Below are 57,671 nucleotides of genomic sequence, written 5' to 3'. Positions count from 1 at the left end.
GAAGAAAACTTTTAATTTCATAAAATGGTAATTTCTATTAAACAAATGATTATAATAATATATAACTACTTTTAAAAGGAATTTCTAATAACAAATGTATAGTTTTTAATTTTGGCGTTTCATTTTTTAAATTATAAAAATCTTCCTATATCTGTAAAAAAGATAGTTTTAACAGCATTGGCTGTTAGCGTATTTTTTATTTTAAAAGCCTATACAAATCATCTGGTTAATCAATTTAATTATCCATTTAGTTGGCTGCTGATTTCTCTAAAAATAAGTATTGCATATTTACTTTGGGTAGTTTTGACTCCGCTTGTATATTCTATGGTAAATATACTTCAAGATAATAGTATAACTATTTTTTATAAAACTCTAAAAATCATAATTGGCTGTATTGTATTAGCTGTTTTTCATCAAATTTTGAGCTCGCGAATAGACGATTTTATAAATTATCTTAATAACGGTTATATGAAATCTTTTTTAGGGCGTAATAGTGTAACTGTACTTGTTGTGGGAAGTTTTTCCAGTTTTATAGAATTGCTTGTGATTATTGCTTCTTTTTTAGCGTTAGATTATCAAAAAAAATATATACGAAATCAAAAAGAATTAATTGCTGCGCAGTTAAATGCACTACGAATGCAATTGCAACCGCATTTTTTGTTTAACACCTTACATTCTATCGCTGCAATGATAGATATTGATACCAAAAATGCACAGAAAATGCTAAGTAAGCTAGGTGGTTTACTACGTAATGTATTAGAATATGATGCAGAACAGATGGTAATGGTAGCCGATGAATTAAATTTCATTAAAAATTACTTGGATTTAGAACAAGTTCGTTACCAAGACAGAGTAACCATAGATTATGATATTTCTGATGATATTTTGGATGTAAAAATTCCGAATATGATTTTTCAACCTTTAGTAGAAAATGCGGTAAAATATGGGATAATGCCAACAATTGATGATGGAGAAATAGCCATTACAATTAAGCAAGAGCATTGTAAAACCCTACAGGAAAATGCGTTGATTTTACAAATTACAAACACGTATAATTCTAAAAATACCATAGAGAAACCATTAGGTACAGGAGTCGGGTTAGTAAATATTAGAAAAAGATTACAGCAGTTTTATCAAAATCGTTTTGTGTTTACTTCATATTTTCAAACTAAAGAATTATACGTCGCAAGAATCACAATACCAATTAGTACATAGTTATGAGATTACGATACATGATTATAGATGATGAATATTTAGCCAGACAACGTTTATTTAAGTTGTTAGAAAATTTTGAAGATATTACATTGGTAGGAGAGTGTAGAAATGGAAATGAGGCGATAGAAAAGATTACTTTAAAAGAACCTGATTTAATCTTTTTAGATATACAAATGCCAGATATGAATGGGTTCAATGTAATTGCACAACTACAACATAAACCTTATGTGATATTTACTACAGCATATGATACTTATGCATTAAAGGCTTTCGAGATAAATGCTGTCGATTATCTTCTAAAACCTTTTGATGAAGAACGATTGTACATTACTTTGGAACGGGTTTTTGAACTTAAAAAAAGAAAAAAAGCGTCAAACCTAGAAGATAAAATAAAAAAACTGATTAGTAATTATGAATCTAAATCTTCTGATTTCTTGAATGAGATTATAATTCATGAAAAAGGTAGAGATATTGTGATTAGGATAGATGATATCATCTATTTTAAAAGTGATGGTAATTATGTGCAAATTATTACGCAAGACAAAAAATATCTGTACAGAATAACAATGAATGCTTTATTTGATAGCTTAGATACGTTTCAGTTTTTAAGAATTCATCGTTCTCTAATTGTCAATAAAATATATATAAAATCTTGTAAGTATATTAGCAATAACGAGTATCTGTTAAAGCTAAAAAACAACGAAGAACTTATCTCTTCAAGGTCATACAAATCTTCGATTTCTGATTATTTATCTACATTAGAAACATAAATTTTCTTCCTGTTAATAACATTTTTAATAACTCATTTCTATTCATTTAAAAAGAGGAATTTCTATTCTTATTTTTATAAAAGATAAAAAGGTCTTTTAATATTGCAATTATGAATTTTTATGATTTTCATATTGTGCTTCAGGAAGTGCCAGGAGAAATAAGCATATGTTTTAGCATTTCTGGATGCCCACTAAGGTGTGAAGGATGTCATTCACCCTTTTTATGGAAAAAAGGGAGTGGGGAAAAATTGACTAAAAAAAAATATGAAAGTATACTCGATAAGTATTCTGGATTTGCTACCTGTGTTGTTTTCATGGGAGGAGAATGGCATAAAAAGGAATTAATAAGTTACCTGAAATATGCTAAGGTCAAAGGATATGAAACATGCCTTTATACAGGATTAGAAAAAGTAGATGATAAGATCTTAGTTCAATTAACCTGGATTAAAACCGGAAGATGGAACCAATCTTTGGGGGGATTAGATAGTGAAACCACCAATCAAGAATTTATAGAAGTAAAAACCAATAAACGACTTAATTACTTATTTATTAAAAATTAAAAACTCATGATACGACTTTCAGATGATCAAATAGCAAATAAGATCGATTTTATAAACCAGTATTTAGATTCTACAAATGCTGCAGATGGCTCCAAAGTAGATGCTAATGCCAATGTAACTTCAAAAAACATTGCAACCATGGAGGCAGAGTTAAATAAAGATATTAACATACAGGTAAATAGAGCATTGGTAAAACAAAAAATAGCTACTCTGTTTAACAATGATCTGGCCGAAGAATATTCGAGACAGATAGAATCTCACGAAATTTATGTACACGATGAGACTTCATTAAAACCATACTGTGTTTCTATAAGTATGTATCCATTCTTATTAGACGGACTCACAAAATTAGGAGGCGAAAGCAAAGCTCCTAAACACCTGGAGAGTTATTGTGGCGAGTTCGTTAATCTTGTCTTTGCCGTAAGTTCTCAGTTTGCTGGAGCATTGGCTACCGTAGAGTTTTTGATGTATTTTGATCATTTTGCCGTTAAAGATCTTGGAGAAGATTATTTGCAAACCCACGAAAAACGTATTGCAAACCATTTACAACATGTGGTCTATGCAATTAATCAACCCGCCGCTGCAAGAGGGTATCAATCTGTGTTTTGGAATATTTCTCTATATGACGAAGCTTATTTTAATAGCATGTTTGGCGATTTTGTATTTCCTGATATGACCAAACCAAAATGGGAAAGCGTAAAAAAACTGCAAGAATTTTTTATGAAATGGTTTAATAAAGAACGAAAAAGAGCCATACTTACTTTTCCTGTAGTTACTGCTGCAATGCTTGTAAAAAACAATACTCCTGTCGATAGAGAATTTACCGAAATGTGCGCACAGGAATTAAGTGAAGGGAATTCTTTTTTTATTTACCAATCCGAAAATGCAGATAGCTTAGCATCCTGTTGTCGTCTACGAAATGAAATTAGTGACAATACTTTTAGTTATTCTTTAGGTGCTGGTGGAGTAGCAACAGGGTCTATAAATGTAATCACCCTTAATATGAATCGGTTGATTCAAAAAAAGGCAGATATTGTTGAAGAAGTGCAAAAGATTCATAAATATCAGGTTGCCTACAGAAAACTTATAGACGAATATAATGAAGCAGGCTTATTGCCTGTTTATCAAGCAGGCTTTATAGCATTAGACAAACAATTTTTAACAGTAGGGATTAATGGTATGGTAGAAGCTGCAGAGAGTCAGGGAATCGAAGCAAGTAATAACACTACGTATAAGAATTTTGTAAATACATATCTAAAAGCAATTTATCAAGAAAACCGAGCAGCAAAAGAAAAATATGGGTATATGTTTAACACAGAATTTGTTCCCGCCGAAAATCTGGGAATAAAAAATGCAAAATGGGATAAAGAAGATGGATTATTTGTACCCAGAGATTGCTATAATTCATATTTCTATGCAGTAGAAGACAATAAAGTAAATTCTCTCGATAAAATAATGCTACACGGTAAAGAAATTATACAATATTTGGATGGAGGTTCTGCACTTCATCTTAACCTCGAAGAGACTCCTAATAAAGAAGGTTTTATTAAACTAATTCATGCAACAGCGGCTGCTGGATGTAATTATTTCTGTTTTAATATAAGAATTACGATATGTAATGAATGCGCACATATAGACAAGCGCACGTTGCTTATATGCAATGAATGCAATTCTCATAATGTAGATCATGCCACGAGAGTAATAGGATACTTAAAACGAGTGTCAAACTTTAGTTCGGGTAGGCAGAACGAGCATCAATTAAGGCATTATCATACGCAACAGGCAAAACCTGATTTGGTAAATAAAAGAGTTGAAATTTTAACAGAAAACCAACCAGAATATGAAATTGATGGTCGTACTCAAAACTTAGAAATTATTAAAACATGATAATTGTCATATTTAGTTCTGATTCCATTAGTGATTTTTGACAGGTACATATGTATTAGTTTAATACTATTATTGGTAGCATGATGCTATAGTTCCAATACATATGAATTAACTAATACAAAACTTAATTCGTTATAATGAAACTACATTCATTTCACATTCCTGTAATGGGAATAGGCTTTACTATTGATACTCCATTAAAAGTTTCTCATTTGGGAATAGACTCTGTTATTTCATTGGTCGATGATATTCTATTAGAAAAACTAAGAAAGATGTATTGTGATACGTTCGAAATACCATATAACGAAATCACAGAAAGTATAGAAGACTTTAGAGCTAAGAGGATTACTTCTTATCTTAATTTGATGAATGATCTTGCAGAAAAAAAGTTTAATCAACTTAAAAATATTACAACAGAATGTAGTAATGAATTAAGACAGTATTTCAATATTTTACCCGATACTTCTGCACTAAAACAGCGATTTAAAAATCTTTCATTTAATGATTTTAATGGAATCAAAGATTTAATAGAGGCAAATTTGTCAATGGGTAGTATTGATGTAAATATCATGACCAAAGTTGATAAAGAAAATTATCAAAAAAAAGAAAAATTATCCTCTAAGTACAATGATGCTCATGCAGCACTTAGAGGATATGCCAATAGCGATTTATCTTCATCGGTGATACTTTCTGCAGGAATGAACCCCAGATTGTATAGTTATATGGAAGAGTTTGAAGATTTTTATCCAAACGAGAATGGAGAAATAAAAAAGAAAATAGTTCTAAAAGTAAGTGATTACAGATCAGCGCTAATACAAGGAAAATTTTTAGCCAAAAAAGGATTGTGGGTTTCAGAATATAGAATCGAATCCGGGCTTAATTGCGGAGGGCATGCATTTGCAACAGATGGATATCTTTTAGGACCAATATTAGCTCAGTTTAGAGATCAGAAAGAAGAATTAATTTCTGAAATACATAAAATTATAACTGAGGTGTTGTCTCGTAAAAATCGACATGTTCCTCAATCTCCGTTGCCAGTTAAAATCACTGCCCAGGGCGGAGTAGGAACAGCAGAGGAACACCAGTTTTTATTAGAGCATTATAAGGTAGATTCTGTAGGATGGGGGACTCCGTTTCTTTTAGTACCAGAAGCAACAACTGTAGATAATAATACCTTAGATAAATTAGTAAAAGCCAAAGAAGATGATTTGTATTTAAGCGATATCTCTCCTTTAGGAATACCATTTAATAGCCTTAAAGGAAATACAAAAGATCAAGAAAAACTTTCTTTGGTAGAAAAGAACAGGCCCGGGAGTTCTTGTCCAAAAAAATATGTGGCACTAAACAAAGAATTTACAGAAAAAGGGATATGTACGGCATCAAGACAATATCAACATATAAAAATTAAGGAACTGGATAAAAAGGAACTTTCTCCAGAAGATTATCAAAAAGAGTTTGATCAAATTATACAAAAATCATGTACCTGTGTTGGTTTAGGAACTTCTGCATTACTGAAATATAATTTGGATACTAAAGTTGAAGGAGAAGGAGTTTCGATATGCCCTGGACCCAATATGGCCTATTTCTCTAAAATTATGAGCCTAAAAGAAATAACAAGTCATATTTACGGAGAATCAGATGAGGTTGCACGAGCAGATCGACCAAACATGTTTATAAAAGAACTTAACATTTATATTGACTATTTAAAAGATAAGCTTGAAGAAACAAAAAATTCTATAAATAATAAGCAGAAAAAATACTTGTCTGTATTTGTCAAAAACCTAAAGGAAGGAGTTTCTTATTATGAAAACATTTTTGGTAGTATAAAAATAGCATTTGAAAGCTCTAAATCTCAAATTTTAAGTGACTTGAATAATAGCAAAACGACTTTAAATCAAATAAACTCAGAAATTGATGATTTGTAAATAAAATTCAGATAGGGCCGTTATTTCAGATCAAATCCTTTTAAAGAAATTACGGTTCCTTCTACTTCAATTTCTTCAACAAGTTTAGAAATCGTTTTATCTCTAAACTCATTCAATATTTTTTTCTTAAATGGCGATACTGTAGAATGTACAGGGCAAGGGTTTTTATCACTACATTTTGATAATCCCAGAAAACACTTATCAAATTTATGAGTACCATCAATGCAACAAATAACATCCCAAATCGATTTCTCTTTATTGTTTTTATCCAGAAAAAAACCACCTCCAGGACCTTTGGTGGAAGAAACCAGCTTATTAGAAGTTAATTGCCTTAATAATTTAGCCAAAAAAGGTTGAGGAGTTTCTAGTTCTTCAGCAATTTTTTTTACTCCTATTTTGGTAGTTTCATCAGAATGTATGGCTAGATAAAGTATTGCTCTTATAGCATATTTACAAGCATTAGATAGCATAATAGCTCTTTTTTTAGATCAAATATAATAAAAAAGATCGTTTTGTCTTTTTTGTGACTTTTGTCATATTTTTCTAGCTATAATAAAGGCTATATTTGCCGTATGAAAAGTACGGTAATCTTATTCGTTGCTCTCCTTATGCTCGTTAAGCCCCTTTGGCCGATAGGAGAGTATATCATGAATTATGACTATATCGTAAAAAACCTCTGTATAAATAAAGAGAGACCTCGATTAAAATGTAACGGAAAATGTTATTTGGTAAAACAACTCGCCAAAGAATCAGAAGAAACAAATAATAATCCGTTTAAACGAGAACACTCCAAAAATAAGACTCAAGAGATAGTTTTTTTTCAGATGTTATTTCGGTTCGATTTTAAAAATGAAGCTGAAAATACAGTTAAGAACAATTATAAAACTACACAAGAAGTAAGATCTAAATTACTTATTACAGATATCTCCCCACCTCCTAAGTTTGGGTAATTCAATATGAACTCATTCGAACTTTTTGTTTTCAAGCAAAAATTTAAGATTTTTTACATAATGCAGCTTTTTTGAGAAACATAGCTACCACGGCTAGGTTATGAAAAAAAGTCAAAATTAGGGTGAATAAGAAAACTTTACTACCGAGAGCAAAAGCTTAAATGAGTTCTATAAGTGTATTGGCTATAAAGGGATGTTATCCCTCTATTTAGCGTACACAAACTTATTTATATGTTGAATTATTTCTAAAATATATTCTAATGAAACCGACGCGATTTAAAAAAAATCTTTAAAGACAGAAGTTAATGATTTTTTAATCGTCAAAGGTTCCATCTGACTACTAAAACAATAAAAATAAACAGATGAAAACCAATATTGGTGTGACCTCTTTGTTTAGGATTTTGAGGGCACCGTTTAAAAGGGTAAATATGCTATGGTATATCCTGCTTTTTCAAATTACCCCCTGTTGGATTAATGCCCAGGAAGAAATCCTAAACAAAGAGTCAGATACCATTATGCCCATCGATTTGGAAGAAGTAATTTTGATATCTGCCAGAAAAGAACTGGATTATCAAAAACAACCTAAACCATTATCATCTTTAGATGAATATTTAGAGCTTTCACAAAAGGTTGGTATGATAAAAAGAGGAGCCTATGCCTGGGAACCTGCACTAAATAATATGACATCAGAAAGGCTTTCTGTTACTATAGATGGGATGCGAATTTTTGGTGCATGTACAGATAAAATGGATCCTATTACCTCTTATGTAGATGTGTCTAATCTTGCTAAAGCTCATGTTGCTTCGGGACAACAGGGATCAGAATACGGAACCTGTATTGGTGGTGCAATAGATTTAGAATTGGATAAAAGTAATTTTAGAGAAACAGGATTTAAAGCAAGTCTAGAAGACGCTTTTGAAACTAATAATCAATTAGTGGTTTTAGGGGCAGAAGCTAATTATTCAAATTCCGATTTTTATGTAGACGGAGATATCATTTATCGCAAAGCAGAGAACTATACTGCGGGAAATGGAGAAGAAATCGATTTTTCTCAATATACAAAGTATAATATTTCTGTTAATGCAGGATATAAGATTGATGAAAATAAAGCGATTACGGCAACTACAATTTATGATGAAGCACGAGATGTAGGTTATCCCGCATTACCTATGGATGTTTCTTTGGCACGTGCACTGATTGCATCGGTTGGTTTTGAGCAAAATACTATTGGAGTATTTAGTGATTGGAAATCTAAAGTGTATTTTAATAAAGTTACTCATGTGATGGATGATTCTCAAAGGCCAGATGTGCCTATTCGAATGGATATGCCAGGATGGAGTGACACATATGGATTTTTCTCTGAAATTAACTTAAAAATCAAAAAACAGGACTTTTTGATAAAATGGGATGGATTTTATAATAAATCTCTTGCAGAGATGACAATGTACCCCAATAATCCCAATGAAAATCCCATGTTTATGCTTACCTGGCCTGATGTACGAACCTGGAACACGGGATTATACGCTGAAGATAAAATTAGTTTTAAAAAAAGTTCTTTGAAACTATCTACAAGATTAGCCGTACAAAACAATAATGTGGCTGATGATTTTGGACTTAATAGCCTTAGAATTTTTTATCCAAATATGGAAGAATCTAAAACAAGAGTTCTTAAAAGTGTTTCTGTTCAGTACCATAAACATTTAGATCCTATTCATATCAATGCAGGAGTATCTTATGGAGAACGAGCTCCATCAGTATCCGAGGGATATGGATTTTATCTTTTTAATAGTTTCGATAATCATGATTATATAGGAGATCCTAACTTAAAAAATGAACAAGCTATTGAAGCTAATGCCAAAATCTCTCTAGAGAAAGCCAAATTAAACATAGCCCTGGAAGGAAATATTTTTCGAATGCCCAATTACATTATTGGCGAGGTAAATACATCGCTAAGCACTATGACTATTGGTGCAGATGGAGTGAAAATATATGAAAATCTAGAGTATGCCGATTTGATTAATGTGTCTGTAAACACTGAGTATAAAGTCCTACCAGAACTTACCTGGTCGGGTTCTATATCTTACCATCAGGGAAAAGATGATACCGATCGCAATTTACCTTTTATAAGCCCAGTATCTTACCAATCAGGAATTCAGTATAATAAGAATAGTTTTTCTGGGGCTATTACAATGAAAGGAGCAGGAAAACAAGTGAATTTTTCCCCAGAATTTGGTGAAGATAAAACATCAGACTATATCGTTTTTTCTCTAACCCTTGGTAAAACCTTTTATCTGGCCAACGATTTGGTATATGCCAAAGCTGGAGTAGAAAATGTTTTTGATAAATACTATTCAACGTATACAGATTGGAAAAATGTTCCCCGAATGGGACGTAATTTCTTTATCACATTTTCATATAAAATCAATTAAAAAAACATACCGTTAAAAATAAACAAATGAAAACCATAAAATTAATTTTTACAGCAATTATACTTTCAACCATTTTTGTCTCATGTAGCTCTGATGATGATGAAATTATAGCAAACCCCATGGAGGGATTTAATCTGGTAACTTCTTTTGATGCTAATAATCATTCTATAGAACTGTATTCTAAGAAGAACGATTTTAATATTGGTTATAACGAAGTGTACATACGTATTAAAGATATAGGATCAAAAAGCTATGTCTCTCAATCCGAAATTTCCTGGATGCCCATGATGCATATGACGCAAATGGAACATTCTTGCCCAAAGTCTACTTTGACTATAACCGAAGATAAGACGGTTTCTAAAGGATTCATGGTTTTTCAAATGCCCGGAAACGCAGATGAATATTGGGATATTACCATTACCTATACAATTAATGGAGAAGAATTTACAGCCAAAAAAACTATAGATGTAATATCTCCGGCAGATGGTAAACAAAAAATAAGCACATTTATGGGAAGTGATGGTACTCGTTATGTTTTGACTATGACTGCACCAACAGAGCCAAAGGTGGCAATAAACGATTTTACCGCTATGCTCTTTAAAATGGAAAATATGATGACTTTTCCTGTGGTAGAAGACTATAAAATTACGATAGATCCTCGTATGCCAAGTATGGGAAATCATAGCTCACCAAACAATGAGGATTTGAGTTATGATGCCGCATCAAAAATGTATAAAGGAAAATTATCCTTAACTATGACTGGGTATTGGAAAATTAACTTAAAACTATTAAATGAATCTCAAGAAGTGCTGAAAGGAGAGGATGTAACTGTAGATAACCTCGAAAGCAGCTTGTTTTTTGAAATTGAATTCTAACTTTTTTTCTTTTATGAAATGAGCCATAACAATAGAATGGATACCAGCCGGGATGTTCAATGATGAATTCCATATGACAATTAAAAAACAATAAAAAAGAACAGATGACAGGCCACTCGAAAGAGTGGCTTTTTTTATGTTATCAGATAAATACTAAGCGCTTAGTGTACTACATTTTATAAAAAAGACTTTTTTATCTTTATTTATGATTTTTATCATAGTATTCAGATATAAAGACCTCTATTTTTCGCATTGTAATGAATACTATAGTAAAAGTGGAGTTAAAAGAAAAAATAAGTAAAATAAAGAAAGAGAAAAATGCTGTAATTCTTGCGCATTATTATCAACGGCCAGAAATACAGGAAGTAGCAGATTATGTTGGGGATAGTTTGGGATTATCTCAAAAAGCAGCAGAAATTGATGCCGATATTATTGTTTTTGCAGGTGTACACTTTATGGCAGAAACTGCAAAAATTCTTAACCCAACAAAAAAAGTAGTTTTACCAGATTTAACAGCCGGATGTTCTTTGGCTGATTCGTGTCCCCCAGATGCATTTGGTTCTTTTGTAGCATCACATCCTGATCATGTTGTGATTACCTATATCAATTGTTCGGCAGAAATTAAAGCAATGAGCAACTTGGTTTGCACCTCTTCTAATGCGCTTAAAATTGTAGAATCGATACCAAAGGATGTCCCTATTATTTTTGCTCCGGATAAGAACCTGGGTAAATACATCATACAACAAACCGGCAGAGATATGTTGCTTTGGGATGGTAGTTGTATAGTACACGAAGCATTCTGTATTGATAAACTATTGGATTTATATCAAGACCATCCAGGGTCGGTAATTATAGCACATCCAGAATCTGAAGAGCATATTTTGAAAACCGCAAAGTATATAGGTTCTACTGCAGGAATGATAAACTATGTAAAAGAACATCCAAAAGAGAAATTTATAGTAGCTACAGAAGCAGGTATTTTACATGAAATGAAAAAAGAAGTACCCAATACAATCTTGATTCCGGCTCCTGCCGAAGAAGATAATACTTGTGCTTGTAGTGAGTGTAGTTATATGAAGGTAAATACACTTCAGAAATTGTATGATTGCCTGCTTAATGAAACTCCCGAAATAAATGTAGCAGAAGATATAAGAAAAAAAGCATTAACTCCAATTGTTCGAATGTTAGAACTATCTAAATAACAGGATAATGATATCAGCAGACTATTTAGTAATTGGTTCGGGTGCAGCTGGGTTAACTTTTGCTGTTAAAATAGCAGAAAAATTTAGAGATAAAAAAGTTTGTATAGTTACAAAGGCAGATGATGACGAATCTAATACAAAATATGCCCAGGGAGGTGTAGCTGTTGTATTAGATACAGAAGAAGACTCTTTTCAAAAACATATACAAGATACTTTGATTGCCGGTGATGGTTTATGCGATCGAGAAGTTGTTAAAATGGTCGTTAAAGAAGGCCCCAAAAGACTTAATGATTTAATACAGTGGGGAGCAAATTTTGATTTAGATTATAACGGGAAATTGGATCTTGGTAAAGAAGGAGGGCATTCAGAATATCGTATAGTTCATCATAAAGATATTACAGGCCGTGAAATAGAAACTGCATTACTAACTCGTATTCATCAATTGCCAAACGTTAACATATTGAGCCATCATTTTGCAATTGATCTGATCACAGAACATCAATTGCAGATACAAAATCATGAAAATATTTCTTGCTATGGTGCCTATGTTCTGAATCAAAAAACAGGAGAAATAAAAACGATAAAAGCTACAGTAACATTATTAGCAACAGGAGGGATTGGCAAAATATATGGTCATACTACTAATCCGGTTATAGCAACAGGTGATGGTATTGCAATGGCATATAGAGCAAAGGCAAGAATTAAAGATATGGAGTTTGTTCAATTTCATCCAACAGCATTATACGAAGAAAAAGATGGCCAATCTTTTCTAATTTCTGAAGCAGTAAGAGGTTTTGGGGCATACCTGAGAAATAGGAACGGGCATAGATTTATGGTAGATTACGACGAAAGGGGAGAACTTGCTTCTAGAGATATTGTTTCAAAAAGTATTGATAATGAACTTAAAAAATCCGGTGATTCCTGTGTGTATTTAGACTGCACTCATCTTAAAGTAGATGATTTTAAAAAACATTTCCCTACGATTTATAAAAAATGCATAGCCAATCATATTAACATAGAAAAAGATTGGATTCCGGTGGTTCCGGCTTCACATTATTTATGTGGTGGTATTGAAGTTGATAAAAATGGTATGACCTCTATTCAAAATTTATTTGCCTGCGGAGAATGTTCGAGAACAGGCTTGCATGGAGCCAATAGATTAGCTTCAAACTCTTTGCTAGAAGCCTTAGTATATGCGCATAACAGCTATCAATACCTTTGTTCTAATCCTATGCAATCTGATTCATTAGCTATTCCTGATTGGAATGATCAGGGAACCCATGTTAATAAAGAACATATTATTATAAAACATAATACCAGGCAACTACAAGCTTTAATGAGAGATTATGTAGGTATTGTGCGAAGTAATCACCGTTTGATAAAAGCTAAAGAACATTTGGATTTGATGTATAGAGAAGTAGAAGAACTATATAAGGATTCGAAGATAAATACAGCATTATGCGAATTACGAAACATGATTAATATTGCGCACTTAATTATTGGACAATCTTTAGAAAGAAAAGAAAATAAAGGAGGGTATTTTAATATAGATAATAGTGCTTTTCCAGAAATACAGAACCCCCTAATATAGTATGATATGATAAATGAAATAATTAAAGAAAGTGTAGCCAAAGGGATTTCCTATACAGCATATGTTGAATTGGTAAATTGTCTTGTTGCAGAAGAAGCTACAACGGGAACAGAACAAACTCAACAGCGCATAGACTTTACCAAATTAAATACAAGTAGAATGCGAAGACTTGATAAGACTCTTGTAATACTAGAGCAATCCAAACAAGTTTTTCGAGATATGAAAGAAAAACAAACCTGGCTTGTTCTTATAGAAAGTTGGTGTGCCGATGGGGCACAAACCATTCCTGTATTAAACAAAATAGCAGAAGTTTCACCTGCAATAGATTTGAAAATTTTATTACGAGATAATAATCCTGAGTTTATGGATCTTTTTTTAACAAACGGAACACGCTCTATACCTAAACTAGTGATAGTAGATAATAGCGGTAATGTTTTAAATACATGGGGCCCAAGATCACAAGTAGCTACTAATATGGTTATGGCTTACAAAAAGGAAAACGGAAAAATAGATGACGCTTTTAAAAAATCTCTACAAGTTTGGTATAATAAAAATAAAGGAGAAGCTATTATTGATGATCTTGTGAATATAGTTGAAGATTCACTCACGTTAGAAAAAGATTTAGATTAATACCCTTGTTGATATGTAAAAAACTTCCGAAAAAGATTTTTCGGAAGTTTTTATGAATGAAATTAATCCTTAACAAGGAGAGGGCTTTGACCCTTCTATCATCTTCTTTTCCATTTCTATTGCTTTTGGAAACAAAATATTATTTTCCAGGTGGATATGTAAATGCAAATCCTTTTCAAATTCTTCTAACATTGAAAAAGTTGCATTATACGTATTGCAAGCGTCTTTGGGTGGGGTATAATGATTTGATAACCTCGAAATTTTTCGAAACCGTACTCCTTCGTTATCATGTTCCTGCATCATCATCGAGATAGGATTCTCTACAGTTCCAAAATGTGGATGTTTCACACTATGTTCTTGTTCTTGATGTTTCACCATTTTTCTAACAAAAGGAAACAGTATAATTTCTTCTTTTTTCATATGTTGTGCAAGTTCACCAGAAGCCTCACTAAATAGCGTATGAATCTCTAGTAGCTCTGGATGGCGCCCTCCGTGTACTTTGCAGAGTTTTTCTAAATATTGACTTAGTATAGGTATTTTTTCTTCTACATAACGGTGATGTTTCTTTTCTATATAATCTGCTAATAGATCAAGTGGCCAGGATTGATAATCAATAACAATATCATCTTTTTGAGTTAAAACATCATTTAAGTTCTTTAGAAGAGATTCAATTTCAATCTCATTTTTATTACAAACCTCTTCTAATGTTCTGTCTCCTCTACAGCAAAAATCAATTCCATATTTTGAAAAAACAGCAGCAGTTCGATAATCTTTTGCAACGAATTGCCCTACCTTAGTTTTTATTAGTGTATCCATAATTTATTTATTTAAGATTGTTTTATTTTTTAATGTTAAATCAAATACAAACCAACAAATGGTTACCATACCAATTGCAAAAATGATATCCCCTATAGATCGTAACCATTTTAGGATGATCATTCCCGGATGTTGCATAAACTCGGCAGAGCGAGCATACCACATTCCGTGCTCTATACTTTCAAGTGCTTGCCACACACCCATTGGTAATAAGCTTAATAGTGCCATAGCTAATAGCCCAATATTTAAAGACCAAAAGGAGATTTTTAGTAATTTTTCGTTCCAACGTATATCCCTATACAAGCTTCTTAGAACAAATAACATTAATCCGATTCCTAAGGTTCCGTAGACTCCATATAAAGCGGTATGGCTATGAAGAGGTGTAGTATTTAGTCCCTGTACATAATATAGCGCAATCGGTGGGTTGATGATAAAACCAAAAATACCTGCCCCAAGAAAATTCCAAAAAGCTACTGCTATCATAAAATATATGGGCCACTTATAATCTTTAAGCCAACGTGTTGCTTTAGACAATTTGTAATTGTGATATGCTTCGTAACCAATAAGAGTAAGAGGTACGATTTCTAATGCACTAAATGTAGCACCCAAAGCCATTACAGCAGTAGGAGTTCCTGAAAAATAGATGTGATGAAAAGTTCCTAAAATTCCACCAGATAAAAATATTATAGTAGCAAACAATACATTGTGTATTGCAGTTTTTGTTTTTAGAAGTCCTAATCGTACAAATAAGAAAGCAATAACTACAGTAGCAAAAACCTCAAAAAAACCTTCTACCCAAAGATGTACAACCCACCATCGCCAATATTCGGCTATTGCCAGATTGGTTTGTCTACCCCACATAAGCCCCGCTCCGTAAAACATAGCTATGGCAATACAGGATATCAAAAACATGATAATAAGATTTTTTTCTTCAGTTTTTTTCTTCAATATAGGCAATAGTGGTCTGGCCATTAAGGCTAACCATAGGAATAACCCAATGAGTAGAAAAATTTGCCAAAACCGACCCAGATCGACATATTCATATCCCTGATGTCCAAACCAAAAGTTTTCTACGAGATTTAGTTTTTGCATTATCCCAAGCCATTGCCCAAACATCGAACCTGCCACAATAATTAAAAGAGCAATAAATAGAAAGTTAACACCAAATACCTGAAATTTTGGATCTTTACCAGATATTGAAGGAGCAATATACAACCCTGTTGCTAACCATGCTGTTGCTATCCAAAAGATAGCTAATTGAGTATGCCAGCTACGAGTAACCGAGTAGGGGAGAATCTGATCTAAAGGAATACCATAAAAACCATCTCCTTCTACACCATAATGTGCAGTAACAATACCTAACAACATTTGCACAACCATAAGAAGACTTACTACCCAAAAATATTTTTTTACCAGGCGCATAGAAGAGGTTATTCCTTGTCTTAATAAAGGATCTTCTACAGGAGCAGGGATATGCTCATCTTCTCCCGATTTCACATGATAAAATACCATGATTCCGATAGACATGATTAAAAGAACAATACTCACTCCCGACCAGGTAAATAAACTTTTGGTAGGAACATTACCCACTAATTCTTCTGCGGGCCAGTTATGAGTATAAGAAATGTTCTCATCTGGTCTTTGCGTAACTGTTGCCCAGGTTGCCCAAAAGAAAAATGCATTCATTTTTTGCATTCGTTCTTCACTTTTAATAGTGTTTTTTGGGATAGCATAGTCTGATCGTAATTGATCAAACTTGGGATCATCGGTAAACAAACCTTTATAGTAATTACTTAAATATTGTATTGCCAGAATTCTTTCTTCTGAAATAGTGATCGATTTAGTCGTTTCATTATACGTATTAGCCCGTAAATCTTTTTGTAATCGTATTTTTAAAGCGGCTTGTTGCTCTTCATTTATGAGCTTATAGTTTGTATTAAAATCTTTTTGTGCATAAATATCTAAGATGAATAGTGCCTCTCGATGAAGCCAGTCTGCGGTCCAATCTGGAGCAACATAAGCACCATGTCCCCATACCGATCCTATTTCCTGTCCACCAATACTTTGCCAAATGTTTTGCCCATCTTTAATCTGAGAGTTAGTAAAAATAATATCCCCGCTGGGCGAAATAATTTTGTCGGGTATTGGAGGTGCTTTTTGATAAATCTCGTAACCGTAATACCCTAATACACTAAAGGATAGAAGTAATACTGCAGCAAGTCCCAGCCATAATTTTTTTTCTTTTTTCATGAGATAGTAGTTAAAATTTTAATTCGGACAATTTTATCCTATTTAATAATAAATTTTTTTAGGTTCTTAAATATGAAGCTCCTGATTTGATTCCAAGAGCTAATTCTTCGAGGTTGGTAGATTCCAACATTTTCTTTAATTCTTCTCTTACTGCAGCAAATTTATGATGAACAGGACATGGATGATCTTCTGAGCATTTATTAAGACCCAAACCACAGCCAATATAAATACTATCTCCATCTATGGCATCAACAATTTCTGCAAGTTGTATAGATGCTATTTTATGTTTTTCTATTTCGAAACCACCGGCAGCACCTTTTACAGAATTAACTATATTATTTTTAGCTAGTTTTTGAAGAATCTTTGCAGTAAATGCTTCTGGCGAGTTAATTTTGGCAGCAATATCTTTAAGGCTTACCCGCTCTCCTTGATAAGATTTTAAGGCAATAAAAATAGCAGCTTTAATTCCGTATTCGCAGGCTTTCGAAAACATTCTATTTAAAATTAGTTACTCTGCAAAATTAGTAATTATTTAATTAGGATAAAAATATCCGAATTAAATAATTGCAAACTTTTGTACTTAAGTCTTAATAAAAGATTAATTAGTCCGAAAACATGATATTTATCATATTTCATGTGCTGTAGTAATTCTTATTTTTACAAAATAAAAGACAAAAAAGTCTTTTATTAAAAGTAAAATAGTAAGAATATGAAATCAAAAAAACCATTTGTATTGTTATCTAGTACAGGATTGTTTATAGGAGTTCTATTAATGATCCTATCTGCCTGCTCAGAAAATAAGGAAGCCGAGGCAAAGAATTATTTGGGGCCAGAAGGCATTCCTGTAAGCCAGGAAATGATTGCCGAATTAACTTCACCTCCTAACGTACCTGGGCCTACAGGAAGAAGAAAAGCGAAGAAGCTTATCGTAAATATGGAGGTTTTAGAAGAAGAAGGGGAGATGACAGATGGGGTAAAATATGTGTATTGGACATTTGGAGGTTCAGTACCAGGGAGTTTTATAAGAACAAAAATTGGGGATGAAGTAGAGTTTCACTTAAAAAACCATCCAGATAATAAATTACCTCATAATATAGATTTACATGCTGTAACGGGACCAGGGGGTGGTGCAACATCTTCTTTTGTTGCTCCTGGACACGAAACCCAATTTTCTTTTAAAGTATTAAACCCGGGGTTATACGTATATCACTGTGCAACAGCTCCAGTGGGAATGCATATTGCTAATGGGATGTATGGGTTAATACTTGTTGAACCCGAAGAAGGTCTTCCACCTGTAGATAAAGAATATTATGTAATGCAAGGAGATTTTTATACCAAAGGAGAAAACGGAGATAGAGGGTTACAGCCTTTTGATATGAAAAAAGCTGTAGATGAAGATGCTGATTATGTAGTTTTTAACGGAAAAGTTGGTTCGTTAACAGGAGATAATGCTATTACTGCAAATGTTGGAGAAACTATTAGATTATACGTAGGTAATGGGGGGCCAAACCTTGTTTCTTCTTTTCATGTTATCGGAGAAATTTTTGATGTCGTTAGGGTAGAAGGAGGAGATCTGATCAATGAAAATGTGCAAACTACTCTTGTTCCTGCAGGAGGCGCAGCTATCGTAGAATTTAAAGTTGATGTTCCAGGAACCTTCATTTTAGTAGATCACTCTATTTTTAGGGCCTTTAATAAAGGTGCTTTAGGGATGCTAAAAGTACAAGGAGAAGAGAATAAGAAAATCTATTCTGGTAAACAGGAAGAAGGAGTGTATCAACCCGAAGGAAGTGGAATCCAGGAAATGCCGGTTGATAAAGGTGTAGCACAAACCGAAGAAACAGCAAAATCACTACAGGAAAAAATGGAATTTGGTAAAGCCACTTATATGAGAACTTGTTTTGCCTGTCATCAGGCCGAAGGGCAAGGAATTCCTAATGCTTTTCCTCCTCTAGCCAAATCAGATTATTTAAATGCTGATCTAAATCGAGCTATTGATATTGTGTTACATGGTAAAACAGGAGAAATTACTGTTAATGGCGAAAAATACAATAGTGTAATGACTAAACAGGATCTAACAGATGAAGAGGTAGCCAACGTGCTTACCTATATATATAATAGTTGGGGTAATTCTAAAAAAGAAGTGACAACATCTATGGTTGCAAATAGAAGAAATACACATTAAAATTATAAAATAAATGAAAACTCCTCCTTTAAAAATAATTTTCTTTTTTGCTATATGTATAGGATATGCATTAAATAGTGTTATAGCACAAACAGAAAATATGGTTACTGTTAAAGGAGGGGTTTATATTCCTCTATACGGAGTTGATTCTACCGCTGTAAAGGTCGATGATTTTTTGATGGATGTTTACCCTGTATCAAATAGTGAGTTTTTAGCATTTGTTAAGAAATACCCGCAATGGAAACGAAGCCATGTAAAACGTTTATTCGCCGATAAGAATTATTTAGTGCTTTGGAAAGATGATAATACACTAAGTGATCAATTAAAACCTAATTCTCCAATAACAGGTATATCATGGTTTGCTGCTAAAAAATATTGTGAATGCCAGGGAAAAAGATTACCCACTATTGATGAGTGGGAATATGCTGCAATGGCAGATGATAAGACGATAGATGCAAGAAAAAAAGAAACCTATAATCAATACATTTTAGAATGGTATGAAACCCCTAAATCTTTTAACAATAGCATAGGATCTACTTTTAAAAACTATTGGGGTATATATGATTTACATGGGTTGGTATGGGAATGGACACTGGATTTTAACTCAGTACTGATATCAGGAGAGTCTAGAAAAGATGTAGATAAAGACAGTAATTTATTTTGTGGTAGTGCAGCAGTGGGAGCTTCGGATTTAATGAATTATGCAGCGTTTATGCGCTATGCTTTTAGAGGCAGTATGAAAGCAAATTACGCAGTAAAGAATTTGGGATTTCGTTGCGTAAAAGATATTGATATAACCCCTTAGACTCATAAGACAAAACTCAAATGCATAATGTATGTTAAATCACCAAATATGATTAAAATGAATATCATAAAAATTTTACTATTAGGAGCAATTATTGTGTTGAGCTCTTGTAATAAAGAAAAAAAGCAAGAAGAAGTAGCTGTGTCAGAATCCACTTCCAAAGAAGACAATACTTCTATTTCTGAACTTTCGATCTACAACTTACCTGCTATTTGGACCACGCAGGATAATAAAAAAATAGAACTCAAAGAATTAAAAGGAGATGTTCTTGTAATGGTAATGATTTATACCTCTTGTAAAGCAGCTTGCCCGAGATTGGTTGCTGATATGAGAGATATAGAAGCTCAAATTCCAGAATCTAAAAAAGAGAATGTTAAACTCTTATTAGTAAGTATTGACCCAGAGACCGATACCCCCGAGAGACTTAAAAAATTCTCTATTGAGAACGAAATGGAATCCGACCAATGGCTGTTTCTTAGAGGTACTAAATCTGATACCAGAGAATTTGCAGCAGTTCTAGCTGTTAATTACAAAAAAATATCACCAATGGATTTTTCACACTCTAATATCATAAGTGTTTTTGACCAGGGTGGAGAGTTAGTACATCAACAAGAAGGATTAGGAGTAAACAATAAAGAAACCGTAGATAAAATTATAGAGTTGGCGCATTAATTAAAAAGAAATATAGTCTTTTATCCCCTTCTATTTAAGAATTTCCCGTTTAATTTTCTGAAAACAAAAAAATAAAAGACTAATTTGTCTTAAATATGATTTTTATCATATTTATGTCTCCGTCTCATACCTAATTTTGCCCTATAGAATCAAAATAATGTTTCTCTTAAGAAATGAATTTTTGAACAATAATCTTAAATCTATTAAAATGATTAGACTAGACAAATTGATCCTCTTATTTGCTGTTACTTTATTGATAAGTTGCGGAGGAAAAGAAGAAAAAAAAGAAGAACAAATTAAAATAGGAAAGAGTACAACAACTCAAAAAAAAGAAACCAAACCTGTTTCTACTGGCGTCCCAGCATCAAAAAAAGTTGATCTTACAAATAAGGGAGTAGGGCCAATCAAAAATTTAGTATTAGATGCTACTATCGATGAGAAAATGGCTGCTCAGGGAGCAGAACTCTTTAAGACAAAATGTACTGCTTGTCATAAAACCCATAAGAAGTTTATAGGACCAGCTCCTGTAGATATTCTAAAAAGACGAACCCCAGAATGGGTGATGAATATGATTTTGGATCCTGAAAAAATGATTAAAGAAGATCCTTTGGCTCAAGAATTACTAAAAGAACATAATGGGTCTCCTATGGCAAATCAAAGTTTAAAAGAAGAAGAAGCCAGGGCTATTTTAGAATACTTTAGAACTTTAAAATAAGAGTAGTATAAAAGATTTTTATTGGGAAATGTTGTAATCTATCTAAGGGAAAAGAATGTTGAAACAAATTGTTGAACCAACTATAATAAATTTAAAACAAGCAGAAGAAATATTTGCAGATTTATCACCTGCTATATATTCCAGTACATCTGCAGCACCTTATTATAGTAGTATAGGAGGACACCTCCGTCACATTTTAGATATTTTTAAATGTATAGTTAGTGGTTTAGATTCGAGAATTATTGACCTGACCAATAGAAAAAGAGGAACCATTGTCGAAAAAAATCCAGTTGAAGGCCAGAAGTATTTAAGAAGAATAATTTCTGACCTCGAAAATATTTCTGATTTAGATCCTAGCATTGCTATTACTATTAAAGATGATCTTGGGATGGGAATGGTTGAGATTCCAACTACCTTGGGAGGAGGGTTGAACCAAGCCCATAGTCATGCAATCCACCATTTTGCTTGTATTGGATACATATTACATATTCATGGAGCCATTTTGCCAAATAAAATATTTGGATACAACCCTACAACACCTAAAAATCAAAGTGTCTGACGCTGTAGGGTATATAAGTTTTGTGCAGATCAATATCGACACAACAAAAAAATAAACTAAACTAATTATTATGAAAACAACTAAAGCAATTTTTTTAATTCTAATGAGCTTTACCTTCTTGCTAAGTTGTAAAACAGAAACCAAGAAAGAGGAAACAAATTCAACACCCAAAAATACAGTAACCGAAACCACAGAAAAACAAGGGCAAGCATTTATTCAGGATGATGAAGCAACGCCAAATGTACTTAATATAGCTATTGGTTCTACAGACCATACTACATTGGTAGCAGCTGTTCAGGCTGCTGGTTTAGAAAATGCTCTGGTAAATGCAGGCCCCTTAATGGTATTTGCTCCTACTAATGAGGCGTTTGATGCATTACCTGCCGGAACAGTAGAAAATCTTTTGAAACCAGAAAATAAAGATGCATTAGCAAATATTCTGAAGTACCATGTAACTCCTGGTAATTATTCAAAAGATTTTTTGAAAAAATTTAAGAAACTAGGCCAATCTAATGGTGTCGATGTAAAAGTAACTAAAGATGATAGTGATGTTTTTATAGGAGAGGCCAAAATTATAGCAAGTATCCCTGCTGGTAACGGAATTGTACATGTTATTGATAAAGTACTACTTCCTCCATCTAATGAATAAATGAATAAAAACTGACCTATACCATAGCAGATTTGACCACCAAAACAATAAATATAAATCAGATGAAACAAATATCTAAAATACTCTTTTTAACAGCAGTACTTAGTATGATAATAAGTAGTTGCGCCAATGTTAATAAAGATAAAAAAATGACCGATGGAGCTTTAGGCTCTAATGCTGCAGAAAAAGTTTACGTTGCTCCCGGAGAGCATGACGAATTTTATGCATTCGTCTCAGGAGGATTTAGCGGACAATTATCAGTATATGGGCTTCCGTCAGGAAGACTATTTAAAGTAATTCCTGTTTTTTCACAAGATGCAGAAAAAGCCTGGGGCTATAATGAAGAAACAAAGCCAATGCTTAATACTTCTTATGGTTTTATTCCTTGGGATGATGCTCACCACCCTGATATATCACAAACCAATGGAGAAGTCGATGGACGGTGGGTTTTTATTAACGGAAACAATACTCCAAGAATTGCAAAAATTGATCTAAGTACTTTTGAGACTACAGAAATAATAGAAGTACCTAATAGTGCGGGTAATCATAGCTCTTCTTTTGTAACAGAAAATACAGAGTATGTAGTAGCAGGAACTCGTTTTTCTGTACCCGTACCACAAGAAGATATTGCTATCAAAGAATACAAAGGTAAATTTAAAGGAGCTGTATCTTTTATTAGTGTAGACCCTGATCATGGAAACATGGAAATGGCTTTTCAGATTTTACTACCAGGTTTTAATTATGATTTAGCCCACCCAGGTCGAGGAGCCTCACATGGTTGGTTCTTTTTTACTACATATAATACAGAAGAAGCAAATTCTCTGTTAGAAGTAAATGCATCTCAAAATGATAAAGACTTCATCGCTGCAATCAATTGGAAAAAAGCAGAAGAATATATTAAACAGGGAAAATTTAAGACAATGCCAGCGAATTATGCACATAATGTGTATGATGAGAAAACACACACGGCTACCTCCACAATGAAAAAAGAGGTAAAAGTATTAGATCCCGCAGAATGTCCGGGGTTGGTATACTTTTTACCAACACCAAAGTCACCACATGGTTGTGATGTAGATCCATCGGGAGAATATATTGTGGGTAACGGTAAACTTTCGGCTGACCTTACAGTGCACTCGTTTAGTAAGATGATTAAGGCTATCGAAAATAAACAGTTTGATGGTGATGCATACGGAATTCCGATTATTAAATTTGAAGATGCACTTGCAGGGGTTGTTTCCCAAGCTGGTCTGGGACCATTACATACCGAGTTTGATGGTAAAGGAAACGGATATACCACGTTCTTTATTTCTTCCGAAGTAGTAAAATGGAAACTAGACAGCTGGGAAGTAGTAGACAGAAAACCTACATACTATTCTGTAGGTCACTTGATGATTCCGGGAGGAAACTCTAGAAAACCATTTGGTAAATATGTACTGGCAATGAATAAAATAACCAAAGACCGTTATCTGCCAACCGGACCAGAAGTTACGCAATCTGCACAGCTATATGATATCACAGGCGAAAAAATGGAATTACTATTAGATTTCCCAACTATTGGAGAACCACATTATGCTGCCGGTATTGCAGCAGATCTAATAAAACCTCGTTCTAAAAAGATCTATAAGTTAGAAGAAAACGAACATAAGTATGTTGTTAAAAATAATGAAAATGTAAGAGTAGAACGTGACGGAAAAGAAGTACACGTATATATGACTATGATTAGAAGCCATTTTACTCCAGATAATATAGAAGGGATTAAAGTAGGAGATAAGGTCTATTTTCATATCACAAATTTAGAACAAGATTATGATGTGCCACATGGAGTAAGTATGATCGGAGCCAATACTTCTGAACTGCTAATAATGCCTGGGCAAACAGAAACTTTTGTTTGGGAACCTAAACAAGTAGGAGTCTGGCCATTCTATTGTACCGATTTTTGTTCGGCATTACATCAAGAGATGCAAGGATATGTAAGGGTATCACCAGCATCATCTAATATAGAACTTTCTTGGTCTCTAGGAGAAGATTAATTTCTGATGCTACCAGGAAGGAGATAGATTAGTTATATTTCCAAAAAAGCGAGAGGACAAAACCCCTCTCGCTTTTAAATCAACTTAAAAAAGATTGTTATCATGAAGAAGAAATCAAGAATATTAATGCTTGTAGGAGCATTGCTACCTTTATTTTTGTTTGTATTTCCTCTTTGGAATATTACATTAGAAGCTCCTCAATATCCAACCCCGTTAGGAATGGATATCTATATAAATGATTTCGCCGATATGCATCCTCATGATATTAAGAATATCAATTTGATGAATCATTATGTAGGGATGAAATACATTCCCGAATCGATTCCAGAATTCAGGATTTTTCCTATCGTTATTATAGTAATGGCTGCTTTAGGTACTGTACTAGCTTTTACAACAAACTATAAATGGTTTTTGGCTTGGTTTATTGTAATGGCTCTTTTAGCCTTGGCAGGAATCTATGATTTTTACCTTTGGGAATACGACTATGGTCATGATTTGGATCCAAAAGCAATAATGAAATTTACTAATCCAGACGGGACAGTTATGGGTTTTCAACCTCCTTTATTTGGAACCAAAGATATTTTAAATTTTAGAGCACATTCATACCCTCAACTGGGAGCATACTTTTTAGCAGCAGGAATGGCCTTGACCTTTATCTCCTATTTTGTAGGAAAACGTGAAAAAACTTCAAAAGTTCAATAACAATGGAAAAATATAACTTTAACCATATCATCTTTTTTGTTTTAATGACCGTATTTTTTGGTTCGTGTAGCGTTCAACCTGAAACTATACACTATGGAGAGGATAATTGTCATTATTGTCGAATGACTATTGTCGATAAAATTCATGGAGCAGAGATTGTAACAAAAAAAGGTAAAGTGTTCAAGTTTGATGCCGTGGAGTGTATGATAAATTATTCTGCAGAGATAGATAAAGAAGAAGTGTCACTTTATCTTACTAATCACTATGATGTTCCAGAAGAATTAATTGATGCAACACAAGCAACTTTTTTGATAAGTAAAAATTTATCAAGCCCTATGGGAGCATTTTTAACTTCATTTGAGAGTAAATCGAGTGCAGAAAAAGTGAAATCCGAAAAGGGAGGGGATATATTTACCTGGGAAGAACTTTTAAAACACCTAAAACATTAAAAAAAAAGATTTGTAACTATCTGGTAAACAATAGGCAAGGTGTTGTGTCCCGGTTAATATCGGAAACTATTCGGATTTTATATTGATATGTATGGGTACAAATCTAACCCATAGGAAAGGCAAAAAATAAATAAATGTTTCAAATCAGAAAAATACTATTTCTGGCAATCTTTCTTCTACCCGTTTCGCTTCTGGGCAAGACTATAAAGGTCTGTAATTCCTGCGAAGTAAAAACGATTAAAGAAGGGATTGCTATAGCCATTGCACTTGATACCGTAGTGGTAAAAAAAGGAAAGTATAATGAATTTGATATTGTGATCGATAAACCTTTGACATTAGTAGGTGAAAACTACCCCATAATTGATGGAGAGTTAAAGGGAGGGATTATAAAAGTGACTTCTGATAATGTTACTGTAGATGGATTATTTATTATTAATGTAGGTACTAGTTATACAGAAGATTATGCAGCTGTTCGAGTGGTAAAAAGTAAAAATTTTTTGATACAAAACCTAGTATTAGAAAAGTTGTTTTTTGGGATATATGTAGAAAAATCAAGAGATGGTAGAGTTTTTCATAATAAAATTATAGGTGATGCAGTAGAAGAGTACAATTCTGGCAATGGTATACAACTATGGTATTCTCAAAATATAGATATAGAAAATAACATCATTACACATGTAAGAGATGGGATTTACCTTGAGTTTGCCAATAATTGTAGAATAAAAAATAATACAAGTTCTAATAACTTACGATATGGGTTACACTTTATGTTCTCTAATGATGATATATATGAAAATAATACATTTGAGAATAATGGGGCAGGTGTAGCTGTAATGTTCTCTAAGAAGATAAAAATGTTGAGTAATACATTTAAAGAAAACTGGGGGACAGCATCCTATGGTCTTTTGTTAAAAGAGATTAATGATGCAGAAATAGCAGGGAATATTTTTAAAGAAAACACAATAGGAATTAATATCGAAGGCTCTAATCGAATTAAGTATACCAAAAACAGTTTTATAAAAAACGGTTGGGCCATCAAAGTACGAGGTGCATGTTATGCAAACGTATTTAGCAATAACAATTTTATGTATAATTCATTTGATGTTTCTTATAACAGTAAACTTAATGATAACAAATTTGACAGGAATTATTGGAGTGGATATACAGGATATGATTTGGATAAAGACGGTATTGGGGATGTGCCCTACAGACCAGTAAAACTATTCTCATATATTGTAAATCGAACCCCAGAAACGATTATCTTAATGAGGAGTTTGTTTATTGATATGATTGATTTTTCTGAAAAAGTCTCTCCTGTATTTACCCCTGATAATTTACTTGATAATTATCCGCTAATGAAAAGCAAGAATGATTAAAATTGATAATTTACATAAGAATTTTGGAAAGAATCAGGTTCTTAAAGGAGTCGATCTGGGTATTACTGAAGGTGGGATATTTGCAATACTCGGACCTAATGGATCTGGTAAAACGACATTAATTAAATCTATTCTTGGGATGGTTATCCCTGATAAGGGTGATATTTTTATTGATGACACCCCAATTAAGAAAAGCTGGAAATATCGCCACCAAATAGATTATTTACCACAGATAGCTAATTTTCCTGCGAACTTAACTGTGAAAGAATTGATTAGGATGATCAAAGATTTACGAAATAAACCCGGAGATGATGCTGCATTGGTAACCTCTTTTCAATTAAGTCCTTTTCTGGATAAAAAGCTAAGTAACTTGTCTGGGGGAACAAAACAAAAAGTAAATTTAGTATTAACATTAATGTTTGATAGTCCATTAATCATTCTAGATGAACCTACCACAGGACTTGATCCTATTGCTTTGTTAGAGCTCAAAAAAATAATACAAAAAGAAAAAGTAAAAGGAAAAACAGTTTTGATTACTTCTCATATTATGAGTTTTGTTGAAGAAGTTGCTGATGAAATTGTTTTTCTTCTTGAAGGTAAGGTTTATTTCAAAGGAAATATTGACACTTTAAAAGAAAAGACAAAGGAAACCGATTTCGAACATGCGATTGCTAATTTGCTAAAAGAAAACAATGCTTAAGATTTTAAAATATAGTTTTTACGACCTTATCCGTAGCCGATGGAGTTATGTATACTTGCTTTTTTATTTGGCATTGGGATTTGTATTATTATTCCTGAATAGCGATTTGTCTAAAGCCGTAATCACTTTGATGAATGTAATTATTATTCTTGTTCCTCTTATCGGAACTATTTTTGGAGTTATGTATTATTATAACTCTAAAGAATTTACAGAATTACTGTTGGCACAACCTATTAAAAGATCATCTATATTTCTTGGTCAATACCTGGGAGTAGCACTTTCACTTTCTATGAGTTTGATAATAGGATTAGGGTTACCATTTGTTATGTACGGCCTTTTTCAATCCAATACCATTTGGGAATTTTTATTACTTCTCATTACAGGTACATTTTTAACATTAATTTTTACTGCACTGGCATTTAATATTGCTCTATATAATGAAAATAAGATAAAAGGGTTTAGTTATGCTATTTTGCTCTGGTTGTTTATGGCAGTAATCTATGATGGTCTTTTTCTAATGTCTTTAATCATGTTTGAATCATATCCATTAGATAAATTTTCAATAGGGGTGACCTTATTTAATCCTATTGATCTATCCAGGATTTTGATTTTACTGAAACTGGATATTTCGGCTTTATTAGGATATACCGGTGCTGTTTTTCAGAAATTCTTTGGTACTAATTTAGGAGTAATTTTATCTTGTATTGCACTTTCTATTTGGGTATTTTTACCTACATTCAACATCTATAGAAAATCTAAGAAAAAAGATTTTTAAAGTTTGATGTGTTGTACTGAAGAAGACTGTTGCATGATAAATTCGAAACGAGATACCATGATATCACTTGCTTTTTTTCTATTGGCAGCTGCACTTGGTGTTTTTTTAAGATTATTATATGTTTTTGATATATCTGTTGACTATAGATATTTTGTACATACCCATTCCCATATTGCATTATTAGGATGGGTATATATTGGTTTAACAACATTAGTTTACAAATTATATTTAGAGAAATGCAATGTAACTAAGAAGTATAGAAACATTTTCTGGTTTACCCAACTAACTTTACTAGGAATGTTGTTTAGTTTTCCTTTTCAGGGATATGCATTATTCTCGATAACTTTTTCTACACTATTTCTTTTCGCTTCGTACTGGTTTACCTGGTTTTTTATTAAAAATGTATCCGAGAAATTTAAGAATACAAAATCTTACAAATGTATCAAGGCTTCTTTGTGGTATATGATTATTTCCAGTATAGGCCCCTGGGCATTGGGAGCTATAATGAGTACATTAGGAGCAGACTCTATCTGGTATAGATTAGCCATCTACTTTTATTTGCATTTTCAGTATAACGGATGGATGATACTAGCCTTATTTGGGGTATTGATTTTTATTCTTGAAGATCAAGAAGTAAGTATCTCTAATGATAGTTTTAATAGCTTTTTCTGGGCAATAAATCTAGGAATTATTTTAAGTTTTTTCCTTTCAGTATTATGGACTAAGCCGGCAAGTATTTATTATATTTTGGGAGGAGTAGGTAGTCTGCTTCAGTGTATAGCATTTTTGATATTTATTAAATTACTAGTGAAATCAAGAATGGTATTAAGTACTGTGTTTTCTGGTTTTCAAAAAAAACTATTGAGAACAGTAGGGATTCTATTACTAATTAAGTTTTTGTTACAGATAGCCTCTGCTTTTCCGTATGTTGCTAACCTGGCTACTACTATTATAGATTTTACGATTGCTTATTTACACTGGACTTTTCTGGGAGTAGTAAGTATTAGTTTATTCGTATTCTTAGACTATTTTAAACTTATTAAGATTCCTAAAAAAGGATATTACATCTATCTTTTTGGATTTGCTCTCACAGAACTATTGATTTTTTATAAAGGAGCAGTGATTTGGCTTGATTTTATTTTTTTTGAACAGTATTTTATTGCACTTTCAATAGCGAGTGTTGTGATCTTGATTGGTATTAGTTATCTTTTTATCGCTAATTTAAGAAGGGGTGTAAAACATGATTTCAAAAATAGAGATATACTTTCTTAATATAAAAATTACAGTTTGCAGCTTATACCATTTTTATAAATTAGGAACCTGATTTGGTTCTAGTTCGATGATATAAGCATTACTATCTTCATTTCTTCCAGCAAACCATGTGCTTGTAAATATTATTTTAGTAAAATCCCTGTTTACAGAGCCTTTTGTTTCTGCCCAGTAGTTTTTACCTGGGAATTTTGCATGATCTCCGTAAGTGTTCGAGATATTTAATATTCTTCCGTCTTGTTTTAATTCTATTGCGATGAGTTTATTTTGTGCCCATTCATTTAGTGGATTTGCGCTTGAATAGGTAGATAATAGTGCCCACCCTGGTTTATTGAAAGCTTTTAATGAGTAATGATTGACAGCATTAATTGGTTTGTCACCACCAGAATTATATTGGTATAAATGATTAAACTCTGTTTTTTGATTAGCCTGTATGTCGTACATAAAGATTTGACCTTCATTGTCCTGGTAATCTGCAGCGATGTATACATCATGTCCATTGGGAAGAATTCCTAAATCAGAATGCTCAGAGGTTCTATGCAATTGCACATAGGAAGAAAAATCTCTGGTATAGGCACGTGTTCCTACGCCGTTTTGTGTGCTAGAAGGAACTATATAATCACCAGAGGGAGACATACTCACATGATCTGGCTTATCTCCGTAATCTGCTTTGTCCAAATAACCTACAATAGCATTCTCTTGTTGATCATAAACGATTAATCCCAAAAAAGAAAAACCTTCGCTTTCTATCTGAAGACCTCTATATCTTCCGTTTTTTGAACTGGTTCCTTCGGCTTTGGTCCATGCTCTGGCAGCTTCGGGCCATATTTGTTTTATTGAAGTCATGTTACTATCTCCCTTTACATCGGCTAGTTTTGTGAAATCTATTATTGTTTTGACCTCATCTGTCAAGATATTGAGCTCATAATATTTGAGACCACCATTATTATCTGTATAGATTACTATATTAGGATCTGTAGTATGCCAATCGATCTCGCAATCTCCGGCGGGACCTTGTAGTTTTTTATAATGGCTTCCGTCTATATTGTATACATGATAAAACCCATCTTCAGCATAAATTAAAATTTTTGTATCATCAATATTAAAAGATTGCTTTCTAGAATATTCATTAACCATAAAGCTTACCCCAGCACCATCTTGTGTTGGGTTAGTTAATCGCCTTACCGTTGTTTTATAATGAGGGTTTGTATATGATTCACCGGGTAATAAAACAGTAGGGGAGTTAGGGTCAGATTTTGGATCATAGAAATCATATCCTTCGATTAGATCAAAACTAGTGCTTTCTGCTTCTTTTACAGTAATATTTATTTTGGCAGTTATGGGAGTATTTATACCATCTGTAGCGGTCACATTAAGAGTTTCAATTCCTATTTGATCAGACGTATATTCAATACTATTTTTTTCTGATGTAAAAGTAATTTTAGAATCTGGAGTTACTGTATATGTTAATATGTTACCAGATGAATTTTTAAGATCTCCCAGAGTAATTTTTTTAGATTCATTTTGAATCGCTGTTATATTTTGATCTTTGAGCCTGTATGAATCGGTATTTCCGTTAATAGAAGTATCATCATTTTTAGAACTACAGGATAAAAATAAAAGAACTAATAAAGAGTATACTAAGGTTTTCATAATTATGTGGGTATAAGTAGGCAAATTAGTATTCTGATATTGTAATCTATACCCCGTTTTCAGTGAAATCAAAATACTTCTATTTAATGTAGTTAGTGAAGTTTTAAAATGTAAGATATTTAATACAAATTAACATTTTAGATCTACCTACAAAACAACTCTTAATGCTTTGCTAAAATTTAGTTAAGTGCTAAAAAGTGCATTAAGAAGAACAAAAAAGTGTATTACTAATTTTTCTTTTGGGCCATACTTTTGCCGGGTAATTAATTACGATTTAATTATTTTTTTAACCCTTAAAACCTTTATAAAATGAAAAAATTAATGTATTCCTCAGTCTTTGTTTTATCTCTATTTTCTTTTATTGCCTGTGACAAAGATATAATAGAATCAGTTGAACCCGCTAATTTGGTTGAAACAGAAGGAAGTTTCCTGGATCAATTAGAAACAAACCATACTAAATCAGAGCTATCAATTACACGAGCTTCTTCAATTGATGGACGATATGAGATTAATGAATGTGATGGTGGTTTTGGTTATGGTTTTTTTACAGTAAGTACTGTAAATGGGCGAGTACAGGCCAGAGGTCAATTTGATTTTGTCAGCTTTACCATTTATGGTAGTGTAAATTCTACGGGTAATTATGTATTTGACTGGCAAGATTCTAATAATTTCGTTGACCCTAGACTAGGTAAAGCACTTCAAGTAGGGTTGTACATCAGTGCAGATCGGTCTGTAACTCGCGGATGGGTAAGAAGTATTGGAAATAATGGAGAAATAGAGATCACAAGACGTTATTGTGAGTAGTAACACGCAGAAATAATAGTTTCTTTTAATATCCTCAAAGGCACTTTTTTAAAAAAGTGCCTTTGTTCATTTTATGTTTTTACTCAAAAGAAATTTAGAGGTTAAATCTATACAATATTAGAATAGTTTTATTATCAAAAACATTTTTATCTCAGTTCCGAAAAATGAAACTGAGATCTTCTATTATTGCAACGTAAAATTGAATATAGAAACCATATAAATACATAAAAACAAAACATTGAAAATGAAAAAACAATCACTTTTATTTCTATTAATGATCTTAAGTCTTACCACTTATGCTCAAATTAAATTTGAACAAGGGTATTTTATTGATAATAATGGAACAAAAACAGAATGCTTTATTAAGAACGTGGATTGGCATGATAATCCCAGTCAGATTCAATATAAAATGAGCGAAGATGCTAAGGTAAAGATGGGATATATAAGAAACATTAAAGAATTTGGAGTTTCTGATTTAAAATATGTAAGAGCAACTGTAAATATTGATATGTCAAGTGAGGAATTGAATCATTTAAGTGCGAACAAAAATCCAGAATTCAAAGAAGCAACTTTATTTCTGAAACATATAGTACAAGGCGAAGCAAATCTATATCAATATGAGGAAGGAAACTTAATTAGATACTTTTATCAGGTGGGCGATAAGGATATACAACAGTTAATCTATAAAACGTATAGAGTTACGCAAGAAATAGTAAATGGAGTAAGAAAAGAAAGAACGAATAAAATTGATAAGAATAATCGATATAAACAGCAGCTTTGGACAGATGTTAAATGTGATAATATTAAAGAAAGTGATGCAGTAAAAACCAACTATAAGAAAAATAGTTTAGTAAAGTATTTTGTAAAATATAATGAGTGTAAGGACCCAAGCTTTGTAAATACTCGCAAACAAGAAGATAGAGATTTGTTTAACCTTACGATTAGACCAGGGATTAATTTTTCTTCTCTTAAACCCAATATAGACGAATCAAATTTTGTTATAGATAATAGTAGTAGAGATATTGGTGATTTTGAAGATAAATCAGGTCTTAGATTTGGGATTGAAGCAGAGTTTATTTTACCCTTTAATAAAAACAAATGGGGGATATTTATAGAACCCACTTATCAATCTTATAAATCAGAATTAGTAATAGAATACATAAATTTTCTTGGTACAAATACCAGAACCTATACTGTTGACTATAAATCTATAGAGTTACCTGTAGGTTTAAGACATTATATGTTTGTAAGCGATAAGTCAAAATTATTTGTTAATGCAGCCTATGTATTAGACTTCGAGTTTGATTCAACACTTGTAGTAAGAAATAATAGTTCTACCCCAATCGTTAATAAGTTAAAAAGTAAAACGAATATAGCAATAGGTTGTGGATATAAATATAATGATCGATATAGTATTGAAGCACGTTATGCAACAACCCGTGAAATAGGGGGTATCTTTGATTATAGCTCTTTCTCTGTGATTTTAGGGTATTCACTATTTTGAAAATACTTTTCGAAAGAAAAGTTTTGAAAAATAAAATAAAAGCCCAGAAGTATGTTTCTGGGTTTTTTTGATACTGGTAGTTAGTTGTGTTTCAGAATTTCTTAAACTTTTGATAAGAATTTTTGATGCATTTCTTCGTTCTTGTATTTAGTTGTACATTTAGTCCCACACCTCAAAACCTAAAATTATGTCAGAGTTTTGGCTTTATATAAAGCTGGGTTTTGGTCACGTGCTAGATTGGCATGCTTATGACCATATTTTATTTTTAATTGCGCTAACAGTAGGATATACTTTTGATAACTGGAAACGGATTTTATTACTGGTTACCATATTTACAATAGGACATACATTGTCTTTGTTTTTGGCAGCATATGATGTAGTATCAGTAAATTCGAGATTGGTAGAGTTCTTGATTCCTTTAACCATTTTGATTACAGGATTGTTTAATGTATTTACAGCAAAAAACACTTCAAAAAATAGTAAAATAGGCATCTTATACGGAGTAACTCTTTTTTTTGGATTAATTCATGGATTAGGGTTTTCTAGTTATTTTAGAGCAATTAGTAGTAATGTGAATTCTAAAATTTTACCTTTAATCGAGTTTGCATTAGGGGTTGAAGCTGCACAGATTATTATTGTTTTAGTAGTTCTTATAGTTAGCTTTATATTTCAGACCTTTTTTCGATTTTCAAAACGAGACTGGATACTTGTTATTTCTTCTATTGTAATAGGGATGGTAATCCCCATGCTTATTGCAAATAAAATTTGGTGAATAAGTAGTGATTAAGGTTGTATTTGCCACATCGTAATAATATATTCGTACTTTGATTGTTATCAATACACTAGTCATTCTATTTTATGTCAAAAAAAAAACAACTAAAGTACGATAAAGCTTATCTTAGGATTGCAAGAGAATGGGGGAAATTATCTCATTGTGAAAGAAAAAAAGTTGGTGCGGTTATTGTAAAGGATAGAATGATTATTTCAGATGGATTTAATGGCACCCCAACAGGTTTTGAGAATCCATGTGAAGACGAAGAAGGATATACAAAGTGGTATGTATTGCATGCAGAAGCAAATGCGATTTCTAAAGTAGCTTCATCTACTCAATCCTGTAGAGGAGCAACATTATATATTACATTATCACCATGTAAGGAGTGTAGTAAATTGATTCACCAGGCAGGAATAAAACGCATAGTGTATCAAACAGGTTATAAAGATGATTCTGGTCTGCAGTTTCTTGCTAAGGCTGGAGTAGAAATAGAACAGATTACGGATTTAGAAGAATAATGGGATATTCAAAAAAATACTTGCCTTTGTTTTTGGGTTTGGCTGTAGGAGCCGGAGTATTTTTGGGTAGTAAACTTGATTTTAGCAACCCTTCGGCAAAGCTATTTTCTTATAACCCCAAAAAAGAAAAACTAAATAGGCTTATTGATTATATAGATTATGAGTATGTAGATGAGATCAATACCGATAGTATTGTAGAAGTTACGGTAAACAGGATATTAGAAAACCTGGATCCTCATTCGATATATATACCATCAGAAGAACTTGAAGGGATTACAGAAAATATGCAAGGTGATTTTATTGGTATAGGGGTGAGCTATTATCCTTACAGAGATACAATATCTGTAATTAATACCATAAAAGGAGGACCGAGTGAAAAATCGGGGATTAAGGCAGGAGATAGAATATTAATGGCAGATAGCGATACTTTGTATGGAGAGCGTTTAATAAGAGATGGATTAGCAAATAGATTAAAAGGTGAGCTAAATAGCCAGGTACAACTTAGAGTATATAGAAAAGGCAAAGGAATATTTGATGTAGTTGTAAAAAGAGGACGTGTGCCTATACAAAGTGTAGATGCAGCTTATATGTTGGATGATAAATTGGGATATGTAAAAGTAAATCGTTTTGCAGAAACAACATACAAAGAATTTAAAACGGCATTAGATGAATTAATAGATAAAGGAGCCGAAAATATGGTAATCGACCTTCGTGATAATGGAGGAGGATTTATTGCACCAGCGCTAAAAATGGCAGACGAATTTTTGAAGGATGATGTGCTGATTATGTTTACCAAAAATAAAAAAGGAGCTATCGAAAATAATTTTGCTACCAATAAAGGAAGTTTTGAACAAGGAAAAGTTTATGTGCTAATCAATGAGAACTCTGCCTCTGCCAGTGAAATTTTTGCAGGAGCAATTCAAGATAATGATAGGGGAACTATTGTTGGTAGACGTTCTTACGGAAAAGGCCTTGTGCAAAGAGAAATGGCATTAGGAGATGGTAGCGCAATACGATTAACAATTTCGAGATATTATACACCTACCGGAAGGTCGATACAAAAACCATACGCCAATGGGAATAAAGAATATTTTAATGAGTATATGGAGCGGTATAAAAATGGAGAATTGCAGAATGCAGATAGTATTCAGGTAGCAGATTCTTTGAAATTTAAAACTCCAGGAGGCAAAATTGTTTATGGAGGTGGAGGCATTATACCCGATATATTTGTTAGTAAGGATACAACTCGTGTTGGTGAAACCTTAGATTATATGTTACGTTCTGGTCGTATGGGAGGATATGTATTTGAAGAACTGGATAAAAACAGGGCGTATTATAATGATTTGTCTGAAGATGAGTTCAATGAAAAAATTAATATAGACGATACTTTTGCTCAAGATTTTTTAAAATATTCAAGGCAAAGAGGTATAGAGATTGAGTTGAAGAATTATGAAGATCAATTAAAAAAATATTTGAAAGCGACAATGGCGCAGCAATTATTTGGAACTGGGGCTTTTGAAAGAATTATAAATAAAGATGATGCAATGATTAATAAAGTATTGTCACTTTCTAAAGAAGAATAACTTATATCTAAATTATATATGTCAGAATTTGAAGAATATCTAGTAGCTATTGCAATATGCTCCCCGCTTTTTTTCTTTATTATAGCAGTTGCCTTTAGGTTATTAGATAATAGTGCTTCTATTTTTTTAAAGCATGATATATTAGTTGATACCTCTTATGTTTCTGGTGATATAATAAGAGAACATATTCATAGTTCTGAAGATTTGAAACTAAAAAAATCCTTAAAGAAAGCATTGTTGTTTAGAAAACTACATAACTTTTTTATGATCCTAATGGTAATTTCAATTCCACCAGTGATTATTGCCTGCTTCTTTGTATTTTGACCGTAGTAATGTTTTACTGCTATTAGAACAAACTTAGTTCCCTCTTTTTTTCTTTTGAATATTTCTGGAAACCAATAAAATTGCCATTAACAGAATTACACAGGCTGAAGAAAAAACACCAATAAGAGCTGTTTTACTATCACCAATCAATAAATTATCAAAATCTAGATAAGTTATATTATAAATGATTAAACCCGTAGCAATGATAATTAATAGGTATATAAAATATTTCATCTGTTTTAAAACTAAATAGTTGTTAATAGCTCTTTGATATTTGCCGTAAATAATTTAACTGCAATAGCGAGCAAAATTACCCCAAATATTTTTCGTATCACATTAATTCCTTGTTTACCAAGTACTTTTTCTATTTTTCCAGAAGATTTTAGCACAATGTATACAAAGATAATATTAATTAGTATCGCTATTATTATATTAATTGTATGATACTCTGCTCGTAAGGATAAAATAGATGTCATGGTACCTGCTCCAGCAATAAGAGGAAAAGCAAGGGGAACTACAGCTGCAGTTTCAGGAGCATCATCTTTATATAATTGAATACCTAATATCATTTCTATAGCTAAAAAGAAAATAATGAAAGAACCTGCAACAGCAAAAGAGTTAACATCTATACCAATTAGACTTAGGATTTCTTTTCCTACAAATAAGAAAAGAATCATTAAGATTGCTGCTACGATAGAAGCCTTTTCACTTTGTACATGTCCTACTTTTTTACGAAGATCTAAAATAATCGGAATACTCCCTATGATATCTATTACAGCAAACAGAACCATACTCGCAGTCAATATTTCTTTAAGGTCAAAGTTCATAGTAAAATAGTTTCAAAAATTTGAGCAAATATAAATAGACTTTATTGAATAAAGGTATTATAAAAAGGTGAATAAATTGTAAAAAATCTCTTGTATAAGAATTATCTTAGCGCCATGTTTCAATTAGGAAAAACCATAGTTTCTGAAGATATCATAGAAAAAGACTTTGTGTGTAATCTCTCTGCGTGCAAAGGAGTCTGCTGCATCGATGGTGAGGCAGGAGCACCTTTAGAAGAGTCAGAAACTCATAAACTTAAAGAGATATACCCTATCGTTAAACCTTATTTGAGAAAAGAAGGTGTCGAGGCTATAGAGCATTACGGAACCCATATTAAAACAGCTAATGGAGAATTAGAAACACCTCTAATAGATGGAGCAGATTGTGCATATGTGATTTTTGATGAAAAAGGGACAGCTATGTGTGCTATCGAAGAAGCATATAATCAAGGCGAAGTTGATTGGAAAAAACCAGTATCTTGCCATTTATACCCGATTAGAGTGCAAGAGTATACAGAGTTCTCTGCTGTAAATTATCATAAATGGGAAATTTGTGATGATGCCTGTACATTAGGTAAAGAATTTCAAGTTCCGATCTATAAATTTGTTAAAGAAGCCTTAATTAGAAAATTTGGAGAAGATTGGTATATCGAACTTGAAAATGTTGCAGAAAAATTGAAAAAATAACCCTTCCTTTATATTTTTAGATATAAATAACACTCCTTTTTTGCTCTTTTTTGTGTTAAAAAAAGAGTTTTTTTTGGTTACGGGTTTACCGTAAATTGATGTATTTTCCCTTCTTCGTTTTTCTGTTGAAAAACCTCGGTTAACAAGTGAAAAATAAGAGATTTTTGAAGATGATGTTCACATTATCTGTATTTTTCAATAAATACTTAATATTTTGATTAACAATGTGTTATGTGTGTTTTTGTGAAAGATCATTTTTGTTACAAAATCACTTCGTGTTGAAAACTTTGTTGAAAACGTTTGTTAACTTTTGGTAGAACTTTTAACCTATTTTTTGATCTTTGTAAGACCCTTAGGAAATAAGAAATTCTCAAAAAAAACAGCTAAAAAAATAATGATGAGTGCCGTAGAACCAATTTTGCAAGAAAATAAAGATCGATTCGTAATTTTTCCTATTCAACACCATGATATTTGGGAGTGGTATAAAAAATCTGAAGCTAGTTTTTGGACAGCAGAAGAAATCGATTTGCATCAGGATATTACAGATTGGTCTACTAAACTTAATGATGATGAGCGATATTTTATCAAACATATTTTAGCATTTTTTGCTGCATCAGATGGTATTGTAAATGAAAATCTTGCAGAAAATTTTATAAACGAAGTACAATATAGTGAAGCAAAATTTTTCTATGGTTTCCAGATTATGATGGAAAATATTCACTCTGAAACCTATTCTTTACTAATTGATACGTATGTAAAGGATGAGAAAGAGAAAGATATATTGTTTAATGCATTAGAGAATTTTCCTGCAATTAAGAAAAAGGCAGACTGGGCATTACGATGGATAGAATCTGATTCTTTTGCAGAACGTTTAATAGCTTTTGCTGCAGTAGAAGGAATATTCTTTTCAGGTGCGTTCTGTTCTATATTTTGGTTAAAAAAACGTGGATTAATGCCTGGACTTACATTTTCTAATGAATTAATTTCTAGAGATGAAGGAGTGCACTGTGATTTTGCAGTTCATCTTCATAATAAACATTTGATAAATAAAGTACCGAAGGATAGAATTAGAAAAATTCTGGTAGATGCATTAGATATTGAAAGAGAGTTTATAACAGAATCTCTTCCTGTAAGTTTGATAGGTATGAACTCTAAGTTAATGACTCAATATCTAGAATTTGTTACCGATAGATTATTGGTAGAATTAGGATGTGAAAAAGAATACGAAACAGCAAATCCATTTGATTTTATGGATATGATTTCTTTACAAGGAAAAACTAATTTCTTTGAGAAAAGAGTTTCAGAATATCAAAAAGCCGGAGTGCTTAATAAAGATACCGAAGACAATAAGATCAGCTTTGATGCAGATTTTTAATCTAAAAGAATTAATTTCTTAAGATTATTATTCCAATAAGAGTTGGATCCAAAATGCTAACAATAAAGATATATTCATTCTGAGCTAGTCAAAAACATTTCTTTGTTTAATTCAGATTAGCTCAGTTTGATAAAGCTTTATAAAAAGCCACACAAAAAACAAAAGGGACGAAAGTCATATTATTTTTTTATCTATAGAATTACTCTGATTTTTGGATGTAGAGATTTCTCTTTAGTATCCAATTTCAAGGAGATAGAATCTAATTTTTTGACTTTCAAAATATAAAATTAGTAACACGAATTATCATCAACTTCTTCATTAAGAAGAAAATTTAAAAACCAAAAAAAAGTATGTATGTAGTAAAAAGAGATGGGCGTAAAGAACCAATTATGTTTGACAAGATTACCGCAAGGGTAAGAAAGTTATGTTATGGACTTAATCCACTAGTTGATCCTGTAAAGGTAGCTATGAGAGTGATAGAAGGGTTGTATGATGGAGTAACAACTAGTGAGTTGGATAATTTGGCTGCAGAAATAGCAGCAACAATGACTATAACACACCCTGATTATGCGAAGCTTGCCGCTCGTATCTCTGTTTCTAATCTACATAAAAATACAAAGAAAACTTTTTCTGAAGTAGTTACAGACCTATATGAGTATGTAAATCCAAGAACAGGCAAAAAAGCACCACTAATCGCAGATGATGTTTATGAGGTAATTGTCGCTAACAAAGAAAAATTAGATTCTACAATTATTTATAATCGTGATTTTGGATATGATTATTTTGGTTTTAAAACATTAGAGCGCTCTTACCTGTTAAAAATTAATGGTAAAATCGCAGAGCGCCCACAACATATGCTTATGAGAGTATCTATAGGAATCCATCTTAATGATTTGGATGCCGCTATAGAGACGTATGAGCTAATGTCTAAAAAGTATTTTACACACGCTACACCAACATTGTTTAATTCGGGTACTCCAAAACCACAGATGTCATCTTGTTTTTTGTTAACAATGAAAGATGATAGTATTGATGGGATCTATGATACATTAAAACAAACTGCTAAGATTTCACAGTCGGCTGGAGGAATAGGATTATCTATTCATAATGTGCGTGCTACAGGATCTTATATTGCAGGGACCAATGGTACTTCTAATGGTATTGTGCCTATGCTTAGAGTATATAATGATACTGCTCGTTATGTTGACCAGGGAGGAGGAAAACGAAAAGGATCGTTTGCAATATATGTAGAACCCTGGCATGCCGATATTTTTGATTTCCTGGATCTTAAAAAGAACCACGGTAAAGAAGAAATGCGTGCACGAGATTTGTTCTATGCTATGTGGGTGCCAGATTTGTTTATGAAGCGAGTACAGGATGATGCAGAATGGACATTAATGTGTCCTAACGAATGCCCAGGTTTATTTGATATACATAGTGATGAGTTTGAAGAAACATATACTCGTTATGAAGCAGAAGGAAAAGGACGCAGAACAATTAAGGCACGTGAGCTTTGGGAAAAAATCTTAGAATCTCAAATTGAAACAGGTACACCTTATATGTTGTATAAAGATGCTGCAAATCGCAAATCTAATCAACAAAATTTGGGAACCATACGATCCTCTAATTTATGTACAGAGATATTAGAATATACTAGCCCAGATGAAGTAGCGGTATGTAATCTTGCGTCTATTGCATTGCCAATGTTTATAAAAAATGGACAGTTCGATCATAAAGAACTCTTTAGAATTACAAAACGGGTGACTAAGAACCTGAACAGAGTAATTGATCGTAATTATTATCCAGTAAAAGAAGCAGAAAATTCTAATATACGTCATCGCCCTATTGGTTTAGGAGTGCAGGGATTAGCAGATGCATTTATCCAATTGCGTTTACCTTTTACCAGTGATGAAGCTAAAAAATTAAATCAGGAGATTTTTGAAACATTGTATTTTGCTGCAGTAACCGCGTCGATGGAAGAAGCAAAAGCAGATGGACCATATCAAAGTTATGAAGGTTCTCCAATATCTAAAGGGGATTTTCAATACAATCTATGGGGAATAAAAGATGAAGAATTAAGCGGCCGTTGGGATTGGGCAAAACTTCGTAAGCAAGTACTTAAAAACGGGGTGCGTAACTCATTATTGGTTGCACCAATGCCTACAGCATCTACGTCTCAGATTTTAGGAAATAATGAAGCATTCGAGCCTTATACAAGTAATATCTATACCAGACGTGTATTATCAGGAGAGTTTATTGTTGTAAATAAACACTTATTAGAAGATCTGGTAAAATTAGGATTATGGAATGATGAGCTTAAGGATGCTATCATGCGTGCAAACGGATCGGTACAGAATATAGATATCATACCACAGGACCTGAAAGAACTATACAAAACGGTATGGGAAATGAGTATGAAGGATATTATCGATATGTCTCGTCATAGAGGATATTTTATCGATCAGTCTCAATCTCTGAACTTATTCTTAGAAGGTGCAACTATGGCTAAGTTAACTTCGATGCATTTTTATGCATGGAAGAGTGGATTGAAAACAGGTATGTATTACCTAAGAACAAAATCTGCTGTAGATGCAATTAAGTTTACACTTAAAAAAGAAACTAAAGAAGCGCCTAAACCAGAGCAAGTAGCTGTAGCTGCTGCACAAGTAATGGAAGCGCAAGCAACCAAGGCAGAACCAAAACAAGAAGCTGTTACACCAGAAGGAACAGCTCTTACTCCAGAAGAACTTCGTGCAATCATTGCACAATCTAAAGAAGGCGAAGGAGACGATTGTTTAATGTGTGGGTCATAGACCTAGATTTATATAGGGCAAAAGGGAAGTTTTCTTAGGATGCTTCCCTTTTTTGTATATTCGAATTTTCTTAGAAATATGATGAATTGGGAACAGCTCCTGTCTTTAAAACGACAAGGAGATAGAAATAAAAGATTACGTAAAGAGCAAGACGAAACCCGGTTAGGTTTTGAAGTAGATTATGATCGTATTATTTTCTCTTCGGCCTTTAGAAGTCTGCAGGATAAAACTCAGGTTATCCCGCTATCCAAAACCAGCTTTGTACATACACGATTAACCCATAGTCTCGAAGTATCTGTCGTAGGACGTTCTTTGGGTAGAGTAGTAGGTAAGAAAATCTTAGAGAAACATCCGCATCTTGCTGCTGTTCATGGGTATCAGTTTAATGATTTTGGAGCTATTGTTGCAGCTGCTGCATTAGCACATGATATAGGTAACCCGCCTTTTGGGCACTCTGGAGAAAAAGCGATAGGAGAATATTTCAAAACAGGAAGTGGTAACCGATATAAAGGTCAGCTTACTCCTAAGCAATATCAGGATCTGATAGATTTTGAAGGGAATGCCAATGGGTTTAAAATTCTTACAGAATCTCGTGAAGGAATAGAAGGAGGTTTAAGATTATCCTATGCGACATTAGGGGCGTTTATGAAGTATCCCAAAGAATCTTTGCCCAAAAAACCAACATCTCATATCGCTCATAAAAAATTTGGATATTTTCAGAATGAGACTTCTTTTTTTAAAGAGGTAGCAGAAGAAGTAGGATTGTTGCAATACCAAATTGATGATGAAGTTACTTATAGTCGTCATCCACTAACTTTTTTGGTAGAAGCAGCAGATGATATTTGTTATACTATTATCGATTTTGAAGATGGTATTAATCTGGGGTTGATAGAAGAAGAATATGCTTTAGAATACTTGATTAAATTAGTGAAGGATACTATCAATACTTCAAAATATAATAAACTCACTACTACAGCAGATCGATTAAGTTATCTTAGAGCACTAGCTATTAATACTTTGATAGGAGAAGCAGCAAGTGTTTTTATCGAGCATGAAGAGGCTATATTATCAGGAACTTTTGATATGGCATTAATAGACAAAAGTAAATATGAAGCTCAAATCGATGACATTATAAAAATAAGTGTTGCCAAGATCTATCAAAGCCAGGAAGTAACAGAAAAGGAGATTGCAGGGTACGAAATTCTTGCTACGCTTTTAGATCGTTATTGTGTAGCTACTGATAACTTTAATAAAGGAGAGAGTTCTAATTATGATAAGTTAATCTTGAGAGCCGAAGGGATGCATTTTGATTATACAAATGAAGATCTCTATACTCGACTTATTGGAATAAGCAATTATGTGGCAAGCCTAACCGACGGTAACGCTTTATTGAAATTTCAGAAAATAAAAGGATTACAGATATAAAAAAACCTATCTATTATATCATAGATAGGTTTTTTGTGGATGTTAAACACGACCCTTATTTCTTTTTATATTTTTCTGTTATTTCATCAAAAACTAAAGTAAGTTCATCATCTGCGATGCTAAATTTTGAAATATTTGTTGTATTCTCACCATTTTCAATAAAATTAAGAGTTAATTGATTATTAGATTCTAACCAGGAACCCGAAAACTCACCATCACTTACACAGTTACTTGATATTTCAACAAAAGTTTTTTCTGAATAAGTATTGTCAGATTTGAATTCTATTGTAGATGTTTTTTCGCAATTATCTAGAGTATTGGGAGTGGTGTTGTTATTTTCCTTTCTATAAGTAAGTTCCCAGGTGCCGATTAAGTTTTTATTTGCTGGTATTTCTTGATTTGAAGCATCATCATCTTTAGAGCAAGAAATAAAAATTAATGTAATTAGTAAAGTGAATAAGCTTAGTTTTTTCATAGTTGTAAAAAATGATAATTATTTATTGTTCTTAGATAAGTGTCATAGTAAGAATGATTGTTACCATGTCGATCATCATTTTTTTATAAATAGATAACTAGAGAAATGTATTGATGGTGTTAAGAATTTTTTCGGGAGAAATCCCACAAATGTCATGTAGCTGATCTACAGTACCATGATGAATAAATTGATCAGGAATACCCAGAGTGATAATTGTATTTTTAAAACTATGTTGATTGGCAAAATCGAGTATCGAACTTCCAAAACCACCTTTGATAACTCCATCTTCGACAGTAATAATGGTGTTATAGTTCTGTAATATTTGTTTTAACAGATCAATGTCTAAAGGTTTTATAAAACAAAAATGATAGTGACTAATGGTTTCTTCTATAGTTTCTATGGCTTTAGTTACATTATGCGCTATAATACCTGTAGAAATTACTGCAATTTTAGCACCTGTTTTTAAGCGGGTCGCTTTACCGATTTGTAGTTTTTGCATAGGAACCTCCCAATCGATAATATGTCCTCTCCCCCTGGGGTAGCGTATCGCAATAGGATGGTTTAGCCCCAAAGAAGCAGTATAAAGTAAATGTCGTAATTCGATTTCATTAGCTGGGGCAGCAACAATCATATTAGGAATGCAAGTAAGATATGCAATATCAAAAACCCCATGGTGTGTTGCACCATCTGCACCTACAATGCCAGCTCTGTCAACGCAAAAAATTACAGGCAAATTTTGTAAAGCTACATCGTGTATCACCTGATCATAAGCGCGCTGCAAAAAAGTAGAATATATGGTGCAAAAAGGAATTAATCCCTGTGTAGCCATTCCGGCAGCAAGGGTGACGGCATGTTGCTCGGCAATACCTACATCAAAAGCTCGATCTGGCATTTCTTTCATCATGTATTTTAGAGAACTTCCGGTAGGCATAGCAGGTGTAATACCTATAATCTTTTTATTTTTTCTGGCTAGCTCAAGAATAGTAAATCCAAAAACATCCTGAAACTTAGGTGGTAGCCCTGTATTGTCTTTTGAAATTAGATCCCCGGTTGATGCATCAAACTTACCAGGAGCATGGTATTTTACCTGGTTTTCTTCAGCTTGCTTTAAGCCTTTTCCTTTAGTGGTAATAATATGTAAAAGCTTTGGACCTTTTGTAGTTTTTAGTTTCTCCAAAGTTTTGAGAAGCATAGGTAAATCATGCCCGTCAATAGGGCCAAAATAATTAAAGTTTAAGGCTTCGATAATATTATTTTTTCTGGGCCTAACCCCAATCTTGGCTTTAGTAAGGTATTCTTTCAAAGCACCTACACTTGGATCAATACCAATTGCATTATCATTAAGGATAACTAGCATGTTGGTATCAGTTACTCCGGCATGATTAAGCCCTTCAAAGGCCATTCCGCTAGCAATAGAAGCATCACCAATTACTGCGATATGTTGTTTTGTGATATTCCCTTTTAGCTTGGATGCAATTGCCATGCCTAATACAGCCGAAATAGAAGTAGAGGAATGCCCAACGCCAAAAGTATCATAATCACTCTCGTTGCGTTTAGGAAATCCACTTATACCATCTAGTTGACGATTGGTATGAAATATATCTTTTCTTCCGGTAAGAATTTTGTGAGGGTAAGCCTGATGTCCCACATCCCAAACAAGAAGATCATTAGGGGTGTCAAAAATATAGTGAAGCGCAATAGTGAGCTCGATCACCCCTAAACTCGCCCCGAGATGCCCCTCTTTGGTAGCAACAATATTAATCACAAAATCTCTAAGTTCTCTGGCTAGTTTGGGTAACTGATCAGGAGATAGTTTTCTTAGATCAGATGGATATTGGATATTAGATAGAAATGATTGTTGCATAGCACAAAAGTACTATTTTGTAATGGTTCTTTATATACTTTTTATTTCATTCAGAATACAAATATTTTTATTTAGCTTTACCTAAAATTTGATAATATATGTTAGACCCATTAGATGATTCTTACTTTATGAAGAAAGCGCTTCAGGAAGCAGAATTGGCATATGAGAAGAATGAAGTTCCGATAGGAGCGGTTATTGTAATTGCAGATCGAATTATAGCCAGAGCTCATAACCTTACAGAATTATTAAATGATGTTACGGCTCATGCCGAAATGCAGGCAATAACAGCGGCAGCAAATTTTTTAGGGGGTAAATATCTTAAAGAATGTACATTATATGTAACTCTAGAGCCCTGCCAGATGTGTGCCGGAGCTTTGTATTGGAGCCAGATTAAAAAGATAGTGTATGGTGCAGCTGATGAACGAAGGGGATGTACTGTAATGGGAACAAAACTTCACCCGAAAACCGAAATTATAGGAGGTGTCTTAGAAGAAGAATGCGGAGAATTAATCACTCGGTTTTTTATTGAAAAACGAAACCTTAATTAAGTTAAATTTTTATACCAACTATCAATTAAGAAAACAAAAAAAACACTACAATAGTAGTGCTTTTGAAACGTTCAGAGTCTGCTTTCTATCCGTGAATTATACGCACATTAGCTGCAGTAGGTCCTTTTCTTCCTTCTTCTTCATTATACTCTACTTTGTCACCTTCATTTAATGCTTCGCCATCAATTCCTGAAGCATGAACAAAAATGTCTTTTCCTGTTTCGTCGTTGGTAATAAATCCGTAACCTTTTGATTCGTTAAAAAATTTTACTGTTCCTTCCATTGTAATAAGATAATAAGTATTATAAATAATAAAGGTAGTTTTAAATTTTTTATGAATTGTTATCAAAGTATGAATATTTTGAAAATTTATCAGTTATTATTTTCTCTATTTGCCTCATAATCCCGCATTTTCTTTAGGTTTTCCTCGGTTAGCATGTAGTCTTTAATTTTTTTATTTTTCCATCTGTGATAAATAAAAATAGGCATTAAAATGAAAGAAGAAGCTAATATGCCAATCCCAACTAACTTATCACCGGTGCTATGATCTCCCGAGTTTTTGAAGTAATATCCAATACATATAAGGATAATAATAGCTATAAAAAGTATTCTAATAATATATTTCATGAGTCTAAAAATTTTTACGGTATTGTGAAAATAAGTTCATTAAAAATTGGAAATCTTTGTGCAATAGTACTGTTAATTATGGTGTATTGGTAGTAGATTGAAGGGTTTATCTTGTAAAATTAATTAACTTTCTACGATATGCTGTAAGAAGTTTTGATTTTGAAATAAAGCCAAAATACTTGCCATTTTTAATCACGGGTAAATTCCAGGCTCCGGTATCCTGAAATTTTTTCATTACTGTTTTTGCATTGTCATGCTCATAAATTATTGCAACCGAGGTTTGAGCCATTAAGGTGTCGACTGTTATTTTGTGATATAAGGTAATATCAAACATAATATCTCTAATATCATCTAATGCAACCATTCCTATAAGATGACCAGATTCGTTAATAACAGGAAATAAGTTTCTGTTTGATTTTGCTACAGCCTCACTTAAAAGTTGTTTTAAGGTGTAATTTGGTTTTATGGTGATAAAATTAGTTTCGATACAGTCTTCGAGATTCATTAGAGTCAAAACAGTTTGATCTTTGTCATGGGTCAATAAATGTCCTTGTTTAGCAAGTTCTCGGGTATAAATATTATGTTCTATTTTATTTTTTGAGATTATAAATGATATTGCAGTGGTAATCATTAAAGGAACAAATAACTCATAACTAGAGGTGATTTCAGCAATAAGAAATATAGAGGTAAGAGGAGCGTGTAACACTCCGGCAATAAGCCCGGCCATTCCTAGCAGTGTAAAATTGGCTTCAGAAACATGAAAACCCATTCCTAGATTATTAATTACTTTAGAGACTACATTACCCAATGCACTGCCCATAACCATTGTTGGGATAAATATTCCTCCAGAACCTCCTGCAGCAAAAGTTGCAGTCATGGCAACTGCTTTAAAGATGGTAATACCTGTTAATAAAGCTATGACAATCCATATATTATCGGTCATAGTATCAAATGGGGATTTGCCGATAGCAGTTAGATGATCACCATGTAATAAACCATTTATAAAACCAAGACCTTCACCATAGAGTGGGGGAATAAAATATAACATGATTCCAATGGCAAGTCCACCAATTAATAACCTGTGAATTTTTTTAGAAAAACGATCAAAAAAATGTAATATCCCAAAATACATTTTAGTAAAGTATATAGAAGCAAATGCGGTTCCGATACCTAAAATAATATAAAAAGGAGTATCGTAGATATCAAATTTTTCTAATACGTTAAATCTAAATAAGACTTCGTCTCCTAAAAAAAAATAGGAGGTAATTATTGATGATACTGAAGCAAAAAGTAGCGGTAGTAGAGATGTTAATGTGAGATCTAGGCTAAATACTTCTACTGCAAAAACTAAACCTGCCAAAGGAGATTTAAATACGGCAGAAATAGCACCAGCAGATGCACAACCGATAAGTAATACCCTGGTTTTTCGATTAACATGAAATAGAGTGCTAAAACTAGAACTTAATGCTGATCCAGAGCTAATTGCTGGACCCAAAAGCCCTACGGAACCACCAAAACCTACTGTGATTGGTGCTAAAATAAGAGGTAAATACCCGTGAATAGGTCGTATAACCCCGTTTTTTTTGGAAAGCGAATGTAAAATAAGTGGGATAGCTGATTTTACGTCTCTTTTAAATATATATTTTGTGAATATATAAACAATCAGTAGACCGATTATAGGGATAATAAAATAAAAAGAAGCTTGCCACGAAATGATATCACTTTCTAAAACAACCTGAATTAAATGGGTGATATTTTTTAATAATAAGGAAACAAGCCCTGCTGTAAACCCTACAAGAATACTTAGAATAAGAATAAAGGTCTTATCAGAAATATGGCGATATCTCCATTTAAGTACTTTATAAAGTAGTGTCTTTTTCTTTTGGGGAGACATATGTACTTGACTTAACTAGTTTAAAGGTAATAAAAATCCCGCCATGAGCGGGATTTTTATTATAAATCAAGTTTTATATTTAATTCTTTAAGCTGTTCGTTATCAATATTAGATGGAGCATCAATCATGATATCTCGCCCGCTATTATTTTTCGGAAAAGCAATAAAATCCCGAATTGTTTCCTGACCGCCGAGTATAGCGACTAATCTATCAAATCCAAAAGCAATACCACCATGAGGAGGAGCCCCATATTGGAAAGCATCCATTAAAAATCCGAACTGTGCCTTTGCTTCTTCTGGGGTAAATCCTAAATGATCAAACATTAATGCCTGCGTTTCCTTATCATGAATACGGATAGAACCACCTCCTATTTCATTTCCGTTTAAAACAAGATCATATGCATTAGCACGAACATCTCCTGGTTTGGTATCTAACAAAGCAATATCTTCTGGTTTTGGAGAAGTAAAAGGATGATGCATAGCATGATAACGTTCTGTTTCTTCATCCCATTCTAATAATGGAAAATCTACTACCCATAGAGGAGCAAATTCTTCTGGATTTCTTAACCCTAATCGTTCGGCAAGCTCCATTCTAAGGGCACTTAACTGTGTTCTTACTTTGTTTGTAGGACCAGAAAGCACACAGATTAAATCGCCTGCTTTAGCCCCGGTTGCCTCTGCCCATTTAGCCAGATCAGTTTGGTCATAAAACTTATCTACCGAGGATTTATATGTTCCATCTTCATTACATTTTACATATACCATTCCTAGTGCACCAACTTGAGGACGTTTTACCCAATCGATAAGCTTATCAATCTCTTTTCTTGTATATGAAGCTCCGCCAGGAACCGCAATACCAACAACCAATTCTGCGGTATTAAATACATTAAACTCTTTGTGTTGAGCAATATCATTAAGTTCACCAAACTTCATCCCAAACCTTATATCTGGTTTATCATTACCATAAGTTCGCATGGCCTCTTCATAGGTCATTCTTGGGAAATCACCAATATTAACTCCTTTTATTTCTGATAGTAAATATCGGGTAAGCCCCTCGAATATGTTTAAAATATCTTCTTGCTCAACAAATGCCATTTCACAATCTATTTGTGTAAATTCGGGCTGTCTGTCTGCTCTTAAATCTTCATCTCTAAAACATTTTACAATCTGAAAATATTTATCCATTCCACCAACCATAAGGAGTTGCTTAAATGTTTGTGGCGATTGTGGTAATGCATAGAATTGGCCTTCATTCATCCTGGATGGAACAATAAAATCTCGAGCTCCTTCTGGTGTAGATTTAATTAAATACGGAGTTTCAACTTCGATAAATCCTTCATTAGAAAGATAATTTCTTACTTGCATTCCCACTTGATGACGAAATATCAAACTATTTTTTACCGGATTACGACGAATATCGAGATAACGATATTTCATACGTATATCCTCTCCATCATCTGTCTGATCTTCAATAATAATAGGAGGAACAATTGATTCATTAAGAATAGTTAATTCATTCACCAGGATTTCAATTTCTCCTGTAGGAATATTTTGATTTTTTGATTCGCGCTCAATTACTGTTCCTTTCACTTGGATGACAAACTCTCTTCCTAAGGTCTTAGCTTTTTTGACCACAGGTGCAGGTGTACGTTCTTCATCAAATATTAATTGAGTGATACCATAACGATCTCTAAGATCAACCCATATCATAAATCCTTTATCACGAGTCTTTTGCACCCATCCGGATAAGGTGACTTCTTTTTTGATATCTGAGGCGCGTAGTTCACCACACGAATGACTTCTATACATATGTTATATATTAAGGCTGCAAAAATAAGAAGTTTAACTGTGAACAGGTAATAGATTTTAATTGTTTTGAGAATCTTTAGGTATATTATGAAAATTGTTAATTATAAAACAGTTTTATTAAGATTTTGAAATATTTAAAATTTATATGTATTTATGATGTTTTAATACAGTATAAGTAGTGTTTTGACTGTTTTTATGCGAACAATTGTTAGTTTTAACATTGTTTTATCAATATCTTTTAATAGATTTAACCAAACATTTAAACAGATCATTATGAAAAAACACAATCATTTTTGCAAAATGAAGATTTTGCTATTACTAATTTTTGTTCCGACTTTGTTGTTGGCTCAGGAGACCATTACGGGAAAAGTGGTCGTTGAGGGCACTGGTCAGGGAGCTCCTTTTATGAATATTATTGAAGAAGGAACAGATAATGGTACCTCTAGTGATATTGATGGTAATTTTAGTATTACCGTAAGCAGTTTGCCAGTAAACTTAAAAGTATTTGCATTAGGATTTGCAGAAAAAACGGTACCTGTAGCAACTGCAGGGAATATTACGATTCAAGTAGCCGAGTCTACAGAATCATTAGAAGAAGTGGTAGTAACGGGACTAGGTTCATCTATAAAAAGGAGTAATGCTGCAAACGCCGTTTCCACAGTTTCTTCAGAAGAATTAGTTGGAAATACAGGGCAAACTACTGTAGATGGTGCTTTATATGGTAAAGTGCCAGGTGTAAATATAACTTCGTCTTCAGGTGCACCTGGAGGAGGGTTCGCATTGAGATTAAGAGGTATTTCTTCTATTAGTGGAAACAATCAGCCATTATTTATTATTGATGGGGTGTATATTAATAATACCGAAATCCCTTCAGGGTTACGATTTGCTTCTGGAGCGAATAGAGGAAATGAAGAAAATTCGGGAAATAGATTGGCAGATTTAGATCCTAGTGATATAGAAAACATAGAAGTACTTAAAGGGGCTTCTGCAGCTGCTATTTATGGACAACGTGGTAATGCCGGTGTTGTTATTATTACTACCAAAAGAGGAAAAGGTGGTAAAACAAAGATCAGTTTTAATCAAGATGTGGGCTTTACAACTATTATTAAGAAATTGGGTGTTAGACCATGGACAGCTAGTAGTGTAGAAGCTGCTTTTGGAACTTCTGAAAGACAAAGATTTGAGAACGTAATTGCAACTCGGGGAGAATTGTATGATTATGAAGACGAAATTTATGGAGAGACAGGGTTTATTACTGATACTAAAATTAGTGCAGCTGGCGGAAATGAAAAAACTAAATTTTATGTAGGCGGATCCTATAGAGATGAAGCAGGAATAATTCAAAAAACAGGTTTCGACAGAATATCGTTAAGAACCAATATTGATCATAAAATATCAGATGTTTTTAGTATATCGACTTCTTCAAATTATGTAAGAAGTAATTCTAGCAGAAGTTTTACGGGTAATGAAAATGAAGGTGGACTAAGTTTTGGATATAATTTAGCCTATACTAGGCCGTGGACAAATCTTTTCCCAGATGCTGCTGGAAATTATCCAGATAATCCAGACCCTTCAGCTAATGGTAACATGTTACTTGTAAGAGATCTTGCAAAAAATGAAGATTCTAATAATAGATTCATACAAGGGCTTAAGTTAGATGTAAAACTTCTTAATAGCGAAAAAAATAGATTGAAATTTGTTTTGAATGGGGGGGTTGATTTTTTGGCTAATGAGACTTTTGTTTATGTTCCTGAAATTCACCAAGCTCAAAGAGGAGATGATAATGGTTTTATAGGTGTTGGAAAAAACAATTTTACAAATTTCAATATGCAAGCTATTGGTATATGGAACCATAATGCTATGAATGGGGATTTAGGATTTACAACTCAAATTGGTACTACTTATTTAGAACAACAAACAGATTTAGTCTTTAATCAAACAACGCAATTGATTTTAGGTCAAACAAATTTAAGTCAAGGTTTCGCCCAAAATATTACACAAAATGCATTCACAGTTAAAGAGTTTGGATATTTTTTCCAAACAGAAGCGAATTATAAAGATCAAATAATAGGAACTGTGGGATATAGAATAGATAAGTCAACACTCAACGGAGATGCTGATAAATTTTATGGTTTTCCAAAAGCTTCATTAGCGGTTAATTTGGCGAACTTTGATTTTTGGCAAACTGATAAGGTTAATCAATTTAAATTAAGAGCTGCCTATGGGCAAACAGGTAACTCTGCTGCATTTGGCTCTGCATTTACGGGATTAAATGCGGTCTCTGTTGGGGGTAATGGAGGAACATCAATAGATGGGCAGCTGGGAGACCCAAATATTAAACCAGAAACATCTTCAGAATTTGAAGTAGGTTTTGATATAAAAATGTTTGATAAAGTGTCTTTAGAAGCTACATATTACAATAGAGAAGTTAAAGATTTATTATTATCAAGAAATTTGCCTTCTACGTCCGGTTTTACAAGGGAAACCAAAAACTTTGCAGATTTAGTCAATTCAGGTGTTGAGGTTTCCTTAAATGTTGATGCTTTTGATAGTGATAATTTTTATTGGAATTCAGGAGTGCAATTTTGGCTTAATAGGTCGGAAATTACAAGATTAGATATCCCTGCTTTTGCTCAACCAGGTGCAGGATTTGGCCTAGGGCTAGGATCTTTTTATATTGAAGAAGGAAAACCAGTTACTCAAATTGTAGGTAATATAAATGGTACACCAACACAGGTAGGAGATGTAGAGCCTGATTTTCAGATGTCATTTACAAATCAACTTACATTTTTTAAACAATGGGATTTATCATTTTTATTACATTGGAAAGAAGGAGGGAATAATTTAAACCTTACGAGATTACTTGCAGATTTAGCTCAGACTTCAGTAGATTTGGATACACAAGAAGGTCAAGATAGAGTAGCGCAAGGTTTCGTTGCAACTAGATTTATTGAACCGGCTGGATATGTTCGTCTTAGAGAAGCGGCTTTACATTATAGATTTCCAACTAAGATTGTTAAATGGTTAGGTGATGGGGTTAGTGGAGTAAAACTTGGAGTATCTGGTAGAAATCTTTTTACTATTACAGATTATAGTAGTTATGATCCTGAAGTTTCAGTAAATGGAGGTTCTGGTTTGTCTTCAGGTTTGGAAGTAACTCCATTCCCTAGTACAAAGCAATATTACTTTCATTTAAGTGTTAATTTTTAATTCCAAAGCAATGAAATTTATAAATAATAATAAAAAAATCAGATTTATAGTGGGGTTATTAAGTTTCTTAGCTGTTACCTCATGTACATTCGATGAACAAATAGACCCTAATAGACCGAGTCTTAATGACGTTTTAAGTAATGCAAGTGTAAGCCAATTGAATAATTTAGTTTCGGCTGTCGAATCTACAATGCGTAATTCTCTTGCAATACAAACTACAGCTAGTGGAACTTTGGCAAGAGAATTGTATCTTTTTGATGCGGATCCACGTAATACCTCAGATTTGTTAGGAAAAGGGCCAAATTCTTCGCAATTGGATAATGATTCATTTTATTCAACAGCAGCTTTTAATTCTAGATATATTTGTATTAAGAATGCTAATGTATTAATGGATGCTCTTAAAAATACCAATTCAGTTAATGAACAGGAGAAATCTGGGTATAGAGGATTTGCTAAAACCATAATAGCCTATGAACTAATTCAAGTACTAAAATCATATAATAGAGCTAGAATTGATGTTTCTGACCCTGATAATCTAGGTCCATTTCTTGAGTTTGATCAAGCAATTATTGAGGTAATTAAAATTTTAGATGATGCTGTTGTAGATCTTAACAATGCAGGTACTCAATTCAAACTTATGCTAAGCTCTGGTTTTGATGGATTTAATACTCCCCAAACTTTTATTACTTTTAATAAAGGAATTAGGGCAGTAGCTACATTGTATGCTGGACAATCTAGTGAGTCTCTAGATTCTCTTAATGACTCATTTTTTGACCTTAATGGGGATTTAAATGTTGGTCCTAAGCATGTATATAGTCTAAATCCAGGTGATTTTACTAATGGATTATTTAAAGTTCCTCAGCAAAGTGGTGACCAGATTATAGTTCATGATAGTTGGATTAATGATGCCGAAGCAGGGGATACTAGAGTTACCACAAAAACAGCCCTTCGTCCAGTTCCTGCTCAATCTAGTGATGATCTTAATGGGGCAAATGAAATAGCTTTGTATGCCTCAAATATTTCTCCAATAGATATGATAAGAAACGAAGAATTAATTTTAGTGTATGCAGAAGCAAGTATATTAGCTAATAATCTTGCAGATGCAGTAACTGCATTAGATGTTATTAGGAATGCTGCAGGTTTACCAAATTACTCGGGAGCAGTAACTGCAGATGCTTTAACTACTGAGATGTTGAATCAGAGAAGATATTCTTTATGGGCAGAAAACCATAGAATGTTTGATTTAAGAAGGTATGATTTATCCAACACATTACCTATTGATAGAACTGGCGATGAAATATTCAATGTATTTCCGATACCATTATCAGAAAATCAATAAGAAAGTATCTTAATTCTATATGATAATGCCCCCAAAAAATGGGGGCATTTTTTTAATCGGGTTATATGTTTACTTCTCCCTGATTAGGATCAAAATCATCATCCAATTCTTGTTCAGTACTAGTTTTGCCATGTAAACGACGCTCGATAGATAAGTTATATTGCTCGGTAAGTGCATTAGGGTTACCTATGTAGGTTTCGAATTGGGGAATCCCTTTGGTTTTGGCGCGAATAAACACCCAGTCTAATACTTCTCGAAGTGCTGTAGTAGTTCGTTTTCGTAACTCGGTTAGATTAAGGTTGCTTTGTTCTCATTGTTGTTCTTTAAGCTGGGCTTTAAAAATACGATCAAAAGATTGGTGTGCATCTTTCATCTCATCGAAGTATTTACGTTGGTGTAATGCATCTATAGCAGTACTTAGCTTAGTGTCTACATCTACTTCTTCTATAATTTCATCCATTACGCCACCTTGTTGATTGTACGCCATATCATAAATGGCCGTACCGTGTTTGGTAATTGCTTTATAGACAAGATTAGCTTGATTACGATCATTTTCATCCCGGGCAAAATCGGCAATGAGCTTTACACTTCGTTGTACGAGTTTAAGCCCGTTATCACGATATCGATCCAGCATAGCCAGTTCTGGAGTAAGAATACTGCCCCGGTTTTTCTTATATACAGCTTTAAAGCTATCGTATTCTGATGTGAGCGTATCGATATAGGGTGCTAGCTCCATTGCATCCAGATCTTACTCGTTGCTTAATTCTAGAAGTGTACGGGTATATTTAGAGAACTCCCCGTTTTTAAAATTTTCTAGTTTTGGTGCGACTAATAATTCTTTCATTGTTTTTTGTTTTTAAAGTTATTGATATATGTATTTTTTTTATACTTGTTATTTATTAAGAGCCGATACAGTCACTTCGGAGTGAAATTCTGTAAGAATTTAGTATCGATAAGCTCTTTTTAGTTATAATTTTCTATCGAAAATCACTATGACTGACGAAAATTTCTTATTCATTATTTAGAATGATTATACGAAACTGGAAAACGTCCCGGAAAATCAGAGACGTTTTCAGTACAACTGGATATGCTGCCGGAAAACCCGGGGCGTTTCCAGTGCTACTGGATTTGATCCCGGAAAACCCGACACGGCTTTTTGCATTACTGAAGTGGTTCTTGACTTCTGAAGTTGTTTTTGTTGTATACTGATGTATCGACATGGTATTTTGATGCATATTTTATCATTCTTTGTACAATGATACATCATGACAGTTTCATTTTTCGGAACTGAGATTTTTTTAATTTGTATGTCACACTGAGCCCTTCGATAAACTCAGGACAGGCCTGTCGAAGTGTTTTTATGCCTTTTAGTTTTGATAGGGCTTCGACAAGCTCAGCCTGACATTGCGTTATTTTTTTAGTTCATATGTCACCTTGAGGTCGAAAGGCTTTTGATCTTTTAGTTTTGATAGGGCTTCGACCTTTAGATTTGAATTATAATTATTATCTATTGAAATGATGTTTAAAAGAGGGGGTCTGGGGGAGACTCAGCCTGACATTTTATTATTTTTATTTTAGTTTGTGTGTCACCCTGATTTTGAGATTGCTGCGCAAAGTCTCCCGACTTTGAGCTATGTA

52 protein-coding genes (1 of these 52 running past the window's edge) are annotated in these 57,671 nt (G+C 33.0%); 37 read left to right on the top strand and 15 right to left on the bottom strand.

Going from position 1 to position 57,671, the window contains the following annotated elements; genetic code table 11:
- On the bottom strand, nucleotides 1-21 hold the 5' end (the start) of the coding sequence (locus ATO12_RS20835; RefSeq protein WP_034246154.1) for a hypothetical protein. It extends 429 nt beyond the left edge of the window; 21 of the gene's 450 nt are visible here — the first part of the coding sequence; its start codon is at nucleotides 19-21; its stop codon lies off the left edge, out of view.
- Nucleotides 22-468: 447 nt separating this feature from the next.
- Here ATO12_RS20835 and ATO12_RS20830 point away from each other — a divergent pair, with 447 nt between their 5' ends.
- The 5 genes from ATO12_RS20830 (at nucleotide 469) to ATO12_RS20810 (ending at nucleotide 6,357) form a co-directional block, all read left to right on the top strand.
- On the top strand, nucleotides 469-1,215 hold the full coding sequence (locus ATO12_RS20830) for a sensor histidine kinase (RefSeq protein WP_165583429.1): 747 nt from the start codon (nucleotides 469-471) through the stop codon (nucleotides 1,213-1,215).
- A gap of 2 nt (nucleotides 1,216-1,217) precedes the next feature.
- The gene (locus ATO12_RS20825; RefSeq protein ID WP_034246150.1) at nucleotides 1,218-1,985 is read left to right on the top strand and encodes a LytR/AlgR family response regulator transcription factor; all 768 of its coding nucleotides are present in this window, start codon (nucleotides 1,218-1,220) and stop codon (nucleotides 1,983-1,985) included.
- A 110-nt stretch (nucleotides 1,986-2,095) separates the two neighbouring features.
- Nucleotides 2,096-2,545, top strand: coding sequence for an anaerobic ribonucleoside-triphosphate reductase activating protein (gene nrdG / locus ATO12_RS20820; protein ID WP_034246148.1), 450 nt, complete (start codon nucleotides 2,096-2,098; stop codon nucleotides 2,543-2,545).
- 6 nt (nucleotides 2,546-2,551) lie between these two features.
- Nucleotides 2,552-4,432: an anaerobic ribonucleoside-triphosphate reductase gene (gene nrdD, locus ATO12_RS20815; protein WP_081802123.1), complete on the top strand. Its 1,881-nt coding sequence runs from the start codon at nucleotides 2,552-2,554 to the stop codon at nucleotides 4,430-4,432.
- 137 nt (nucleotides 4,433-4,569) lie between these two features.
- Nucleotides 4,570-6,357, top strand: coding sequence for a hypothetical protein (locus ATO12_RS20810; RefSeq protein WP_034246145.1), 1,788 nt, complete (start codon nucleotides 4,570-4,572; stop codon nucleotides 6,355-6,357).
- Between the two features lie 20 nt (nucleotides 6,358-6,377).
- Here ATO12_RS20810 and ATO12_RS20805 read toward each other — a convergent pair whose 3' ends face one another.
- On the bottom strand, nucleotides 6,378-6,827 hold the full coding sequence (locus ATO12_RS20805) for an RrF2 family transcriptional regulator (RefSeq protein ID WP_025666792.1): 450 nt from the start codon (nucleotides 6,825-6,827) through the stop codon (nucleotides 6,378-6,380).
- 102 nt (nucleotides 6,828-6,929) lie between these two features.
- Between ATO12_RS20805 and ATO12_RS25125 the strand changes: the two genes are divergently transcribed.
- The 6 genes from ATO12_RS25125 to ATO12_RS20775 all read left to right on the top strand — a co-directional run bounded on the left by ATO12_RS25125 (nucleotide 6,930) and on the right by ATO12_RS20775 (nucleotide 14,034).
- Nucleotides 6,930-7,307 carry a hypothetical protein gene (locus ATO12_RS25125; protein WP_051575995.1) on the top strand — a complete coding sequence of 126 codons (378 nt, stop codon included), beginning with the start codon at nucleotides 6,930-6,932 and terminating at the stop codon, nucleotides 7,305-7,307.
- A 362-nt stretch (nucleotides 7,308-7,669) separates the two neighbouring features.
- Nucleotides 7,670-9,736, top strand: a complete 2,067-nt coding sequence (locus ATO12_RS20795; RefSeq protein ID WP_240486162.1) for a TonB-dependent receptor — start codon at nucleotides 7,670-7,672, stop codon at nucleotides 9,734-9,736.
- 26 nt (nucleotides 9,737-9,762) lie between these two features.
- Nucleotides 9,763-10,611 (top strand): hypothetical protein, encoded by an 849-nt coding sequence (locus ATO12_RS20790; RefSeq protein WP_034246143.1) that lies wholly within the window; start codon nucleotides 9,763-9,765, stop codon nucleotides 10,609-10,611.
- Between the two features lie 257 nt (nucleotides 10,612-10,868).
- Complete coding sequence (gene nadA, locus ATO12_RS20785) at nucleotides 10,869-11,813, top strand: quinolinate synthase NadA (protein ID WP_034246140.1); 945 nt, start codon at nucleotides 10,869-10,871, stop codon at nucleotides 11,811-11,813.
- Nucleotides 11,814-11,820: 7 nt separating this feature from the next.
- On the top strand, nucleotides 11,821-13,404 hold the full coding sequence (gene nadB / locus ATO12_RS20780) for an L-aspartate oxidase (RefSeq protein WP_034246136.1): 1,584 nt from the start codon (nucleotides 11,821-11,823) through the stop codon (nucleotides 13,402-13,404).
- A 6-nt stretch (nucleotides 13,405-13,410) separates the two neighbouring features.
- Nucleotides 13,411-14,034, top strand: coding sequence for a thioredoxin family protein (locus ATO12_RS20775; protein WP_240486161.1), 624 nt, complete (start codon nucleotides 13,411-13,413; stop codon nucleotides 14,032-14,034).
- Nucleotides 14,035-14,103: 69 nt separating this feature from the next.
- Here ATO12_RS20775 and ric read toward each other — a convergent pair whose 3' ends face one another.
- The 3 genes from ric to ATO12_RS20760 are packed head-to-tail and all read right to left on the bottom strand — an operon-like array spanning nucleotide 14,104 to nucleotide 17,593.
- Complete coding sequence (ric, locus tag ATO12_RS20770) at nucleotides 14,104-14,850, bottom strand: iron-sulfur cluster repair di-iron protein (RefSeq protein WP_034246133.1); 747 nt, start codon at nucleotides 14,848-14,850, stop codon at nucleotides 14,104-14,106.
- Nucleotides 14,851-14,853: 3 nt separating this feature from the next.
- Nucleotides 14,854-17,100: a nitric-oxide reductase large subunit gene (locus tag ATO12_RS20765; RefSeq protein ID WP_034246129.1), complete on the bottom strand. Its 2,247-nt coding sequence runs from the start codon at nucleotides 17,098-17,100 to the stop codon at nucleotides 14,854-14,856.
- 58 nt (nucleotides 17,101-17,158) lie between these two features.
- Nucleotides 17,159-17,593, bottom strand: a complete 435-nt coding sequence (locus ATO12_RS20760) for an RrF2 family transcriptional regulator (protein WP_025666801.1) — start codon at nucleotides 17,591-17,593, stop codon at nucleotides 17,159-17,161.
- A gap of 216 nt (nucleotides 17,594-17,809) precedes the next feature.
- Between ATO12_RS20760 and nirK the strand changes: the two genes are divergently transcribed.
- From nirK to ATO12_RS20695, 13 genes are all read left to right on the top strand, one after another.
- Nucleotides 17,810-19,285, top strand: a complete 1,476-nt coding sequence (gene nirK / locus ATO12_RS20755) for a copper-containing nitrite reductase (RefSeq protein WP_034246125.1) — start codon at nucleotides 17,810-17,812, stop codon at nucleotides 19,283-19,285.
- Between the two features lie 13 nt (nucleotides 19,286-19,298).
- Nucleotides 19,299-20,090, top strand: a complete 792-nt coding sequence (locus ATO12_RS20750) for a formylglycine-generating enzyme family protein (protein WP_034246122.1) — start codon at nucleotides 19,299-19,301, stop codon at nucleotides 20,088-20,090.
- Between the two features lie 57 nt (nucleotides 20,091-20,147).
- The gene (locus ATO12_RS20745; protein ID WP_034246363.1) at nucleotides 20,148-20,762 is read left to right on the top strand and encodes an SCO family protein; all 615 of its coding nucleotides are present in this window, start codon (nucleotides 20,148-20,150) and stop codon (nucleotides 20,760-20,762) included.
- 208 nt (nucleotides 20,763-20,970) lie between these two features.
- A complete protein-coding gene (locus ATO12_RS20740; RefSeq protein ID WP_034246360.1) occupies nucleotides 20,971-21,477 on the top strand; it encodes a c-type cytochrome in 507 nt (168 codons plus the stop codon).
- A 55-nt stretch (nucleotides 21,478-21,532) separates the two neighbouring features.
- On the top strand, nucleotides 21,533-22,036 hold the full coding sequence (locus ATO12_RS20735; RefSeq protein WP_034246119.1) for a hypothetical protein: 504 nt from the start codon (nucleotides 21,533-21,535) through the stop codon (nucleotides 22,034-22,036).
- 70 nt (nucleotides 22,037-22,106) lie between these two features.
- A complete protein-coding gene (locus ATO12_RS20730; RefSeq protein ID WP_034246117.1) occupies nucleotides 22,107-22,685 on the top strand; it encodes a fasciclin domain-containing protein in 579 nt (192 codons plus the stop codon).
- A gap of 107 nt (nucleotides 22,686-22,792) precedes the next feature.
- Nucleotides 22,793-24,715, top strand: a complete 1,923-nt coding sequence (nosZ, locus tag ATO12_RS20725) for a Sec-dependent nitrous-oxide reductase (RefSeq protein WP_394331726.1) — start codon at nucleotides 22,793-22,795, stop codon at nucleotides 24,713-24,715.
- Nucleotides 24,716-24,817: 102 nt separating this feature from the next.
- Nucleotides 24,818-25,417 (top strand): hypothetical protein, encoded by a 600-nt coding sequence (locus ATO12_RS20720; RefSeq protein ID WP_034246110.1) that lies wholly within the window; start codon nucleotides 24,818-24,820, stop codon nucleotides 25,415-25,417.
- Between the two features lie 2 nt (nucleotides 25,418-25,419).
- Nucleotides 25,420-25,866, top strand: a complete 447-nt coding sequence (locus tag ATO12_RS20715; protein ID WP_051575994.1) for a nitrous oxide reductase accessory protein NosL — start codon at nucleotides 25,420-25,422, stop codon at nucleotides 25,864-25,866.
- A gap of 134 nt (nucleotides 25,867-26,000) precedes the next feature.
- On the top strand, nucleotides 26,001-27,242 hold the full coding sequence (locus tag ATO12_RS20710; protein WP_034246107.1) for a nitrous oxide reductase family maturation protein NosD: 1,242 nt from the start codon (nucleotides 26,001-26,003) through the stop codon (nucleotides 27,240-27,242).
- A complete protein-coding gene (locus ATO12_RS20705) occupies nucleotides 27,235-27,942 on the top strand; it encodes an ABC transporter ATP-binding protein (protein WP_034246104.1) in 708 nt (235 codons plus the stop codon). Before ATO12_RS20710 ends, ATO12_RS20705 begins: the two co-directional genes overlap by 8 nt.
- Nucleotides 27,935-28,717: an ABC transporter permease gene (locus ATO12_RS20700; RefSeq protein WP_034246095.1), complete on the top strand. Its 783-nt coding sequence runs from the start codon at nucleotides 27,935-27,937 to the stop codon at nucleotides 28,715-28,717. The genes ATO12_RS20705 and ATO12_RS20700 overlap by 8 nt, the downstream gene beginning before the upstream one ends.
- 33 nt (nucleotides 28,718-28,750) lie before the next feature.
- A complete protein-coding gene (locus tag ATO12_RS20695; RefSeq protein ID WP_034246091.1) occupies nucleotides 28,751-29,989 on the top strand; it encodes a hypothetical protein in 1,239 nt (412 codons plus the stop codon).
- 33 nt (nucleotides 29,990-30,022) lie between these two features.
- On the opposite strand, the gene ATO12_RS20690 is transcribed toward ATO12_RS20695, so the two are convergent.
- Nucleotides 30,023-31,639 (bottom strand): hypothetical protein, encoded by a 1,617-nt coding sequence (locus tag ATO12_RS20690; RefSeq protein ID WP_034246087.1) that lies wholly within the window; start codon nucleotides 31,637-31,639, stop codon nucleotides 30,023-30,025.
- A gap of 309 nt (nucleotides 31,640-31,948) precedes the next feature.
- Here ATO12_RS20690 and ATO12_RS20685 point away from each other — a divergent pair, with 309 nt between their 5' ends.
- The 6 genes from ATO12_RS20685 (at nucleotide 31,949) to ATO12_RS20660 (ending at nucleotide 37,144) form a co-directional block, all read left to right on the top strand.
- Complete coding sequence (locus ATO12_RS20685; RefSeq protein ID WP_034246084.1) at nucleotides 31,949-32,443, top strand: hypothetical protein; 495 nt, start codon at nucleotides 31,949-31,951, stop codon at nucleotides 32,441-32,443.
- Between the two features lie 244 nt (nucleotides 32,444-32,687).
- Complete coding sequence (locus ATO12_RS20680; protein ID WP_034246082.1) at nucleotides 32,688-33,947, top strand: outer membrane beta-barrel protein; 1,260 nt, start codon at nucleotides 32,688-32,690, stop codon at nucleotides 33,945-33,947.
- Between the two features lie 187 nt (nucleotides 33,948-34,134).
- Nucleotides 34,135-34,719 carry a HupE/UreJ family protein gene (locus ATO12_RS20675; RefSeq protein ID WP_034246079.1) on the top strand — a complete coding sequence of 195 codons (585 nt, stop codon included), beginning with the start codon at nucleotides 34,135-34,137 and terminating at the stop codon, nucleotides 34,717-34,719.
- A gap of 86 nt (nucleotides 34,720-34,805) precedes the next feature.
- Entirely contained in the window at nucleotides 34,806-35,237 is a 432-nt protein-coding gene (locus ATO12_RS20670; protein ID WP_034246077.1) for a deoxycytidylate deaminase, read from the top strand.
- Nucleotides 35,237-36,820, top strand: a complete 1,584-nt coding sequence (locus ATO12_RS20665) for a S41 family peptidase (RefSeq protein ID WP_034246074.1) — start codon at nucleotides 35,237-35,239, stop codon at nucleotides 36,818-36,820. Before ATO12_RS20670 ends, ATO12_RS20665 begins: the two co-directional genes overlap by 1 nt.
- Nucleotides 36,821-36,838: 18 nt before the next feature.
- Nucleotides 36,839-37,144, top strand: coding sequence for a hypothetical protein (locus ATO12_RS20660; RefSeq protein WP_025666819.1), 306 nt, complete (start codon nucleotides 36,839-36,841; stop codon nucleotides 37,142-37,144).
- 245 nt (nucleotides 37,145-37,389) lie between these two features.
- Here the strand turns inward: ATO12_RS20660 and ATO12_RS20650 are convergent, their stop codons facing one another.
- A complete protein-coding gene (locus tag ATO12_RS20650) occupies nucleotides 37,390-37,971 on the bottom strand; it encodes a MarC family protein (protein WP_034246069.1) in 582 nt (193 codons plus the stop codon).
- Nucleotides 37,972-38,085: 114 nt separating this feature from the next.
- On the opposite strand from ATO12_RS20650, the gene ATO12_RS20645 reads away from it, so the two are divergent.
- The 4 genes from ATO12_RS20645 to dgt all read left to right on the top strand — a co-directional run bounded on the left by ATO12_RS20645 (nucleotide 38,086) and on the right by dgt (nucleotide 44,268).
- Nucleotides 38,086-38,655 (top strand): DUF3109 family protein, encoded by a 570-nt coding sequence (locus ATO12_RS20645; RefSeq protein ID WP_034246066.1) that lies wholly within the window; start codon nucleotides 38,086-38,088, stop codon nucleotides 38,653-38,655.
- Nucleotides 38,656-39,049: 394 nt separating this feature from the next.
- Nucleotides 39,050-40,030: a ribonucleotide-diphosphate reductase subunit beta gene (locus ATO12_RS20640; RefSeq protein WP_034246356.1), complete on the top strand. Its 981-nt coding sequence runs from the start codon at nucleotides 39,050-39,052 to the stop codon at nucleotides 40,028-40,030.
- Between the two features lie 350 nt (nucleotides 40,031-40,380).
- Complete coding sequence (locus ATO12_RS20635) at nucleotides 40,381-42,843, top strand: ribonucleoside-diphosphate reductase subunit alpha (protein WP_034246064.1); 2,463 nt, start codon at nucleotides 40,381-40,383, stop codon at nucleotides 42,841-42,843.
- Between the two features lie 81 nt (nucleotides 42,844-42,924).
- Nucleotides 42,925-44,268: a dGTP triphosphohydrolase gene (gene dgt, locus ATO12_RS20630; protein ID WP_034246062.1), complete on the top strand. Its 1,344-nt coding sequence runs from the start codon at nucleotides 42,925-42,927 to the stop codon at nucleotides 44,266-44,268.
- 55 nt (nucleotides 44,269-44,323) lie between these two features.
- Here dgt and ATO12_RS20625 read toward each other — a convergent pair whose 3' ends face one another.
- On the bottom strand, nucleotides 44,324-44,743 hold the full coding sequence (locus ATO12_RS20625; RefSeq protein ID WP_034246059.1) for a lipocalin-like domain-containing protein: 420 nt from the start codon (nucleotides 44,741-44,743) through the stop codon (nucleotides 44,324-44,326).
- A 97-nt stretch (nucleotides 44,744-44,840) separates the two neighbouring features.
- Complete coding sequence (locus ATO12_RS20620) at nucleotides 44,841-46,607, bottom strand: 1-deoxy-D-xylulose-5-phosphate synthase (RefSeq protein ID WP_034246056.1); 1,767 nt, start codon at nucleotides 46,605-46,607, stop codon at nucleotides 44,841-44,843.
- 98 nt (nucleotides 46,608-46,705) lie between these two features.
- Here ATO12_RS20620 and ATO12_RS20615 point away from each other — a divergent pair, with 98 nt between their 5' ends.
- The gene (locus tag ATO12_RS20615; protein ID WP_034246053.1) at nucleotides 46,706-47,155 is read left to right on the top strand and encodes a nucleoside deaminase; all 450 of its coding nucleotides are present in this window, start codon (nucleotides 46,706-46,708) and stop codon (nucleotides 47,153-47,155) included.
- Between the two features lie 85 nt (nucleotides 47,156-47,240).
- Here the strand turns inward: ATO12_RS20615 and ATO12_RS20610 are convergent, their stop codons facing one another.
- The 4 genes from ATO12_RS20610 to aspS form a co-directional block, all read right to left on the bottom strand.
- The gene (locus tag ATO12_RS20610) at nucleotides 47,241-47,438 is read right to left on the bottom strand and encodes a cold-shock protein (RefSeq protein WP_025666829.1); all 198 of its coding nucleotides are present in this window, start codon (nucleotides 47,436-47,438) and stop codon (nucleotides 47,241-47,243) included.
- Nucleotides 47,439-47,527: 89 nt separating this feature from the next.
- Entirely contained in the window at nucleotides 47,528-47,782 is a 255-nt protein-coding gene (locus ATO12_RS20605) for a hypothetical protein (RefSeq protein ID WP_034246049.1), read from the bottom strand.
- 106 nt (nucleotides 47,783-47,888) lie between these two features.
- Nucleotides 47,889-49,676, bottom strand: coding sequence for a chloride channel protein (locus tag ATO12_RS20600; RefSeq protein ID WP_034246045.1), 1,788 nt, complete (start codon nucleotides 49,674-49,676; stop codon nucleotides 47,889-47,891).
- A 59-nt stretch (nucleotides 49,677-49,735) separates the two neighbouring features.
- Nucleotides 49,736-51,484 (bottom strand): aspartate--tRNA ligase, encoded by a 1,749-nt coding sequence (gene aspS, locus ATO12_RS20595; RefSeq protein ID WP_034246042.1) that lies wholly within the window; start codon nucleotides 51,482-51,484, stop codon nucleotides 49,736-49,738.
- Nucleotides 51,485-51,757: 273 nt separating this feature from the next.
- On the opposite strand from aspS, the gene ATO12_RS20590 reads away from it, so the two are divergent.
- Nucleotides 51,758-54,694 (top strand): SusC/RagA family TonB-linked outer membrane protein, encoded by a 2,937-nt coding sequence (locus ATO12_RS20590; protein ID WP_034246354.1) that lies wholly within the window; start codon nucleotides 51,758-51,760, stop codon nucleotides 54,692-54,694.
- 10 nt (nucleotides 54,695-54,704) lie between these two features.
- On the top strand, nucleotides 54,705-56,033 hold the full coding sequence (locus ATO12_RS20585; RefSeq protein ID WP_034246352.1) for a RagB/SusD family nutrient uptake outer membrane protein: 1,329 nt from the start codon (nucleotides 54,705-54,707) through the stop codon (nucleotides 56,031-56,033).
- A gap of 61 nt (nucleotides 56,034-56,094) precedes the next feature.
- Here ATO12_RS20585 and ATO12_RS26215 read toward each other — a convergent pair whose 3' ends face one another.
- Nucleotides 56,095-56,271: a hypothetical protein gene (locus ATO12_RS26215; RefSeq protein WP_165583428.1), complete on the bottom strand. Its 177-nt coding sequence runs from the start codon at nucleotides 56,269-56,271 to the stop codon at nucleotides 56,095-56,097.
- Between the two features lie 72 nt (nucleotides 56,272-56,343).
- Nucleotides 56,344-56,769 (bottom strand): DUF6261 family protein, encoded by a 426-nt coding sequence (locus ATO12_RS20580; RefSeq protein WP_034246039.1) that lies wholly within the window; start codon nucleotides 56,767-56,769, stop codon nucleotides 56,344-56,346.
- Between the last annotated feature and the right edge of the window lie 902 nt (nucleotides 56,770-57,671).

The organism is Aquimarina atlantica, from assembly GCF_000626715.1.
Lineage (GTDB): Bacteria > Bacteroidota > Bacteroidia > Flavobacteriales > Flavobacteriaceae > Aquimarina > Aquimarina atlantica.
Note: the sequence above shows the minus strand (reverse complement) of the source record. Positions and strands in the feature narration are given on the sequence as shown.

Excerpts from the sequence above, each read along its gene's own strand:
- ATO12_RS20830 (WP_165583429.1), top strand. The coding sequence starts at position 469 with ATGAAATCTTTTTTAGGGCGTAATAGTGTAACTGTACTTGTTGTGGGA.
- ATO12_RS20825 (WP_034246150.1), top strand. The coding sequence starts at position 1,218 with ATGAGATTACGATACATGATTATAGATGATGAATATTTAGCCAGACAA.
- nrdG (WP_034246148.1), top strand. The coding sequence starts at position 2,096 with ATGAATTTTTATGATTTTCATATTGTGCTTCAGGAAGTGCCAGGAGAA.
- nrdD (WP_081802123.1), top strand. The coding sequence starts at position 2,552 with ATGATACGACTTTCAGATGATCAAATAGCAAATAAGATCGATTTTATA.
- ATO12_RS20810 (WP_034246145.1), top strand. The coding sequence starts at position 4,570 with ATGAAACTACATTCATTTCACATTCCTGTAATGGGAATAGGCTTTACT.
- ATO12_RS20805 (WP_025666792.1), bottom strand. The coding sequence starts at position 6,827 with ATGCTATCTAATGCTTGTAAATATGCTATAAGAGCAATACTTTATCTA.
- ATO12_RS25125 (WP_051575995.1), top strand. The coding sequence starts at position 6,930 with ATGAAAAGTACGGTAATCTTATTCGTTGCTCTCCTTATGCTCGTTAAG.
- ATO12_RS20795 (WP_240486162.1), top strand. The coding sequence starts at position 7,670 with ATGAAAACCAATATTGGTGTGACCTCTTTGTTTAGGATTTTGAGGGCA.
- ATO12_RS20790 (WP_034246143.1), top strand. The coding sequence starts at position 9,763 with ATGAAAACCATAAAATTAATTTTTACAGCAATTATACTTTCAACCATT.
- nadA (WP_034246140.1), top strand. The coding sequence starts at position 10,869 with ATGAATACTATAGTAAAAGTGGAGTTAAAAGAAAAAATAAGTAAAATA.
- nadB (WP_034246136.1), top strand. The coding sequence starts at position 11,821 with ATGATATCAGCAGACTATTTAGTAATTGGTTCGGGTGCAGCTGGGTTA.
- ATO12_RS20775 (WP_240486161.1), top strand. The coding sequence starts at position 13,411 with ATGATAAATGAAATAATTAAAGAAAGTGTAGCCAAAGGGATTTCCTAT.
- ric (WP_034246133.1), bottom strand. The coding sequence starts at position 14,850 with ATGGATACACTAATAAAAACTAAGGTAGGGCAATTCGTTGCAAAAGAT.
- ATO12_RS20765 (WP_034246129.1), bottom strand. The coding sequence starts at position 17,100 with ATGAAAAAAGAAAAAAAATTATGGCTGGGACTTGCTGCAGTATTACTT.
- ATO12_RS20760 (WP_025666801.1), bottom strand. The coding sequence starts at position 17,593 with ATGTTTTCGAAAGCCTGCGAATACGGAATTAAAGCTGCTATTTTTATT.
- nirK (WP_034246125.1), top strand. The coding sequence starts at position 17,810 with ATGAAATCAAAAAAACCATTTGTATTGTTATCTAGTACAGGATTGTTT.
- ATO12_RS20750 (WP_034246122.1), top strand. The coding sequence starts at position 19,299 with ATGAAAACTCCTCCTTTAAAAATAATTTTCTTTTTTGCTATATGTATA.
- ATO12_RS20745 (WP_034246363.1), top strand. The coding sequence starts at position 20,148 with ATGAATATCATAAAAATTTTACTATTAGGAGCAATTATTGTGTTGAGC.
- ATO12_RS20740 (WP_034246360.1), top strand. The coding sequence starts at position 20,971 with ATGATTAGACTAGACAAATTGATCCTCTTATTTGCTGTTACTTTATTG.
- ATO12_RS20735 (WP_034246119.1), top strand. The coding sequence starts at position 21,533 with ATGTTGAAACAAATTGTTGAACCAACTATAATAAATTTAAAACAAGCA.
- ATO12_RS20730 (WP_034246117.1), top strand. The coding sequence starts at position 22,107 with ATGAAAACAACTAAAGCAATTTTTTTAATTCTAATGAGCTTTACCTTC.
- nosZ (WP_394331726.1), top strand. The coding sequence starts at position 22,793 with ATGATAATAAGTAGTTGCGCCAATGTTAATAAAGATAAAAAAATGACC.
- ATO12_RS20720 (WP_034246110.1), top strand. The coding sequence starts at position 24,818 with ATGAAGAAGAAATCAAGAATATTAATGCTTGTAGGAGCATTGCTACCT.
- ATO12_RS20715 (WP_051575994.1), top strand. The coding sequence starts at position 25,420 with ATGGAAAAATATAACTTTAACCATATCATCTTTTTTGTTTTAATGACC.
- ATO12_RS20710 (WP_034246107.1), top strand. The coding sequence starts at position 26,001 with ATGTTTCAAATCAGAAAAATACTATTTCTGGCAATCTTTCTTCTACCC.
- ATO12_RS20705 (WP_034246104.1), top strand. The coding sequence starts at position 27,235 with ATGATTAAAATTGATAATTTACATAAGAATTTTGGAAAGAATCAGGTT.
- ATO12_RS20700 (WP_034246095.1), top strand. The coding sequence starts at position 27,935 with ATGCTTAAGATTTTAAAATATAGTTTTTACGACCTTATCCGTAGCCGA.
- ATO12_RS20695 (WP_034246091.1), top strand. The coding sequence starts at position 28,751 with ATGATAAATTCGAAACGAGATACCATGATATCACTTGCTTTTTTTCTA.
- ATO12_RS20690 (WP_034246087.1), bottom strand. The coding sequence starts at position 31,639 with ATGAAAACCTTAGTATACTCTTTATTAGTTCTTTTATTTTTATCCTGT.
- ATO12_RS20685 (WP_034246084.1), top strand. The coding sequence starts at position 31,949 with ATGAAAAAATTAATGTATTCCTCAGTCTTTGTTTTATCTCTATTTTCT.
- ATO12_RS20680 (WP_034246082.1), top strand. The coding sequence starts at position 32,688 with ATGAAAAAACAATCACTTTTATTTCTATTAATGATCTTAAGTCTTACC.
- ATO12_RS20675 (WP_034246079.1), top strand. The coding sequence starts at position 34,135 with ATGTCAGAGTTTTGGCTTTATATAAAGCTGGGTTTTGGTCACGTGCTA.
- ATO12_RS20670 (WP_034246077.1), top strand. The coding sequence starts at position 34,806 with ATGTCAAAAAAAAAACAACTAAAGTACGATAAAGCTTATCTTAGGATT.
- ATO12_RS20665 (WP_034246074.1), top strand. The coding sequence starts at position 35,237 with ATGGGATATTCAAAAAAATACTTGCCTTTGTTTTTGGGTTTGGCTGTA.
- ATO12_RS20660 (WP_025666819.1), top strand. The coding sequence starts at position 36,839 with ATGTCAGAATTTGAAGAATATCTAGTAGCTATTGCAATATGCTCCCCG.
- ATO12_RS20650 (WP_034246069.1), bottom strand. The coding sequence starts at position 37,971 with ATGAACTTTGACCTTAAAGAAATATTGACTGCGAGTATGGTTCTGTTT.
- ATO12_RS20645 (WP_034246066.1), top strand. The coding sequence starts at position 38,086 with ATGTTTCAATTAGGAAAAACCATAGTTTCTGAAGATATCATAGAAAAA.
- ATO12_RS20640 (WP_034246356.1), top strand. The coding sequence starts at position 39,050 with ATGATGAGTGCCGTAGAACCAATTTTGCAAGAAAATAAAGATCGATTC.
- ATO12_RS20635 (WP_034246064.1), top strand. The coding sequence starts at position 40,381 with ATGTATGTAGTAAAAAGAGATGGGCGTAAAGAACCAATTATGTTTGAC.
- dgt (WP_034246062.1), top strand. The coding sequence starts at position 42,925 with ATGAATTGGGAACAGCTCCTGTCTTTAAAACGACAAGGAGATAGAAAT.
- ATO12_RS20625 (WP_034246059.1), bottom strand. The coding sequence starts at position 44,743 with ATGAAAAAACTAAGCTTATTCACTTTACTAATTACATTAATTTTTATT.
- ATO12_RS20620 (WP_034246056.1), bottom strand. The coding sequence starts at position 46,607 with ATGCAACAATCATTTCTATCTAATATCCAATATCCATCTGATCTAAGA.
- ATO12_RS20615 (WP_034246053.1), top strand. The coding sequence starts at position 46,706 with ATGTTAGACCCATTAGATGATTCTTACTTTATGAAGAAAGCGCTTCAG.
- ATO12_RS20610 (WP_025666829.1), bottom strand. The coding sequence starts at position 47,438 with ATGGAAGGAACAGTAAAATTTTTTAACGAATCAAAAGGTTACGGATTT.
- ATO12_RS20605 (WP_034246049.1), bottom strand. The coding sequence starts at position 47,782 with ATGAAATATATTATTAGAATACTTTTTATAGCTATTATTATCCTTATA.
- ATO12_RS20600 (WP_034246045.1), bottom strand. The coding sequence starts at position 49,676 with ATGTCTCCCCAAAAGAAAAAGACACTACTTTATAAAGTACTTAAATGG.
- aspS (WP_034246042.1), bottom strand. The coding sequence starts at position 51,484 with ATGTATAGAAGTCATTCGTGTGGTGAACTACGCGCCTCAGATATCAAA.
- ATO12_RS20590 (WP_034246354.1), top strand. The coding sequence starts at position 51,758 with ATGAAAAAACACAATCATTTTTGCAAAATGAAGATTTTGCTATTACTA.
- ATO12_RS20585 (WP_034246352.1), top strand. The coding sequence starts at position 54,705 with ATGAAATTTATAAATAATAATAAAAAAATCAGATTTATAGTGGGGTTA.
- ATO12_RS20580 (WP_034246039.1), bottom strand. The coding sequence starts at position 56,769 with ATGGAGCTAGCACCCTATATCGATACGCTCACATCAGAATACGATAGC.